The 56,240-nt window shown below is 68.9% G+C and carries 57 protein-coding genes (2 of these 57 cut by a window edge); 37 read left to right on the forward strand and 20 right to left on the reverse strand.

Going from position 1 to position 56,240, the window contains the following annotated elements; genetic code table 11:
- The 15 genes from hypB to A5789_RS27340 form a co-directional block, all read left to right on the forward strand.
- Window positions 1-608, forward strand: the 3' portion of a protein-coding gene (gene hypB, locus A5789_RS27270) for a hydrogenase nickel incorporation protein HypB (protein ID WP_064906860.1). The gene continues 331 nt to the left of window position 1, outside the view; the window shows 608 of its 939 coding nt (coding positions 332-939); its start codon lies beyond the left edge, outside the window; the stop codon is at window positions 606-608.
- A gap of 82 nt (window positions 609-690) precedes the next feature.
- Window positions 691-1,746, forward strand: coding sequence for a hydrogenase expression protein HypE (locus tag A5789_RS27275; RefSeq protein WP_063014144.1), 1,056 nt, complete (start codon window positions 691-693; stop codon window positions 1,744-1,746).
- A 12-nt stretch (window positions 1,747-1,758) separates the two neighbouring features.
- Entirely contained in the window at window positions 1,759-3,555 is a 1,797-nt protein-coding gene (locus tag A5789_RS27280) for a nickel-dependent hydrogenase large subunit (protein ID WP_063014142.1), read from the forward strand.
- A gap of 33 nt (window positions 3,556-3,588) precedes the next feature.
- On the forward strand, window positions 3,589-4,488 hold the full coding sequence (locus tag A5789_RS27285; protein ID WP_082857000.1) for a NifU family protein: 900 nt from the start codon (window positions 3,589-3,591) through the stop codon (window positions 4,486-4,488).
- Window positions 4,485-5,126, forward strand: coding sequence for a DUF5947 family protein (locus A5789_RS27290; RefSeq protein WP_064906859.1), 642 nt, complete (start codon window positions 4,485-4,487; stop codon window positions 5,124-5,126). Before A5789_RS27285 ends, A5789_RS27290 begins: the two co-directional genes overlap by 4 nt.
- Window positions 5,123-5,770: a DUF6084 family protein gene (locus A5789_RS27295; protein WP_064906858.1), complete on the forward strand. Its 648-nt coding sequence runs from the start codon at window positions 5,123-5,125 to the stop codon at window positions 5,768-5,770. The genes A5789_RS27290 and A5789_RS27295 overlap by 4 nt, the downstream gene beginning before the upstream one ends.
- On the forward strand, window positions 5,767-7,056 hold the full coding sequence (locus tag A5789_RS27300) for a hypothetical protein (protein ID WP_064906857.1): 1,290 nt from the start codon (window positions 5,767-5,769) through the stop codon (window positions 7,054-7,056). Before A5789_RS27295 ends, A5789_RS27300 begins: the two co-directional genes overlap by 4 nt.
- A gap of 142 nt (window positions 7,057-7,198) precedes the next feature.
- Window positions 7,199-7,675, forward strand: a complete 477-nt coding sequence (locus A5789_RS27305; protein ID WP_064906856.1) for a hydrogenase maturation protease — start codon at window positions 7,199-7,201, stop codon at window positions 7,673-7,675.
- Between the two features lie 2 nt (window positions 7,676-7,677).
- Window positions 7,678-7,917, forward strand: coding sequence for a HypC/HybG/HupF family hydrogenase formation chaperone (locus tag A5789_RS27310; RefSeq protein WP_063014200.1), 240 nt, complete (start codon window positions 7,678-7,680; stop codon window positions 7,915-7,917).
- Window positions 7,914-10,211: a carbamoyltransferase HypF gene (hypF, locus tag A5789_RS27315; protein WP_063014130.1), complete on the forward strand. Its 2,298-nt coding sequence runs from the start codon at window positions 7,914-7,916 to the stop codon at window positions 10,209-10,211. Before A5789_RS27310 ends, hypF begins: the two co-directional genes overlap by 4 nt.
- 20 nt (window positions 10,212-10,231) lie before the next feature.
- Window positions 10,232-10,567, forward strand: coding sequence for a HypC/HybG/HupF family hydrogenase formation chaperone (locus tag A5789_RS27320; RefSeq protein ID WP_063014128.1), 336 nt, complete (start codon window positions 10,232-10,234; stop codon window positions 10,565-10,567).
- A complete protein-coding gene (gene hypD / locus A5789_RS27325) occupies window positions 10,564-11,676 on the forward strand; it encodes a hydrogenase formation protein HypD (protein ID WP_064906855.1) in 1,113 nt (370 codons plus the stop codon). The genes A5789_RS27320 and hypD overlap by 4 nt, the downstream gene beginning before the upstream one ends.
- Entirely contained in the window at window positions 11,669-12,754 is a 1,086-nt protein-coding gene (hypE, locus tag A5789_RS27330) for a hydrogenase expression/formation protein HypE (RefSeq protein ID WP_064906854.1), read from the forward strand. The genes hypD and hypE overlap by 8 nt, the downstream gene beginning before the upstream one ends.
- A 31-nt stretch (window positions 12,755-12,785) precedes the next feature.
- A complete protein-coding gene (locus A5789_RS27335) occupies window positions 12,786-13,877 on the forward strand; it encodes a HoxN/HupN/NixA family nickel/cobalt transporter (RefSeq protein ID WP_197516747.1) in 1,092 nt (363 codons plus the stop codon).
- Complete coding sequence (locus tag A5789_RS27340; protein WP_064906889.1) at window positions 13,874-14,632, forward strand: DUF6390 family protein; 759 nt, start codon at window positions 13,874-13,876, stop codon at window positions 14,630-14,632. Before A5789_RS27335 ends, A5789_RS27340 begins: the two co-directional genes overlap by 4 nt.
- Before the next feature lie 12 nt (window positions 14,633-14,644).
- Here the strand turns inward: A5789_RS27340 and A5789_RS27345 are convergent, their stop codons facing one another.
- Window positions 14,645-15,475: a YihY/virulence factor BrkB family protein gene (locus A5789_RS27345; RefSeq protein ID WP_064906888.1), complete on the reverse strand. Its 831-nt coding sequence runs from the start codon at window positions 15,473-15,475 to the stop codon at window positions 14,645-14,647.
- A 328-nt stretch (window positions 15,476-15,803) separates the two neighbouring features.
- Between A5789_RS27345 and A5789_RS27350 the strand changes: the two genes are divergently transcribed.
- Window positions 15,804-16,076, forward strand: coding sequence for a hypothetical protein (locus A5789_RS27350; RefSeq protein WP_064906853.1), 273 nt, complete (start codon window positions 15,804-15,806; stop codon window positions 16,074-16,076).
- Between the two features lie 12 nt (window positions 16,077-16,088).
- Here the strand turns inward: A5789_RS27350 and A5789_RS27355 are convergent, their stop codons facing one another.
- A complete protein-coding gene (locus tag A5789_RS27355; protein ID WP_218402631.1) occupies window positions 16,089-18,023 on the reverse strand; it encodes a serine/threonine-protein kinase in 1,935 nt (644 codons plus the stop codon).
- Window positions 18,024-18,297: 274 nt separating this feature from the next.
- On the opposite strand from A5789_RS27355, the gene A5789_RS27360 reads away from it, so the two are divergent.
- Entirely contained in the window at window positions 18,298-19,239 is a 942-nt protein-coding gene (locus A5789_RS27360; protein WP_082940996.1) for a pentapeptide repeat-containing protein, read from the forward strand.
- Between the two features lie 118 nt (window positions 19,240-19,357).
- Window positions 19,358-23,971, forward strand: a complete 4,614-nt coding sequence (locus tag A5789_RS27365) for a cation-translocating P-type ATPase (protein WP_064906851.1) — start codon at window positions 19,358-19,360, stop codon at window positions 23,969-23,971.
- A 6-nt stretch (window positions 23,972-23,977) separates the two neighbouring features.
- Here the strand turns inward: A5789_RS27365 and dmpG are convergent, their stop codons facing one another.
- The 3 genes from dmpG to A5789_RS27380 are packed head-to-tail and all read right to left on the reverse strand — an operon-like array spanning window position 23,978 to window position 26,798.
- Window positions 23,978-25,003: a 4-hydroxy-2-oxovalerate aldolase gene (gene dmpG, locus A5789_RS27370; protein WP_063014114.1), complete on the reverse strand. Its 1,026-nt coding sequence runs from the start codon at window positions 25,001-25,003 to the stop codon at window positions 23,978-23,980.
- Window positions 25,000-25,980 (reverse strand): acetaldehyde dehydrogenase (acetylating), encoded by a 981-nt coding sequence (locus tag A5789_RS27375; RefSeq protein ID WP_064906850.1) that lies wholly within the window; start codon window positions 25,978-25,980, stop codon window positions 25,000-25,002. The genes dmpG and A5789_RS27375 overlap by 4 nt, the downstream gene beginning before the upstream one ends.
- Before the next feature lie 5 nt (window positions 25,981-25,985).
- Complete coding sequence (locus tag A5789_RS27380; RefSeq protein ID WP_064906849.1) at window positions 25,986-26,798, reverse strand: 2-keto-4-pentenoate hydratase; 813 nt, start codon at window positions 26,796-26,798, stop codon at window positions 25,986-25,988.
- 178 nt (window positions 26,799-26,976) lie between these two features.
- Between A5789_RS27380 and A5789_RS27385 the strand changes: the two genes are divergently transcribed.
- The gene (locus A5789_RS27385; RefSeq protein ID WP_063014191.1) at window positions 26,977-27,708 is read left to right on the forward strand and encodes an IclR family transcriptional regulator; all 732 of its coding nucleotides are present in this window, start codon (window positions 26,977-26,979) and stop codon (window positions 27,706-27,708) included.
- A gap of 35 nt (window positions 27,709-27,743) precedes the next feature.
- On the opposite strand, the gene A5789_RS27390 is transcribed toward A5789_RS27385, so the two are convergent.
- The 3 genes from A5789_RS27390 to A5789_RS27400 form a co-directional block, all read right to left on the reverse strand.
- On the reverse strand, window positions 27,744-28,235 hold the full coding sequence (locus A5789_RS27390; protein ID WP_063014108.1) for a DUF2231 domain-containing protein: 492 nt from the start codon (window positions 28,233-28,235) through the stop codon (window positions 27,744-27,746).
- Between the two features lie 107 nt (window positions 28,236-28,342).
- Window positions 28,343-28,561: a hypothetical protein gene (locus A5789_RS27395; RefSeq protein WP_146098738.1), complete on the reverse strand. Its 219-nt coding sequence runs from the start codon at window positions 28,559-28,561 to the stop codon at window positions 28,343-28,345.
- Between the two features lie 192 nt (window positions 28,562-28,753).
- Window positions 28,754-29,191: an Hsp20/alpha crystallin family protein gene (locus A5789_RS27400; protein WP_174554972.1), complete on the reverse strand. Its 438-nt coding sequence runs from the start codon at window positions 29,189-29,191 to the stop codon at window positions 28,754-28,756.
- A gap of 133 nt (window positions 29,192-29,324) precedes the next feature.
- Between A5789_RS27400 and A5789_RS27405 the strand changes: the two genes are divergently transcribed.
- Complete coding sequence (locus tag A5789_RS27405; RefSeq protein ID WP_063014103.1) at window positions 29,325-29,678, forward strand: MerR family transcriptional regulator; 354 nt, start codon at window positions 29,325-29,327, stop codon at window positions 29,676-29,678.
- A gap of 23 nt (window positions 29,679-29,701) precedes the next feature.
- Here the strand turns inward: A5789_RS27405 and A5789_RS27410 are convergent, their stop codons facing one another.
- The 3 genes from A5789_RS27410 to A5789_RS27420 all read right to left on the reverse strand — a co-directional run bounded on the left by A5789_RS27410 (window position 29,702) and on the right by A5789_RS27420 (window position 31,547).
- Complete coding sequence (locus tag A5789_RS27410) at window positions 29,702-30,322, reverse strand: hypothetical protein (protein ID WP_063014101.1); 621 nt, start codon at window positions 30,320-30,322, stop codon at window positions 29,702-29,704.
- 207 nt (window positions 30,323-30,529) lie between these two features.
- Complete coding sequence (locus tag A5789_RS27415; RefSeq protein WP_064906848.1) at window positions 30,530-31,156, reverse strand: hypothetical protein; 627 nt, start codon at window positions 31,154-31,156, stop codon at window positions 30,530-30,532.
- 175 nt (window positions 31,157-31,331) lie between these two features.
- Window positions 31,332-31,547, reverse strand: a complete 216-nt coding sequence (locus A5789_RS27420) for a hypothetical protein (protein ID WP_063014097.1) — start codon at window positions 31,545-31,547, stop codon at window positions 31,332-31,334.
- A gap of 86 nt (window positions 31,548-31,633) precedes the next feature.
- On the opposite strand from A5789_RS27420, the gene A5789_RS27425 reads away from it, so the two are divergent.
- The 5 genes from A5789_RS27425 to A5789_RS27445 all read left to right on the forward strand — a co-directional run bounded on the left by A5789_RS27425 (window position 31,634) and on the right by A5789_RS27445 (window position 35,064).
- Window positions 31,634-32,650, forward strand: coding sequence for an RNA polymerase subunit sigma-70 (locus A5789_RS27425; RefSeq protein ID WP_063014090.1), 1,017 nt, complete (start codon window positions 31,634-31,636; stop codon window positions 32,648-32,650).
- Entirely contained in the window at window positions 32,650-32,907 is a 258-nt protein-coding gene (locus tag A5789_RS27430; RefSeq protein ID WP_064906847.1) for a hypothetical protein, read from the forward strand. The genes A5789_RS27425 and A5789_RS27430 overlap by 1 nt, the downstream gene beginning before the upstream one ends.
- Before the next feature lie 62 nt (window positions 32,908-32,969).
- Window positions 32,970-33,707, forward strand: a complete 738-nt coding sequence (locus tag A5789_RS27435) for an SDR family NAD(P)-dependent oxidoreductase (RefSeq protein ID WP_063014086.1) — start codon at window positions 32,970-32,972, stop codon at window positions 33,705-33,707.
- A complete protein-coding gene (locus A5789_RS27440) occupies window positions 33,704-34,438 on the forward strand; it encodes an SDR family NAD(P)-dependent oxidoreductase (protein WP_063014084.1) in 735 nt (244 codons plus the stop codon). Before A5789_RS27435 ends, A5789_RS27440 begins: the two co-directional genes overlap by 4 nt.
- A 50-nt stretch (window positions 34,439-34,488) precedes the next feature.
- Window positions 34,489-35,064 carry a dihydrofolate reductase family protein gene (locus A5789_RS27445; protein WP_063014082.1) on the forward strand — a complete coding sequence of 192 codons (576 nt, stop codon included), beginning with the start codon at window positions 34,489-34,491 and terminating at the stop codon, window positions 35,062-35,064.
- Window positions 35,065-35,147: 83 nt separating this feature from the next.
- On the opposite strand, the gene A5789_RS27450 is transcribed toward A5789_RS27445, so the two are convergent.
- Both A5789_RS27450 and A5789_RS27455 read right to left on the reverse strand, forming a co-directional pair.
- On the reverse strand, window positions 35,148-36,389 hold the full coding sequence (locus tag A5789_RS27450) for a fatty acid desaturase (protein WP_063014080.1): 1,242 nt from the start codon (window positions 36,387-36,389) through the stop codon (window positions 35,148-35,150).
- An 8-nt stretch (window positions 36,390-36,397) separates the two neighbouring features.
- On the reverse strand, window positions 36,398-37,510 hold the full coding sequence (locus A5789_RS27455; protein WP_063014078.1) for a ferredoxin reductase: 1,113 nt from the start codon (window positions 37,508-37,510) through the stop codon (window positions 36,398-36,400).
- A 254-nt stretch (window positions 37,511-37,764) separates the two neighbouring features.
- Between A5789_RS27455 and ilvD the strand changes: the two genes are divergently transcribed.
- Together ilvD and A5789_RS27465 are read left to right on the forward strand one after the other, a co-directional pair.
- The gene (gene ilvD, locus A5789_RS27460) at window positions 37,765-39,456 is read left to right on the forward strand and encodes a dihydroxy-acid dehydratase (protein ID WP_064905092.1); all 1,692 of its coding nucleotides are present in this window, start codon (window positions 37,765-37,767) and stop codon (window positions 39,454-39,456) included.
- A gap of 28 nt (window positions 39,457-39,484) precedes the next feature.
- Window positions 39,485-40,279 (forward strand): PIG-L family deacetylase, encoded by a 795-nt coding sequence (locus A5789_RS27465; protein ID WP_063014074.1) that lies wholly within the window; start codon window positions 39,485-39,487, stop codon window positions 40,277-40,279.
- Window positions 40,280-40,310: 31 nt separating this feature from the next.
- Here the strand turns inward: A5789_RS27465 and A5789_RS27470 are convergent, their stop codons facing one another.
- A complete protein-coding gene (locus A5789_RS27470; RefSeq protein ID WP_063014072.1) occupies window positions 40,311-40,961 on the reverse strand; it encodes a TetR/AcrR family transcriptional regulator in 651 nt (216 codons plus the stop codon).
- A 112-nt stretch (window positions 40,962-41,073) separates the two neighbouring features.
- Here A5789_RS27470 and A5789_RS27475 point away from each other — a divergent pair, with 112 nt between their 5' ends.
- Complete coding sequence (locus tag A5789_RS27475; protein ID WP_063014070.1) at window positions 41,074-41,634, forward strand: OsmC family protein; 561 nt, start codon at window positions 41,074-41,076, stop codon at window positions 41,632-41,634.
- 100 nt (window positions 41,635-41,734) lie between these two features.
- Here the strand turns inward: A5789_RS27475 and A5789_RS27480 are convergent, their stop codons facing one another.
- Window positions 41,735-43,381: an NAD(P)/FAD-dependent oxidoreductase gene (locus tag A5789_RS27480; RefSeq protein ID WP_063014068.1), complete on the reverse strand. Its 1,647-nt coding sequence runs from the start codon at window positions 43,379-43,381 to the stop codon at window positions 41,735-41,737.
- A 327-nt stretch (window positions 43,382-43,708) separates the two neighbouring features.
- Here A5789_RS27480 and A5789_RS37480 point away from each other — a divergent pair, with 327 nt between their 5' ends.
- Both A5789_RS37480 and A5789_RS27485 read left to right on the forward strand, forming a co-directional pair.
- Window positions 43,709-43,864: a DUF6131 family protein gene (locus A5789_RS37480; protein ID WP_086006941.1), complete on the forward strand. Its 156-nt coding sequence runs from the start codon at window positions 43,709-43,711 to the stop codon at window positions 43,862-43,864.
- Between the two features lie 71 nt (window positions 43,865-43,935).
- On the forward strand, window positions 43,936-44,415 hold the full coding sequence (locus tag A5789_RS27485) for a hypothetical protein (protein WP_063014066.1): 480 nt from the start codon (window positions 43,936-43,938) through the stop codon (window positions 44,413-44,415).
- Between the two features lie 32 nt (window positions 44,416-44,447).
- Here the strand turns inward: A5789_RS27485 and A5789_RS27490 are convergent, their stop codons facing one another.
- Complete coding sequence (locus A5789_RS27490) at window positions 44,448-44,954, reverse strand: hypothetical protein (protein ID WP_063014187.1); 507 nt, start codon at window positions 44,952-44,954, stop codon at window positions 44,448-44,450.
- Between the two features lie 171 nt (window positions 44,955-45,125).
- Here A5789_RS27490 and A5789_RS27495 point away from each other — a divergent pair, with 171 nt between their 5' ends.
- The 6 genes from A5789_RS27495 (at window position 45,126) to A5789_RS27520 (ending at window position 51,531) form a co-directional block, all read left to right on the forward strand.
- Window positions 45,126-47,072: a glycoside hydrolase family 15 protein gene (locus tag A5789_RS27495; protein WP_064905094.1), complete on the forward strand. Its 1,947-nt coding sequence runs from the start codon at window positions 45,126-45,128 to the stop codon at window positions 47,070-47,072.
- Between the two features lie 94 nt (window positions 47,073-47,166).
- Window positions 47,167-47,586, forward strand: coding sequence for a DUF4186 domain-containing protein (locus A5789_RS27500; protein WP_227463013.1), 420 nt, complete (start codon window positions 47,167-47,169; stop codon window positions 47,584-47,586).
- A 92-nt stretch (window positions 47,587-47,678) separates the two neighbouring features.
- Window positions 47,679-49,010 carry an APC family permease gene (locus A5789_RS27505; RefSeq protein WP_064905140.1) on the forward strand — a complete coding sequence of 444 codons (1,332 nt, stop codon included), beginning with the start codon at window positions 47,679-47,681 and terminating at the stop codon, window positions 49,008-49,010.
- A gap of 151 nt (window positions 49,011-49,161) precedes the next feature.
- The gene (locus tag A5789_RS27510; RefSeq protein WP_064905096.1) at window positions 49,162-49,653 is read left to right on the forward strand and encodes a carbonic anhydrase; all 492 of its coding nucleotides are present in this window, start codon (window positions 49,162-49,164) and stop codon (window positions 49,651-49,653) included.
- Window positions 49,654-49,742: 89 nt separating this feature from the next.
- Window positions 49,743-50,591 carry an AraC family transcriptional regulator gene (locus A5789_RS27515; RefSeq protein WP_082940997.1) on the forward strand — a complete coding sequence of 283 codons (849 nt, stop codon included), beginning with the start codon at window positions 49,743-49,745 and terminating at the stop codon, window positions 50,589-50,591.
- A 46-nt stretch (window positions 50,592-50,637) separates the two neighbouring features.
- Entirely contained in the window at window positions 50,638-51,531 is an 894-nt protein-coding gene (locus A5789_RS27520) for a sterol desaturase family protein (RefSeq protein WP_064905098.1), read from the forward strand.
- Between the two features lie 3 nt (window positions 51,532-51,534).
- Here the strand turns inward: A5789_RS27520 and A5789_RS27525 are convergent, their stop codons facing one another.
- The 3 genes from A5789_RS27525 to A5789_RS27535 form a co-directional block, all read right to left on the reverse strand.
- Window positions 51,535-51,966, reverse strand: coding sequence for a DUF427 domain-containing protein (locus tag A5789_RS27525; protein ID WP_064905100.1), 432 nt, complete (start codon window positions 51,964-51,966; stop codon window positions 51,535-51,537).
- Window positions 51,967-52,003: 37 nt separating this feature from the next.
- Complete coding sequence (locus A5789_RS27530; protein WP_064905103.1) at window positions 52,004-52,912, reverse strand: acyl-CoA thioesterase II; 909 nt, start codon at window positions 52,910-52,912, stop codon at window positions 52,004-52,006.
- Window positions 52,913-52,979: 67 nt separating this feature from the next.
- Window positions 52,980-54,503: a wax ester/triacylglycerol synthase family O-acyltransferase gene (locus tag A5789_RS27535; protein WP_082940998.1), complete on the reverse strand. Its 1,524-nt coding sequence runs from the start codon at window positions 54,501-54,503 to the stop codon at window positions 52,980-52,982.
- Window positions 54,504-54,859: 356 nt separating this feature from the next.
- On the opposite strand from A5789_RS27535, the gene A5789_RS27540 reads away from it, so the two are divergent.
- Window positions 54,860-55,894, forward strand: a complete 1,035-nt coding sequence (locus A5789_RS27540) for a hypothetical protein (protein ID WP_064905146.1) — start codon at window positions 54,860-54,862, stop codon at window positions 55,892-55,894.
- A gap of 16 nt (window positions 55,895-55,910) precedes the next feature.
- On the opposite strand, the gene A5789_RS27545 is transcribed toward A5789_RS27540, so the two are convergent.
- On the reverse strand, window positions 55,911-56,240 hold the 3' portion of the coding sequence (locus A5789_RS27545) for an Lsr2 family protein (RefSeq protein ID WP_063014056.1). It continues 9 nt past the right edge of the window; 330 of the gene's 339 nt are visible here — the last part of the coding sequence; the start codon falls outside the window, past its right edge; it ends in the stop codon at window positions 55,911-55,913.

The raw sequence follows: 56,240 nt of genomic DNA on the forward strand, positions 1-56,240 counted from the left end.
AGCGGGACATCCTCGCGCTGAACCTCACCAGCTCACCGGGCGCGGGCAAGACGACGCTGCTCGAACGCACCATTCGGGAATGCCCGGGCATGCCGATCGCCGTCGTCGAGGGCGATCAGGAGACGCTGCTGGACGCGCGTCGGATCGAGTCCACCGGCTGCCCCGTGGTGCAGATCAACACCGGCGCCGGCTGTCATCTCGACGCGCAGATGACCCGCGGCGCGCTCGACTCGCTGGCCCCGGCGCGCGGCAGCGTGGTCTTGATCGAGAACGTCGGCAATCTGGTGTGCCCGGCGCTGTTCGACCTCGGCGAGCGCGCGAAGGTCGTGATCGTCTCGGTGACCGAGGGGACCGACAAGCCGCTGAAATATCCGCATATGTTCGCCGCGGCTGGGATCGTGCTGATCAACAAGATCGACCTGCTGCCCTATGTCGACTTCGATCTCGCCGCCTGTACGCGCTACATCCACACGATCAACTCCGGGGTGCCGGTCCTCGCGATATCGGCGACCAGCGGAGAGGGCCTCGACGACTGGTACGGCTGGCTGGCCGGGCAACGCCCGTCCGCGGTCGGCGCACCCATTGAGGTTCATATGTCACGCGACTAACATCTGTGTGGTCTGTATCACAGATTGAGACGGCTTCGAGCCGGATCGGCCAGCCCCCGCCCGGCTCGGGAAGGCGGCATTCATGCCAACCCAGGAAGCAGTTCGGGCCGAAGAGACGCTGATACACGTCCTGTGGATCAACGCGGGCCTCAGTTGTGACGGTGATTCGGTGGCGTTGACTGCCGCCACCCAGCCCAGTGTCGAGGAAATCGCTCTCGGAGCGCTTCCCGGCCTGCCCAAGATCGCCGTACATTGGCCGCTGATCGATTTCGAATGCGGTCCGAACGGGGGAGCCGACGACTTCCTCGAATGGTTCTTCAAGGCCGACCGCGGCGAACTCGAACCCTTCGTTCTGGTGGTCGAAGGCTCGATACCGAACGAACAATTGCACGGCGACGGCTATTGGTGCGGTTTCGGCAACAACCCGGAGACCAACCAGCCGATGACAACCAGTGAATGGCTCGACCGGCTGGCGCCCAAGGCCACCGCGGTGGTGGCGGTCGGCACCTGCGCCACCTACGGCGGCATTCACGCGATGGCCGGTAATCCCACCGGAGCGATGGGAGTTCCGGACTATCTCGGCTGGCAATGGAAGTCCAAAGCCGATATCCCGATCGTCTGCGTGCCGGGTTGCCCGATCCAGCCGGACAACCTGTCCGAAACACTGACCTATCTGCTGTACATGGCCACCGGCCAGGCGCCGATGATTCCGCTCGACGAGGCGCTGCGCCCGAAGTGGTTGTTCGGGGCGACCGTGCACGAGGGCTGCGATCGCGCGGGATATTACGAGCAGGGTGATTTCGCCGAGGAGTACGGCTCGCCGAAGTGCATCGTGAAATTGGGGTGCTGGGGCCCGGTCGTGAAATGCAATGTGCCCAAACGCGGCTGGCTCAACGGCGTCGGCGGATGCCCGAACGTCGGCGGCATCTGCATCGGCTGCACCATGCCGGGATTCCCGGACAAATTCATGCCGTTCATGGACGAACCACCCGGCGGGAAACTCTCGTCCTCCGCATCGGGGCTGTACGGATCGGTGATCCGCAGTCTGCGTCACATCACCGGCCGCACGGTCGACAAGGAGCCGCACTGGCGGCACAAGGGGGAGAAACTCGATACGGGCGCGACTCGCACCTGGTAGGAGGATCTCGCGATGACACAGATCATCCCGGAGGCGTCGCACAAGAAGATCGAGCCGGAGTCGCTCGTCGAAATGGCGTGGGACCCGATCACCCGTATCGTCGGCAGCCTCGGTATCTACACGAAGATCGATTTCGAGAATCGCGAAGTGGTCGAATGTCACAGCACGTCGTCCATCTTCCGCGGCTATTCGATATTCATGCGCGGCAAGGATCCGCGCGATGCGCACTTCATCACCAGTCGCATCTGCGGAATCTGCGGTGACAATCACGCCACCTGTTCGTGCTATTGCCAGAACATGGCCTACGGCGTGAAGCCGCCGCATCTGGGCGAGTGGATCGTCAATCTCGGCGAGGCCGCGGAATACATGTTCGACCACAACATCTTCCAGGAGAATCTGGTCGGGGTGGACTTCTGCGAAAAGATGGTGGCCGAAACCAATCCCAGCGTTCTCGACGCCGCTCGAAAGGCCGAGGCGCCGCACGCCGCGATGCACGGCTATCGCACCATCGGCGACATCATGGAAGCGCTCAATCCCTTCACCGGTGAGTTCTACCGCGAGGCGCTGCAGGTGAGCCGGTATACGCGAGAGATGTTCTGCCTCATGGAAGGCCGGCACGTGCATCCCTCGACGCTGTATCCCGGCGGCGTCGGCACGGTCGCGACCGTCCAGTTGATGACCGACTACATGTCGCGGCTGATGCGCTACGTCGAATTCATGAAGAAGGTCGTGCCGATGCACGACGACCTGTTCGACTTCTTCTACACGGCGGTGCCCGGATACGAGCGGGTCGGGCTGCGGCGCACCCTGCTGGGATGCTGGGGCTCGTTCCAGGATCCGGAGGTCTGCAACTTCGAGTACAAGGATATGGAGGACTGGGGCCGGCGGATGTTCGTGACGCCGGGGGTGGTGGTGGACGGCAAACTCGTCACCACCTCGCTGGTCGACATCAACCTCGGACTCCGAATCCTTTTGGGCAGTTCGTATTACGACGACTGGACCGATCAGGATATGTTCGTGAAGACCGATCCGCTGGGCAATCCGGTGGACCGGCGCCATCCGTGGAATCAGCACACCAACCCGAAGCCGCAGAAACGCGACCTCGAGGACAAGTACAGCTGGGTGATGTCACCGCGCTGGTTCGACGGCAAGGACCATCTGGCCCTCGACACCGGCGGCGGCCCGCTGGCCCGATTGTGGTCGACGGCGCTGGCCGGGCTGGTCGACATCGGCTACGTGCGCTCGACCGGGCACAGCGTGCAGATCAACCTGCCCAAGACCGCCTTGAAGGGGCCGGTGGAACTCGAATGGAAGATTCCGGAGTACGGGAGCAACACCATCGAGCGCGATCGCGCCCGCACCTACTTCCAGGCCTACGCGGCGGCATGCGCACTGCATTTCGCCGAGCAGGCGCTCGCGGAGATCCGGGCCGGGCGGACCAAGACGTGGGAGCACTTCGACGTGCCCGCCGAGGGGATCGGCTGCGGTTTCACCGAGGCCGTGCGCGGGGTGCTGTCGCATCACATGGTGATCCGCGACGGCAAGATCGCGAACTACCACCCCTATCCGCCGACGCCGTGGAATGCCAGCCCGCGCGACAGCTTCGGCACGCCAGGCCCCTACGAGGACGCGGTGCAGGGACAGCCGATCTTCGAGGAGAACGACCGCGAGCACTTCAAGGGCATCGACATCATGCGCACCGTGCGCAGCTTCGATCCCTGCCTGCCCTGCGGCGTGCACATGTATCTCGGGAAGGGCACGACCCTGGACCTGGTGCATTCACCGGCACAGATATCGACCGTCGGATAGCGGGAGATCCGGTCCCGGCGGCAGGAGGAGGCGATATCCACGCGTCCTGACGGTGAGTCCGCTGCGACGGTCGGCGACGACCGGTGGCGCAGCGCGGGCGATCGCATCGAGACCCTGCTCGATGCCAGTTCCGCGGGCGGTGCGGCGGCTCGGGAACGGGCCGAGGCGCTGGTCGGCGAGGTGGTCGACCTGTATGGCGCCGGTCTGCGGCGCATCCTCGCCGTCCTGGACGAGGGCACGGTGCAGCGTCTGCTCGACGACGACCTGATCGCCAGTCTGCTGCTGGTGCACGGCCTGCATCCGCACGACGTGGCGACCCGGGTCGCCGGCGCGCTGGACAGTGTGCGGCCGTATCTGGGATCGCACGGCGGCGACGTGCGATTGCTCGAGGTCACCGCGGAGGCGGTGGTGCGGCTGGAGCTGACCGGAAGCTGCCGCAGTTGCCCGTCGTCCTCGGTGACACTGGAACTGGCGGTGGAGGACGCCGTGCGCGCGGCCGCCCCGGAGATCACCGCGATCGAGGTGGTCACCGCCGAGGCGGGCGCCGACGCCGCGGTGATCGCCCCGGAGACGCTGTTCGCGCACGTGCGATCCGGCGGAAACTGGATCGGCGCACCGGAATTGGCCGAGCTGGCCGCCGGTGAGGTCGGCGGATTCGCGCTGGCCGGGCTGAGCGTGCTCGCCTGCCGAGTCGGCGACGAGATCTACGTCTACCGCGATCACTGCCCGAACTGCGATCGGACGCTGGCCGGTGCGGTGCTGCACCGCGGGGTCCGCGGCGATCCGGTGCTGCGCTGCCCCGGTTGCCGCGCCCACTTCGACGTCGTGCACGGCGGCGCCCGGCTCGACGGGGCCGGACATCTCGAGCCGCTGCCGGTGCTGGTGCGTGACGGCGAACTGTCGGTGGCGATTCCGGTGGGGGTGGGCGGATGAATCCGACCGTGCGCGCCCTGCGCCGCCTCGCGGCCGAACGCCCGCCGGCGCCGGTCGCGGGGGAGCGGTGCGAGATGTGCGCGGAACCCGTCGGCGCGGACCATCCGCACGTCGTCGACACCGAAAGCCGGCGCATGTTGTGCGTGTGCCGGGGCTGCTCTCTGCTGTTCACCGATCAAGGTGCGGCCCTGCGCTACCGGGCGGTCCCGCGGCGATACGTCTCGTTCCCGGATTTCCAGATGACCCTGCCGGAGTGGGACGGCCTCGAGATCCCTGTGGGCCTTGCCTTCTTCTTCCACAGTTCGTCGGCCGGGCGCACCGTCGCGTTCTATCCGGGACCGGCCGGTGCCACCGAATCCGAACTGCCCCTGGACAATTGGACCGCCTTCATGGAGCGGCATCCGGAATTCGGCGATCTCGCCGACGATGTCGAGGCGCTGCTGATCCAGGTCCCCGACGGTGACGCGCCCGCACGCTGCCTGCTGCTGCCGATCGACGCCTGCTACGAGTTCGTCGGCCGGATCCGCCTGCTGTGGCGCGGTTTCGACGGCGGTGCGGACGTGCGCGACTACGTGGCGCGATTCTTCGCCGAGACGACGGCGCGGGCCCGGGCCTTCGATCCGGGGGAGGCGCCGTGAGCCCCGCCTACGCCACCACCTTCGCGGTGCTCGGGCTGAAGCCCGAACCGTACGCGGTCACTCCGATCCTGTCCGCGCGGATCGGAATCGCCTCCGTCGGTGCCGAACCCGTCCACGCCATCGCGCTGCGCGCCCAGGTGCGCATCGAGCCGAACCGCCGGAACTACACCGATGCCGAGAGCGCCGGACTGCTGGATCTGTTCGGTCCGCGCGACCGCTGGGACCACACCCAGCGCTCGTTCCTGTGGATGCACTGCGCGACCACGGTTCCCGGCTTCACCGGCGGCGCCGAGGTGGATCTGCCGATGCCGTGCACCTACGACCTCGAGGTCGCCGGATCGAAGTATCTGCACGCGCTGCGTGGCGGCGAGGTGCCGCTGCTGTTCCTGTTCAGCGGGACCGTATTCATCCGTGGCAGCAACGGTTTCGCCGTGCAGCAGATCCCGTGGGACCGCGACGACCGCTACCGGATGCCGGTCTCGGTGTGGCGGGAACTGATGGCGGCGCACTTCCCGGCCACGGGCTGGCTGCGGCTGCACGAGGACACTCTGGCCGCGCTCGCGGCCTACAAGGGCGAGCACGGGCTGCTCGGTTTCGACGAGACGGTCGCGCGGTTGCTCGCGAGCGCGCAGGAGTCGGCGTGAGTACCGCGGGATCGAGCCGAGCACGAGTCCGCGCGGTCGCCGACGCGGTGCTCTACGAGGGCTATCTGCTCTACCCGTACCGGGCCGACGCGCGAAAGAACCGCTGCCGCTGGCAATTCGGCGTCCTCGGTCCGGTCGGGGCGCACGCGTCCGGATTGGGCGAGGAGTCCGAACTCGCCGGGCAGATGCCGATAGCCCCGGACGGCGACCCGGTCCTGCGGTTCACACTGCGGTTCCTGCAGCTGCAACATCGCGCCGCCGCGGGCACCAGCCGGCCGGACTGGGACGAGGCCGTCGAACGGGAGATCTCCGTCGGACCGTGCGCCCCGGTCGCCGTGACGGTGCCGTTCGAGGTTCCGGGAGGTCGCGACACCGAACCCCTCGTCGATCCGGCCACCGGGCGCGCGGACGTCGTGCGCACTCGCCGGCCGCTGCGCGGCGAATTCGAGCTGGCCGTCGCCTCCGAGGGCGGATATCCGATCCTCACCGTGACCGTGCGCAATACCGGGGAGCCGGCCACCGACCGTCGCGACGCCCTGGCTCGCTCCATGCTCGGCGCGCACGTGATCGCCGAGGCCGGCGGCGCGGAATTCGTCTCGCTGCTGGAACCGCCGCCGGAGGCCGAGGCCGCCGTGGCGCGGTGCGTCCAGCATCGCTGCTTCCCGGTACTGGCCGGACCGCCCGGCGACCGCAGCCTGATGCTGATTTCGCCCATCATCCTCTACGACCATCCCGAAATCGCCGAGCAGAGCCAGGAATCGCTCTACGACGCCACCGAGATCGACGAGATCCTCACCCTGCGCGTGATGGCCATGACCGACGAGGAGAAGGCGGCCGCGCGGGCCACCGATCCGCGCGCGGCCCGCATCGTCGACAGCTGTGACGCGATGACCGCCGAGCAGATGGCGCGACTGCACGGCGTGCTGCGCGACCCGGGCGCCGGGCAGAACCGGCTGGTGCCGGAAATTCCGCCCGGGACGGACTGGTGGGATCCGGTGGCCGACGGTGCTGTGCGGCCCGACTCGGACGCCGTGCCCATCGCCGGGACGCTGGTGCGCAAGGGGAGCATGGTCCGGCTGCATCCGGCCCGGCGCGCCGACATCCACGACATGTTCTTCGACGGCAGGGACGCACGGGTCACCTCGGTGCACGCCGACGTCGACGGGCGCACCCACGTCGGTGTGGTCATCGCCGACGATCCCGGAGCCGATCTGCACGAATGGTACGGGCGCTACCTGTATTTCGATCCCGACGAACTGGAACCGCTGGACGGACCGGGCGAGTAGCGCGGCCGGAGGAAAGGACGGATGTCATGGAGACGGTGGGAATGGTGGCGACGGGAATCGTCGCGGCGGCGGTCGTCGTCCTGGCGCTGATCGGAATCCGCTCGATTCCGGATATGCGCCGGTATCTGCGAATGCGGCGCATGTGAACAGCCGGGTGCTGGTCGCCGGAATCGGCAACATCTTTCTCGGCGACGACGGATTCGGCCCCGAGGTGGTGCGGCGGATACCGCCGGACCGCGAGGACGGCGTGCGGGTGGTCGACTACGGCATCCGCGGTATGCATCTGGCCTACGACCTGCTCGATCCCTGGGATGCGCTGGTCCTGGTCGACGCGGTCCCGAATCGGGGCGCGGCGGGCCGCATCGAGGTGATGCGCGCCGAACCGGACCAGGAGGCGCCGGCCGGTCTGGACGCCCACGGGATGGATCCGGCGGCGGTGTTCGCGGGGGTGCGGGCGCTGGGCGGGGTCGTGCCACCCACCGTGGTCGTGGGCTGTCAGGTGCTGTCGACCGATGAGGGGATCGGCCTGTCCGAACCGGTGGCGGCCGCGGTGGACGAGGGTGCCGAGACCGTGGCGCGGGTGATCGCGCAACTGCGGATGTCGCGAACGGAGGTGTGATCGTGTGCCTCGGAATTCCGGGCCGGGTCGTGGAGATCGTCGACGGCTACGCGGGTCAGCTGGCTCTCGTCGATGTCTCCGGCGCCGAGCGCAAGGTGAATATCGGCCTGCTGGAAGACGATCCGGTGGGACCGGGTGACTGGGTGATCATCCACATGGGCCTCGCGGTCGAGCGCACCGACGAGGCGGGGGCCCGCGAGGCGCTCGCCGGACTGCGACTGCTGAGCCGGGGCGAACCGTGAGTACCGAGGCGGCGCGAGGAGCCGACACCGGGCGCGCTCGGTGCCGGCTGATCGTGCGCGGTGTGGTGCAGGGCGTGGGATTCCGGCCCTTCGTCTACAGCACCGCCGCCGAACTCGCACTGACCGGCAGTGTCGCCAACGACAGCGACGGGGTGATCGTCGACATCGAGGGAACACCCTGGGCACTGGCCGAATTCACCGATCGGGTGCGCCATCGGCCGCCCCCGCTGGCCGTAGTCGACTCCGTGGAGCGCACCGATCTGCCGGTGCGCGGCGGAACCGGATTCCACATCGCCGGCACGACCCGTGGCAGCGGCCGCACCCTGGCCTCGCCCGATGTGGCGATCTGCGCCGATTGTGCGCGGGAGCTGGCCGATCCCGCCGATCGCCGCTACCGGCATCCGTTCATCACCTGTACCAACTGCGGGCCGAGATTCACCATCATCGCGAGTCTGCCCTACGACCGCGAGCGGACGTCGATGGCCGATTTCGCCATGTGCGAGCGCTGCGCGCGCGAGTATCACGATCCCGCCGATCGCCGCTTCCACGCCCAGCCGATCGCCTGCCCGGACTGCGGGCCCACCCTGCGCTACTCCGGTCCGGGAACCGGTGATCCCGTGGCCGCCGCGCGAAAGACGTTGCGCGAGGGCGGAATCGTGGCGGTCAAGGGGATCGGCGGCTATCACCTCGCCTGCGCCGCCGACGACGAGGATGCGGTGGCGCGGCTGCGCGTGCGTAAACGCCGCGGCGCCAAACCCTTCGCCGTCATGGTCGCCGATCCGGCCGCGGCCCGCACCGTCGCACACGTCGACGCGGCCGCCGCGGCGGTGCTGAGCGGACCCCAGCGCCCGATCGTGCTGCTGCCGCGGCGCGGGCACGTGCTGACGGACGCGGTGGCGCCGGGCCTTCGCGATCTCGGGGTGATGCTGGCCTACACCCCGCTGCACCTGCTGCTGTTCGGACTGCCCGGCGACTCGCCCGGACCACTCGCGCTGGTGATGACCTCGGCCAATCTCGGCGGCGAACCCCTCTGCTACACCGACGAGGACGCCGCGCGGCGGCTGCCGGAACTGGCCGACGCCGTGCTGGACCACGACCGCCGCATCCTCGTGCCCTGCGACGATTCGGTGGTCCGGCTGGTCGACGGCGTCGAACTGCCGATCCGCCGCTCCCGGGGGTACGCGCCGCTGCCGCTGGCGCTGCCGCAGGAGTCGGCGCCCGTCCTCGCGGTCGGCGCGGATGTGAAGAACACCTGCGCGGTCGCCGAGGGCCGGTACGCGTGGTTGAGCCAGCACATCGGCGATATGGACGATCTCGCCACGCTGCGCGCATTCGGCGCCGCCGAACACCATCTGGAGGAACTGACCGGAGTGCACCCGGCGCGGCTGGCGGTCGACGCCCATCCCGGCTACCGCTCCAGCGCCTGGGCGCGACGGGCCGCGGCCGGACGGCCGGTACACACCGTGCAACATCACCACGCCCACATCGCGGCGGTGATGGGGGAGCACGGCCTGCCCGGCTCGTCGACCGTCCTCGGAATGGCCTTCGACGGAACGGGTTTCGGCCCGGACGGGGCGATCTGGGGTGGGGAGGTGCTGGCCGCCGGCTACAAGGGGTTCCGGCGCCTGGCGCATCTGGCCTACGTCGCGCTACCGGGTGGTGACGCCAGCGTGCACCGGCCCTACCGGATGGCGCTGGCTCATCTGCACGCCGCCGGCATCCCGTGGGAGGAATCCCTCGCCGCGGTCGCCGCGTGCCCGCCCGCCGAGCGCCGGGTCCTCGCCCATCAACTCCGCACCGGGCTGGGCTGCGTTCCCACCTCGAGTATGGGACGGCTGTTCGACGCGGTGGCGTCGCTGGCGGGCGTGCGCCACGTGGTCGACTACGAGGCCCAGGCCGCCATCGAATTGGAGGCCCGCGCCCGCGACGCGGATCCCGGCCACGGCTACCGATTCGCGCTCGGCGCGGCGGATCCCGACGGCGCCGTGCGAATCGATCCGGCTCCGGTGCTGGCGGCGGTGGTCGCCGACCTCGCGGCGGGAGCCGGTGCGGACCTCGTCGGCGCGCGCTTCCACGTCGCGGTCGCCGAACTCGTGGCCGCCCTGGCGCGCCGGTTCGGCGAACCGGGTGTGCCGGTGGCCCTCTCCGGCGGCGTGTTCCAGAACGCGCTGCTGCTCTCGCTCTCGCGAAAACGGCTGCGGGACGAGGGTTTTCACGTCATCACTCATCACAGAGTGCCACCCAACGACGGCGGCCTGGCATTCGGGCAGCTGCTCGCCGCCGGGGCTCGATGAGCGAAAGGAAGGAACCGATCATGTGCCTGGCAGTCCCGGGGAAGGTGCTCGACCTGTACGAGCGCGACGGCACGCTGATGTCGGTTGTCGACTTCGGCGGTGTCCACAAAGACGTGTGCCTGCAATACATTCCGGATGCCGCGGTCGGCGACTACGTCGTCGTGCACGTCGGATTCGCCATTCAGCGCCTCGACGAGGAGTCGGCGCTGGCCACCCTGGCCGAATTCGAACACCTCGGTGTGCTGAACGAGGAATTCGGCGACGGATTCGCCATCGCCGCCCGGCAGTCCGGCCTTCCCGATCCCACCTCCGGCGCACCGTCGGAGTCCGCCCGCGACGACGAGGTGAACCGATGAAATACCTGGACGAATTCAGCAATCCCGAACTGGCTCAGCGCCTGCTCGAACGCATCCGCGCCGCGACCTCGCGCCGCTGGTCGATCATGGAAGTCTGTGGCGGGCAGACGCATTCGATCATCCGGCACGGCATCGACCAGCTGCTGCCGGACACCATCGAGATGATTCACGGCCCCGGCTGCCCGGTCTGCGTCACACCGCTGGAGGTGATCGACAAGGCGCTCGAGATCGCCGCCCGCCCGGAGGTCATCTTCTGCTCCTTCGGCGACATGCTGCGGGTGCCGGGCAGTTCCAAGGATCTGTTCCGGATCAAGAGCGAGGGCGGCGACGTGCGAGTGGTGTATTCGCCGCTCGACGCGCTCACCCTCGCCAAACAGAATCCCGACCGTCAGGTGGTGTTCTTCGGGATCGGATTCGAGACCACCGCCCCGGCCAACGCCATGACGGTGTATCAGGCCCGGCGGCTGGGCATCGAGAACTTCTCGCTGCTGGTCTCGCACGTGCTGGTCCCGCCGGCGATCGCCGCGATCATGGAATCCCCGGACTGCCGGGTCCAGGCGTTCCTGGCCGCCGGTCACGTGTGCTCGGTGATGGGTATCGGCGAATACCCGCCGCTGGCGCGGAAGTACCGAGTTCCCATGGTGGTCACGGGATTCGAGCCGCTGGATATTCTCGAGGGTATCCGCCGCACGGTGATCCAGCTCGAACAGGGACGCTGCGAGGTCGAGAACGCCTATCCGCGTGCGGTACCCGCGGAGGGCAATCCGGCCGCGAAGGCCATGCTGCAGGACGTCTTCGAGGTCACCGATCGCGGCTGGCGCGGCATCGGCGTCATTCCGCGCAGCGGGTGGCGGCTCTCGCCGCGCTATCGCGACTTCGACGCCGAATACCGATTCAGGGTGGGCGATATCCACACCGCCGAATCGTCGGTCTGCCGCTCGGGAGAGGTGCTGCAGGGGCTGATCAAGCCGACCGATTGCGCGGCGTTCGGCACCCGCTGCACACCGCGTAACCCGCTGGGCGCCACGATGGTGTCCTCCGAGGGCGCCTGCGCCGCCTACTACCTGTATCGCCGCCTGGATCTGCCGGCGGAGGTGGCTCATGCTTGACCACGCCGGAACCTCCACCCCGGCACCGGTATTCGACGCGGACAGCTGGGTGTGCCCGCTGCCGCTGCGGGATTCGCCGACCATCGTGATGGCGCACGGCGGCGGAGGTGCGATGTCGGGCGAGCTGATCGAGCATCTGTTCCTGCCCGCGTTCGGCGCCGCCGCCGACGCCGCGCTCGGGGATGCGGCGGTGGTCGAGGTCGGGGCCGCCAGGCTGGCCTTCTCCACCGATTCGTTCGTGGTGAAACCGCTCGTCTTTCCCGGCGGCACGATCGGCGAGCTGGCGGTCAACGGCACCGTGAACGATCTGGCCATGGCCGGTGCGCAGCCCCTGGTGCTGTCGACGGCGTTCATCCTGGAAGAGGGCACCGACCTGGCCGATATCGCGCGGGTCGCCGAAGCCATGGGCGCCGCCGCCGTCACCGCCGGGGTGAAGCTGGTGACCGGCGATACGAAAGTGGTCGACTCCGGTCACGGAGACGGCATCTTCGTCAACACCGCGGGCATCGGGCTGGTGCCCGCGGGGGTCGACATCCGCCCCGAGGGCGCCCGGCCCGGCGACGTCGTGCTGGTCAGCGGTGATATCGGCGTGCACGGAGTGGCGGTGATGAGTTGCCGCGAGGGCCTGGAATTCGGCACCACCGTGCGCAGTGACACCGCCGCGCTGAACGGTCTGGTGGCCGCGATTCTCGAGACCGGCGCCGATGTGCACATGCTGCGCGACCCCACCCGTGGCGGGGTCGCGGCGACGCTGAACGAGATCGCGAAAGCGGCGCATGTCGGTGTGCGGCTGGACGAACGCGCACTGCCGATTCCGGACGCGGTCCGCGATGCCTGCGGATTGCTCGGACTGGATCCGCTGTACGTGGCCAACGAGGGGAAGGCGATCGCCTTCGTCGCCGCCGAGGACGCGGACCGCGCGCTGGCGGCCATGCGGGCCCATCCGCTGGGCGCGCGGGCCTGCGCGATCGGCGTCTGCGTCGACGAACATCCCGGGATGGTGGTCGCGCGCACCGCCCTCGGCGGTACCCGGGTGGTGGATCTGCCCGCCGGCGAACAGCTTCCGCGGATCTGCTGAGCGTCCGGTGGGGGCGCAGGCGGGAGATACGATGCGGCCGTCGGTGACGATATCGCCCGCCCGGAGGTGGGCACGAGACCGGCGCGGCCGGCGCCGCGACGTGATCGGCATGGCCGTGACCGTGGCCGCGCTGCACGTCGCGGGGTGGGGGCTGCTGGCCGCCCTGGTCGTTCCGGGCCACTATGCGGTCGGCAACGTGGTGTTCGGCGCCGGATTGGGCGTGACCGCCTACACGCTGGGGATGCGGCACGCCTTCGACGTCGACCATATCGCCGCCATCGACAACACCACCCGCAAGCTGGTGGGCGAGCGCAGACAACCGCTGTCGGTCGGATTCTGGTTCTCGCTGGGACATTCCACCGTCGTCTTCGTCATGGTCGGTGCGCTGGCACTGGGCGCTCGGGCACTGGCATCCGGTGTCGAGGACGACGGTTCCGGCCTGCGGCGCTGGACCGGTACCTTCGGCAGCGGAGTCTCGGGAACCTTCCTGTTGCTCATCGGCCTGCTGAACCTGGTGTCGCTCATCGGAATCGGACGAGCACTGCGCCGGGGCGAGGGCGACGAGCGAGACCTCGACTCCCGGCTGCACGCCCGTGGGGCCCTGAACCGGGTGCTGGATCCGCTGGTCCGCGCGGTTCGCAGGCCGGGGCAGATGTATCCGATCGGAGTGCTGTTCGGGCTGGGATTCGACACGGTCACCGAGGTGAGTCTGCTGGTGCTCGCCGGTGGCGCGGCGGCCGACACCGACCTGCCCTGGTACGCGATCGTCGTTCTGCCGCTGCTGTTCTCGGCCGGGATGACGCTGTTCGACTCGCTGGACGGGGCGTGTATGAACGCCGCCTACGGCTGGGCCTGCGTCGCGCCGGCGCGCAAGATCTACTACAACCTGCTGGTGACCGGGCTGTCGGTCGCGGTGGCCCTGCTGATCGGCGCCCAGGAGATCGTCTCCGTGGTCACCGGCGCACTGGGCATCACCTCCGGCCCGCTGGCCTGGATCGGCGGCCTCGATCTGGGAGCGATGGGTTTCGTCGTGGTGGCGCTGTTCCTCGCGACTTGGCTGCTGGCGCTGATCCTGTGGCGGCGCGGGCGATCCCCGCGGACGGCCCACGAGGGCCCGACATGAGCGGGCCGCAGATGTTCGCGCGGTACGCCTACGCGCCGAACGCGCTGGGCTACTGCGGCCCGGCCGACGCCCCCGCGCTGGCCGGCGGGACCGATGCCGAGATCCGGGCCGTGGCACGGCGCTTCTCCGGAGCCTGGCCGTATCTGCGGGTGCTGTCGTCGATGACCGGGATCGGCGATCCGCTCGACCCGCGACTGGTCGAATCCTATTGGCTCGGTGGGGGAGTCGGCGCCGGCATCGACCGGGCGGAATTCCTGTCGAAGCTGTTGTCGGTGATCGGACCGATCGCCGGTGGGTACTGGCGTCATCTGGGCCCGGAGCTGGCTCCGGAAAGCGCGCCCAACCACAACTTCCACGTGTTCGGCATCTATCCGTGGACCCGTCTGCTCGACCGGGGTCCCGCGGACCTGCCGCTGCGCGTGCTCGACAACTGCCGGATCAGCTGGGCGCGGGTGTGCGCGCGAGATGCCACCACCGCGACGGTTTCCGTGCGCCGGCTGCGCTGGAGCGATTCGCACCTGTCGCTCTCGGCAGCGTCGCCGCGCCGCATCGAGCTTGCCGGCGCGGGCATCGATGCCGCCGATGTCGAGGTGGGCGATCATCTCGCGCTGCACTGGGACCACATCTGCGGCCGGCTCGACCCCACCCGGGTCGAGCGGCTCGAGGCCGCGACGGCCTGGCAACTGGCGGCCACCAACCGCCGGCTCGACCCGCACTCCGCGCCACCGGCCGCCGGGCGGTCGCGAGCCTCGTGACCGCGATGCCGATCACGGCCCGGGGTGCTCGCGCAACATTCGCTGGCGGGTGATCTGGGCGTCGACGACCGCGCCGAGCAGAATCGCGAAGTTGGTGAGCCACAACCACATCAGCAGGACGATCGCCGCGGTCAGTGACCCGTACACGCGATTGAGCGAGTCGAAATGCGCGGCGTACAGGGCCAGTCCGGCCGACCCCGCGATCCAGATGCCCACGGCGATCACGCTTCCGGAGGTGAGCCAGCGCAACCGCTGGCCCTCGGTATTCGGCGCGACCCAATACAGCAGCGCCAGTGCCACACTCACCAGCAGGGCCAGCAGCGGCCACTTCACGATCGACCAGACGAGCAGGCCCGCCGAACCCATTCCGATCCGGTTGCCGGCGTGTTCGGCGAGGCCCGGAGTGATGGCGAAGCCGAGCACGGTGACGACCACGGCGACCACCAGTACCAGACCCAGCGCGAAGCGCAGCGGCAGTGTGCGCCACAGGGATCGGCTCTCCCGCACTCCGTAGAGGGCGTTGGCCGCTCGGATGAACGCCCCCAGGTAGGTCGATACGGTCCAGAACGCCGACAACAGGCCCACGACCGCCATCGGACCGGACAGCGATTTGACCGACTGCAGATGATGAATCGACTCGGCGATCAGTGAGGTGCCGCCGCCGGGCCCCAGCCGCCCGGCCGCGCCCGCGAGCGAGTCGGCGGGGGCGGGTCCGGCGATGCTCAGCACCACGATGGCGATCAGCAGCGCCGGAAACAGCGACAACATGCTGTAGTACGTCAATGCCGCCGCCCAATCGGACAATTCGTCCGACCACGCCGCCCGCATGGTACGCAGGAGCACCCTGACCTCGGCCCGGCGAAACACCCGGTACCGAAGCGCGGGCTCCGATCCGACCGCCACAGTCGCTACCTCCCAGCAGTTTTCGATCCGCGCACAGTCGGATCGCCGGCGCCTGGTTTCGGAATACCACTACCGCATCCCGCCACGCACCGCTGCCCGCGATTGCGGGTTCACGCGGCGTCGGCGCGCGATGTCGCTGGGTGGCGCGTGGGTCCCGGTGGCCGGGATCGAGGGTGGGTGTGTCGCGGGTCACGAACGATGATGAGGCGCCGGCCCGCCCGCGGCCTCCGGCGGAGAGGATCTGCCCGGCAGCGTCGGCGGGCTCGGGATGACCTGGGACGTGACCTGTGCCGATCTCGGCGCAGCCTGGCCGGGGCGGCCCGCCGACGCCGACGCCGTGGCACTGACCCGCCTCGCCGGCGCGCGAGTCGTGTGGTCCGGGAAGCGAATCAAACGCACCCTGCTGCTCCGGGGGCGTCCCGAAACCGCGCCGGCCGTGGTGAGTCGTTTCGAAGCCGACCTGGCCGCGCTGCCCGGCGCGATCGTCGATCCGGCCATCGCTCACCTGTACCGCTGGGCCGACGGACCGCTGCTGTCCTGACGCGGCGCTCGCCTATTCCGCGTCGGTGGTGGATGCGGCCGCGACGCGTTCGAGTGCCCGCAGGTCCTTCTCGATGACCTCGTAGCACACGTAGGCGAGGATGAAGCCGATGATGCCGCCGACGCACAGGATGCGGATCGCCCAGATGATGGATTCGATATCCGGCGCCGGCAGGAACGTGATGCCCGTGACGCCCACCAGCGGTACGGCGGCGGCCGCGGTGAGGTAGATGCCGGTACGCCGGGCGAGCCGGCGCAGGTGTTCGACGTCGGCGGCGGCGGACCGTCCGTGGGCCAGGAAGAGCGGGTACAGGAACCGCACCACGTACCAGGTGATCGCGAAGTACGGGTAGGCCAGGGCGACCGCACCGCAGACGACCAGGGACAGCAGGAAATGCGTGTAGGTGCCGCGCGGCACGCCGCCGGCGACGAGATTCAGCATCACCGGAAATATCACGCCACCGGCGAACCAGAACACGAAAGCGATGGCGGCCACCCGGTTGCCGAGCCGCAGCGCATCGATGCGAGCGCTCGTGAGAACGGCCTCGGGATAGTCACGCCCGTTGTGCAGTCCGATGGACACCTCGATGAGATGGCGCGCGATGTAGAGGATCAGGAGTGTGGCCGCCACGATGGCCAGCGGATAGAGCACCTGGGCCACATCGTGGAAGGACCGCTGGATCTCGGGCGTGAGTTTGCTGACGATCAGCGTCCTATTGTAGTAGTAGTTGTACCATGCGGCGGCCAGATTGGGCACGGCGATCGCGATCGCCAGAATCGGTATCGGCCACAGCGGCCCGCGCGGCCGATGGCTGTCCGGTGGTGCGTCGACGAGCTCCCGGGCCCGCGGGTCGAGGCAGAGCTCGAATTGCTGGGCCAGCTCCGCGCCGTTGGCCCAGCGATCGGTGCGCCGCGGCGCCAGGCAGGTCAGCAGCACGCGGCGCAGTGAGGCCGGGCAGTCGGCGGGAAGGTCGTCGAGGAATTGCGGCGCGATCGGGCGGCGCCGCATGTCGAGGAGCTGTTCGACCGAGTCCTGTGAATCCTTCGCCGCGGTCGGCGGAAACGGGCGGCGCCCGGTCAGCAACTCCCACAGCATGACGCCCAGAGCGTAGATATCGCTGCGCGTGTCGAGGTCGTCCACCGTGCCGGACAGTTGCGGATGGCTCGCCTCGAGATGCTCGGGAGACATGTAGGCCAGCGATCCGCCGAAGTACGCCACCGGACTACTGCCCGCGACGTGGTCGCTGAAGCTGATGTTGAAGTCGGCCAGTTTGGGTGCGGCGTCGGCGGAGAGCAGGACGTTGGCCGGTTTGATATCGCGGTGCAGCACACCGCGTCTTTCGGCGTAGTCGAGGGCTTCGGCGAGCCGGCGGCCGAGCCAGGCGACGGTTTCCGGCCAGGACAGGGCCGCGATCTCGTCCCGCGCGCGGCTGCTCGAGGTGGGGATCTCGCCTTTGTCCGCCAATGCCTCGTCGACCGCGTCCAGCAGCAGCCGCCCGCTGCGTCGCTCCGGCGCGGTCGCGCGGACCCGCGTCAGCACCGCGGCCAGCGTGCCACCCGGAACGTATTGCATGTACAGCAGCTTCAGCCCCCGGTCCGGCAGCACCCGCTGGTCGTACACCCGGACGATGGATTCGTGATCCAGCTGAGCCAGGGTCTGGGGTTCGGTGCCGTGGTCCGCGGAGATCTTCACCGCCACCAGTCGCTGCAGCGACCGCTGCCGGGCCAGGAAGACCTGGGCGAACGCGCCGCGGCCGAGCTCGAGCAGCAGATCGAAATCGTCGATCCGGTCGCCGGGCTCGAGATCGGCGGCGGGGGACGGGTGCGGCCGCGGCCTGGTCGCGCCGGGGGACTGCTCGTCCGCGGTGGGTTGCGGCGCAGTATCCACCGCCCGATCGGCCGACGGGTCGAAGGCGGCGGTGGCATCGCCTTCCGGTCGAGCGCCCATGTGCTGGTCACTCCGGGATGAGACATCGAGACATGGCGAATTTTATCGCGCTCCGGGCTGCGAATCGGCCGGTCTCGAATGAGGTGGCAAGACGGTTATCCGACAGCGATTTCCGTCCGCCACGAGCGTCCCGATCCCGCGCAGGTCGACCGGCGCGCCGTAGCCGGTCGATTACTTTTCGGTGACGATTGTCATGGCGGATGTCGAGCGGTTATACCGTCGTTACAGCGAGTGAAGAGCTTTTCTGGGCGTTGCAGGCGTTTAGGAGGTTCGAATGGTAGTGCTCGTACAACGCCGGCCGGCACCGGTGGCCGCGGCGGCGAATCTATTGCTCGACAGCGACGCGACTTCGGTGAATTCTTTTCGGCGCAAGCGTTTTCGGTGGCCGTGGCAACTGGCCGACATGTTCGTGTCGGCGGCGGCACAACTCTATGTCGGTGAGGGCAAAGCGCAGATCTCCGCCGTGCGCACGCTGGCCGAGATCGCGGACGCGTCCGCGGCCACACCGCGCCAGCAATGCGTGGACGTGCTCTGCGGTTATCTCCGACTGCCCCGTGCGGCCGGCCGGCTCGGCGGATACGACCGGACGGTGCGGCGGACCATCACGTCCGTCATCGCCGACCACCTCCGCCGCAGCGCGCGGCGCAGCTGGTCGCGCGCCACCTTCGATTTCCGCAATGCGCGAATCGAGGATGCCGATTTCACCGGTGCGGTTTTCGGCGGCTCCGCGAATTTCGAACGCGCGAACCTGACGGGCATCACTCGATTCGACGGCGCGACATTCTCCGCCGACACCCATTTCCAGGCGGCGACCTTCGATACCGTGTGGTTCCGGGAGGCGGTGTTCACCGATCGCGCCAAATTTTTCGGCGCCCGATTCGAGCGGGCCCGATTCGACGGAACCACCTTCCGCGGCAGCGCCCAATTTCCACTGGCGATCTTCTCCGGCGACGCCCGATTCCACCGGGCGGCTTTCCACGGCGGGGCGTATTTCGACAGCGCGCAGTTCCGTGGCCATGCCGACTTCGGTGCGGCCGGCTTCACCGGGCCGGCCCGGTTCGACGGTGCCGCGTTCACCATCGACAGCTCTTTCGAACGCGCCCGATTCCTCGACCCGATGCCCGCGGAGCAGCCATCGGCCGAAGCGGACCCGTCGTTCACCGCACCGGCGCCGCACGGCCCCGCCCACCGGATACCGGTCGCCGCATGCCTGTAGCCGCACCGCGTCGGCGGTGGAAACAATCAGACCCGCTCAGGCTGCCGATATCGCGGTTGGCTTCCCCGATCCTGGGTAGTAGCTCGGACGACGGTACTCGTACGGGCTGGGAGGTCCGGTGTTTCAGGCGTTGATCGGTGTGGTGTCAGGAGCCGGCCGGACCGGGACGGCTCTCATCGGCGGCCCGGCGCGGCTGCCCGTGCGTGCGGTGGCGGCGGCGCAGACCGCGCTGCGGCTGACCGAGGTGGCCGACGATATCGCGACGCAGCTGCAGCGCGACGTGCGGTCGCTGCTGAACCCGGCGCTGCGCCGGGACGGCAGACGGATCGCCGCCGTCGAGGATCGCGTGCTCGTGGAGGTGCGCGGCCTGCGTTCGGAGCGCAGCGAGCGAGTCGCGGAGGCCGTGCACCGGAGGGTTGGCTCGCTGCCGGGTGTGCGCTGGACGCGGGTGAACGCGGTGACCGGGGATGTGGTCGCCGCGGTTCGCGATGATGATGTGGTGCCCGGCCTGCTGGAGGCGATCGCCGCGGCCGAGGAGGACGCCGACGTCGCCGATACCGTCTGGGATCCGAGCGCGGAACATCCCGCCGATCTGGAACCCGTTGTGTCGGCGGCGATTTCACTGGCCGGTGATCTGATCTCGGCCGGTGTCACCTTCGTCGGAGCGGCCATTCCCGGGCGCAACGGCGTGGAGACGGTGCAGTCGCTGGTCGCGCTGGCGGACTCGCAGCCGCGCATCCGGCGGCTGTTGGAACAACGTCTCGGCCGGGCCCGCACCGATCTGCTGCTGACCACCGCCAACGCGCTGGCGCAGGCCGCCGGTGACAGCCCCGCGAACGTCCTGGTCGATGCGGTGCACCGAGCGCTGGCCGTCACCGAACACGGTGTGCGCCATGCCCGTTGGCGCTTGTGGGAGGTCGAGCACGGCCACCGACGGGCCCGCGATATCTTGCACTCCCCGCCACACCGGGAGCGTCCGGTGGTACTGCCGCCCGGCCCGGTCGAGCGGTGCGCGGACGAGGCGTCGGCCGCCGCGGCCGCCGGAGCCGCCGCCGTCGCCGCCGGGCAGGGCCTGTCCTCGGTCGGCCGCGCCCTGTCGATCGCCGCGCCGAAGGCTGCGCGGGCGAGCCGGGAGAGTTTCGCGGCGGCGGTGTCGTCACTGCTGGCCGCTTCCGGCGTGCTGACGATGGATCCGTCGGTGTGGCGGCGGCTGGATCGGCTGAGCGCCTTGGTGATCGACGGCGCCGTGCTGTACGGAGGCGGCCGCCTGGTACTCGATGTCGAAACCGCTGCCGGCACCGGCGAAACCGCACCGGAAGATGCCGAGAAGTCCGACTGGACCACGGCCCGGGTATGGAACGCCGCTCAGCGACTGTTGTGGTCGAGCCCCGGCGCGGCCGGAGCTGCGCCGCCGGATACCGGCGGCCTTCGGCTGCGACCGGATCCGGACCGCAACCGCACCGACTCGATTCCCGGCTGGTACGACGTCTGCGACGGAACGGACGTGGTGGGCCGGGTCTTGATCGGCCGCGAACTCGACCCCCGCGCGCGGACGCTGATGCTCACCGCCCGGGCCTCGGGCCTGAAGGTGGTGGTTCGCGGACAACGCGACGCGGTCGAATTACGGCCCCTGGCAGACGAATTCGTCGAGCGGGTGGGGCAGGCGGCGGAGTTGGTGCGGCGCTTGCAGTCCGACGGACATGTGGTGGCGCTGGTCGCCACCGACGCCGCCGAGGATCTGAACTGCGCGGATGTGGCCATCGGCGTGAGCCGGATCAGCGCCGGCGAGGTCGAGGCGATGCCGTGGGCGGCGGATGTGGTCTGCGGCGATCTCGATCAGGTGATGCGCGTGCTGTTGACGGTGGCTCCCGCCCGGCAGGTCAGCGAGCGCGGTCGCGTCCTCGCGCTCTCGGCGTGTTCGCTCGCGGGTCTGCTGCTGGCCGCGGGCCGCTCCCGCGACGCGTGGCCGGTGACCGCGGCGCAGGCCAGCGGGCTGATGCAGGGTATGTGGGTGGGCGTGCAGGCCGCGCGCGGCCGGCTCCCGGAATCGGGCGCACCGCTGGTTCCCTGGCACAGTCTCGAACCCGACGAAGTGTTGACGCGGCTGCCGGAACCCGAACGCGACGAGCTACCTCCCGCGCGGTCGTGGACCGCACCGCTCACCCGCATTCCCGCGCACCTGTCTCCGGCGACGCGTTTTCTCGCCACCGTGCGCCGCGAGCTGGCCGATCCGCTCACCCCCATTCTCGGTGTCGGCGCCGCGGCCTCGGCCGTACTGGGCTCACCCGGCGACGCCGCACTGGTGGCCGGCGTGGTGGCGGTCAACGCGGTGGTGTCGGCCTTGCAGCGGCAACGCGCCGAGAACGCGCTGCGCGACCTGATCGCGCACGAGCGCATCACCGGGCGCCGCGTCGATCGCGCCGCGCTCGACCACGATCCCGAGCCGCCGAGCGAATCGGTGCCCGGGACGGCGCTGGCGGTCGGCGACGTGATCGCACTGCGCACCGGCGATGTCGTTCCGGCGGATGCACGGCTGCTGCGAGCCGAGGACCTGGAGGTCGACGAATCGGCGCTGACCGGGGAATCGGTCACGGTGCCCAAGGACAGCCCCGCCACTCCCGGAGCGGACCTCAACCAGCGGCGCTGCATGGTGTACGAGGCCAGCACGATCGTCAACGGCGCCGCGGTGGCGGTGGTCGTCGCGGTCGGGTGCGATACCGAAACCAACCGCGCCGCCGCCGTCGCCGTGCCGCCTCGCCTGGGCGGAGTGCAGGCGCAGCTGCGTGCGCTCAGCGATCAGGCGCTGCCGCTGACACTCGGCGGCGGTTCCCTGGTCACGGCGCTGGGATGGTTGCGGGGACAGCGTATTCGCGCGGCCATCGCCGACGGGGTCGCGGTCGCGACGGCCGCCGTGCCGGAAGGACTTCCGCTCGTCGCCACGGTGGCGCAGCTGGCCGTCGCCCGGCGACTGTCGCGTCACGGCCTGCTGGTTCGGGCCAGCCGGACGGTGGAGGCCCTGGGCCGGGTGAACACCATCTGCTTCGACAAGACCGGAACGCTCACCTTCGGCCGCCTGCGGCTGACCACCCTGGCCGACCTCGATCATCAGTGGTCGCCGGAGGACGACGACCCGCGTGCCCGCCTGTTGCTGCGGGCCGCGGCCCACGCCTGCCCCGATCCTGCCGAGGGCCCGATCGTGCACGCCACCGATCAGGCGGTGCTCGACGCCGCCGAGCAGCTCGACTCGGACGAACGCTGGGACACGATCGAGGAACTGCCCTTCGAATCGAATCGCGGATACGCCGCGACGCTGGGGCAGACGCGGCGGCGGCGCTGGCGGCTGATCGTGAAGGGGGCCCCGGAAATCGTGCTCGCCCGCTGCACCGCGATCCGGACCCGGCACGAGGGTGACGATCGCGACGAACCGATGTCCGCCGCCCATCGCCGCGCCGCCGACCGCATGATCAATCGCATGGCCGAGCGCGGGCTGCGGGTGCTGGTCGTCGCCCGGCGGGATCTGTCCGCGGCACCGGGTGATGTGGTGAGCGCGGTCGAGAAACTCACCCTGCTCGGCTTCATCGGGCTCGCCGACACCGCGCGTCCGCAGGCGCGTCCGCTCGTCGGCGCGTTGCAGCGCAACGACATTCGCGTGCGGATGATCACCGGCGACCATCCCGTCACCGCCTCCGCCATCGCCGCCGATCTCGGCATCGACGCCGAGCCGGTGGTGACGGGGAGCGATCTGGCCGATCTCGACGATGCCGCCCAGTCGGAGCTCATCGCGCGCAGCAGTGTCTTCGCCCGCGTCAGCCCGCAGCAGAAGGTTCGCATCGTCACCACCCTGCAGCGACGCGGCGAGGTGGTCGCCATGGCCGGGGACGGCGGCAACGACGCGGCCGCGATCCGCACCGCCGACGTCGGCATCGGACTCACCGCGCAGGGGTCGACCGCCGCCCGCAATGCCGCCGATCTGGTGCTGACCGATCCCGACCCGCTGGTGCTGCTGCATGCGCTGATCGAGGGCCGCGGCATGTGGCGGCGCGTCAGCGATGCGGTCGGCATCCTGGTCGGCGGCAACGCCGGTGAGGTCGCGTTCACGGTCCTCGGCACCGCGCTCGCGGGCCGGGCACCGTTGGGCACCAGGCAATTCCTGCTGGTCAACATGCTCACCGACATGTTCCCGGCGATGGCCGTCGCACTGTCGACCGAGCGGTCCGGCGACGAGGAGCCGACCGGCCACCAGGAGCGCGCCGATCTGCTCGCCGAACAGCTCGCCTCCCGGCCGCGCACCGATATCGCGGCGGATCTGCGTCGCACGATCGTGATCCGCGGCTCCACCACCGCGGCCGCCTCCACTGTGGCGTGGTCGATCGCCCGCTGGACCGGTACCGAGCGCCGGGCGGCGACCGTCGCCCTGGTCGCGCTGGTGGGCACACAGCTCGGGCAGACCGTTCTGGCCGCGCGTCACAGCCCGCAGGTGTGGCTCACCGCGGCCGGTAGTGCGGCCTTCCTGGGCACGGTCGTCATGACACCCGGACTGTCGACGTATTTCGGTTGCCGTCCCCTCGGGCCGGTGGGCTGGGCCACCGCGCTCACCTCGGCGGCGACCGCGACCGCCGCCGGCGCCCTGCTGCCCTCCCGCCGGCCGGCCGAGCCGGACCAGCCCACTGTCGTGCCGGAACCGCAGGAATTCGTCCTCGAGGCCGAAAGTGTTGTGGTGCCGGCGAATTGATACCTTTCAGGCGGTCGCGGCGCTGGTTTCGCCCACGAGATCCAGTGCGATGTCGACGATGAGATCTTCCTGACCGCCGACCAGTCCGCGCCGGCCGACCTCGAGCAGGATGGTGCGCGCGTCCAATCCGTAGCGCTGCGCCGCGGCCTCGGCGTGGCGCAGGAACGATGAATACACACCGGCATATCCCAGGGTGAGCGTTTCGCGGTCCACCCGCACCGGGCGATCCTGCAACGGCCGCACCAGATCGTCGGCGGCGTCCTGGAGGGCGAACAGATCGCAGTTGTGCTTCCAGCCGTACAGGTCGGCGACGGCGACGAACGGTTCGATCGGGCAGTTGCCCGCGCCCGCGCCGTGCCCGGCGAGCGAGGCGTCCACGCGGGTGACGCCTTCCTCCACGGCGACAACGGAATTGGCGACCGACAGCGAGAGATTCTCGTGCGCGTGGATGCCGATCTCGGTAGCCGGATCGAGGACGCGGCGATAGGCGCGCACACGGTCGCGCACGCCGTTCAGGGTCAACCGGCCGCCGGAGTCGGTCACGTAAACGCACTGTGCGCCATAGGTTTCCATTAGCTTGGCCTGTTCGGCGAGCTGCTCGGGTTCGGCCATATGCGACATCATCAGGAACCCGGAGACGTCCATGCCGAGTTCGCGGGCCTTGCCGATGTGCTGGGCGGAGACGTCGGCCTCGGTGCAGTGGGTGGCGACGCGGACCGAGCGGACGCCGAGCCGGTAGGCCTGCTCGAGGTGGTCGATGGTGCCGATGCCGGGCAGCAGCAGGGTCGTCAGCCGGGCGTGGGTGAGGTTGGCGGCCGCGGCCTCGATCCACTCCCAGTCGGTATTGCTGCCCGGGCCGTAGTTCAGGCTGCCGCCGGCGAGCCCGTCCCCGTGGGCGACCTCGACGGCGTCGACTCCCGCCGCGTCCAGCGCCGCCACGATGGCGCCGACGTCGTCGGGAGTGATGCGGTGGCGTACGGCGTGCATACCGTCGCGGAGCGTGACGTCTTGGATGAACAGTTGCGTGGTCATCGCGAGGCTCCCTGTTCTGCCGGGGCGGCGATCGTGTCGGCGACCGATTCGGCATAGCGCATCGCCGCGGAGGTCATGATGTCGAGATTTCCCGCGTAGGCGGGCAGATAGTGCGCCGCACCCTCCACTTCCAGGAAGACGCTCACCTGGTGCGTCGGCGCCGGACCGCCGTCGGCGTGCTGCAGGGTGTGCACCGGCTGGTCCGCCGGTATCGGGGTGATCTGGATCTGCTGTTTGAGCCGGTAGCCCGGCACATAGGTGGCGACCCGCGCGATCATCTGCTCGATCGATGCGGGAATCGCCTCCTGCGTAGCGGCGTCCGGCGCCGTGGTCAGACAGAGCACGGTGTCACGCATGATCATCGGCGGTTCGGCCGGATTGAGGATGATGATCGCCTTGCCCCGGCGGGCCCCGCCCACGGTCTCCACCGCGTGCGCGGTGGTCTCGGTGAACTCGTCGATATTGGCCCGCGTCCCCGGGCCGGCGGACTTCGAGGCGATCGACGCGACGATCTCGGCGTAGGCGACCGGTGCGACGCGCGAGACGGCGGCGACGATCGGGATGGTGGCCTGCCCGCCGCAGGTGACCATGTTGACGTCGGTCGCGTGCCGGTGTTCGTCCAGATTCACCGCCGGGACGACGAAGGGCCCCAGCGCGGCCGGAGTGAGATCGACGAGGCGTTTGCCGAGCGGCTCGAGGACCGCCGCGTGGGCCGCGTGCGCCTTGGCCGAGGTCGCGTCGAAGATCACCTCGATCTCGTCGAAGTTCGGCAATCGCAACAGCCCCTGCACACCTTCGGAGGTGGTGGGCACGCCCAGCCGCCGGGCCCGGGCGAGACCGTCGGATTCCGGATCGATGCCGACCATCGCGCCCATTTCCAGCACGGTCGAATGCCGGATGACCTTGATCATCAGATCGGTGCCGATATTGCCCGATCCGATGACGGCCACCTTGACGGCGCCACGTTCGTCGCTCATGGTTGTCACTCCTCGATGAAGACGGCGGTCACCGAGCCGAGCCCGGAGATCTCGGCCGTGACGGTTGCGGGAGCGGTGATCGGGACCATCGGGCCGAGCGCGCCGGACAGGATCACCTGGCCCGCACGCAGCGGTTCGCCGAATTCGCGGGCGGTGCGCGCCAGCCATGCCAGCGCGCGCAGCGGGTCGCCGAGGCAGGCCGCTCCGGTCCCGGTGGACACCTCGACGCCGTCGATGGACATGGTCATCCGTGCCGATACGGGTTCGAACTCGTCGAGGGTGCGGCGCTGCGATCCGAGGACGAACAGTCCGCTGGAACCGTTGTCGGCGACGGTATCGCCGAAGGTGATATCCCAGTCGGCAATTCGGCTGTCGACGATTTCCAGCGCGGCCGCGGCGTAGTCGACCGCGGCGCGCACCTGGTCGTCGTCGAGTGGACCGTCGGCGAGGTCGTGAGCGAGCACGAACGCGACCTCGGCTTCGGCCTTCGGTTGCAGCAGACGGCTCGCGGGAATGGGCGTGTCCTGCCGGAAGCGCATGTCGTCGAACAGGACACCGAAATCGGGTTGGTCGACACCGAGTTGCTGCTGCACCGCCGGTGAGGTCAGCCCGATCTTGCGGCCGACGATCGTGGCCCCCGCCGCGACCCGTTCGGCGGTCGACTGCGCCTGCACCGCGTAGGCGGCGGTCACGTCGTCGGTCCCGATCAGGTCGCGCACGGGGCGGCAGGGGATGGCGGTTCGCGCCGCGGTGCTGAGCCGTTGTGCCGCGGCGGTCGTCGCCGCGGTGGTTCGGTCGTCGAGTCGTGAGGTCGGCATCCAAGGTCCTGGCGTAGTAGGTGAAGGGGGAGCCTTCACTGTCGCGGCGGAGCGCAGTGCCGCACCAGCATTTCGTTCCACTGAGCGGAACCCGGGTAAGCTCGGCCGGGTGAGTACGGCGGAGTCGGCGAGGATCGGCGCACGGCCGGTCGACGGGTCGACCGTGCTGGGCAAGGTGATGGCCGTGCTCGAATCGTTCTCGATCGACGACGGCGTCCTGAGTCTGGCCGAGATCGGCCGGCGCACCGGGATGCCGAAGGGGACCCTGCACCGGGTCCTCGCGGATATGGTCACCGTCCGGCTGCTGGAACGGACCGAGAGCGGCTATCGCCTCGGCGGCCACCTGTTCGAACTCGGAATGCGCGCCTCCGTCGAGCGGAGTCTGCTCGAGGTCGCGATCCCGTTCCTCGAGGAACTGAACGCCCGCATCCACGAGACCGTGCATCTGGGCGTCCTCGACGGTACGGACGTGGTGTATCTGACCAAGATCGGCGGGCGGCGCCAGGCGAGTGCGCCGTCGCGGATCGGAGGCCGAATGCCGGTGCACTGCACGGCGATCGGGAAAACGCTGCTCGCTCATGCGGATCGGTCACTGCGCGACCGCGTGCTGAGCGGCCCGCTGCCCGCCCACACTCCACGCACGATCGTGCTGCCCGGCACGTTGCGCACGCAACTCGACCGGATCGCCGCCGAGGGCGTGGCCTACGAATTCGAGGAATCGGCACCGGGTTTGGTGTGTGTGGCGGCGCCGGTGCGTGAGGCCGACACCGTGGTCGCGGCCATCAGCATCGCCGGCGCGTCACACCGATTCCACCCGGAGAGTCACGTGGCATCGGTGCGGGCGGCCGCGGACGGCATCGGCGCGACCCTCACCCGCCGCGCACGAATGCTGGCGTCCCCGGGTAGCTGATCGCTCCGGCGGCAGCTGTGCCGAAGCGGTGTCGGTCAGTCGCCGCGGTTCTTCTGCAGACGTGCGATCTCGTCGCCCCAGACCGATTGCGATCCGGCATCGCCGACCCGGTAGGTCTGCACGATCGAGGCGACGGCGACGACCACGGCGAAGACGGCGACAGTCACCGTGATCAGGGTGCGGAGATCGGCGCCGCGGCGTTCGGCGAGGTGAAGCCCGGCCAAAGCCACCGCGACGACCAGCAGGGCGATGGCGAAGTAGAGCATCGTCTCACCGCGTTCGGCGTGTTCGCGCAGGATCTCCTCGGGATTGCGGCGCAGGTTGTACAGCCATTGGCCGGCGTGAATGGTGATCGGCGTCAGGACCATGACGATCACCGCGAGTGTCAGCGTCAGCCACACCAGATGGCCGCGGCGCGCGGCCGGCCACAGCGCGCACACGATTTCCAGGATCGCGGTCAACGGCACCAGGATCACGATGAAATGAACGAACAGCACGTGCGCGGGCAGGTTGTGGATGACGGTCACCGGGGCTCCTCGGTCACTCGCGGTTGTCGCGGCGCCGGCGACCGCCCCGAACCCGCCGATGCCACAGTCGAACCGAGCATAGCCATCGGAGCAGCGGATCCGACGGATTACGCGCCACCCGATCGGTGCGCTGCGGCGGGCAGACCCGATCGGGTGCGCGAACGTCCGCGCCGGTTGTCACCGTCGATGTCGGCCGCCGGGCCGGCGCCGGAGTCGGGCCGGGAGGTGCGCATCTCCCACCAGTAGGTCGCCGCGACGGTGGCGTACGCGATGGCCACGGCTGCGGCGATGCCGGCGCCACCGGTCAGCGCGAGCATTATCGGCACGAGAACTCCCTCCTCTCCGTGGGGTCGAAGGCGCGGCGGGCGGGACGCATGACGGTGTCCCACCACGACTGCAGTGGGCTGGGGTCGGGCCAGTGCACGACCGCATCCGGCTCGAGGTCGCGAGTGTGGTCGGCAGGCGAGGCAGTCGTAGTCGTCATCGGCGTGCGGAGTCCAGGACTGATCGATGCGGGCTCAGACCGTGATCGCCTGCCGGTCGCCGGCGACCCGGTCGACGTTGATCTTGCGTGGTTTGGCCTTGTCCGCCACCGGGATTCGCATTCGGAGCACGCCGTCGCGGTAGTCGGCGCGAATGTGATCGGTGTCGAGGCTGTCACCCAGCATCACCTGGCGCCGGAACACCCCGCGGACGCGTTCGGCCGCGATCGTCGACCTGCCCGCGTCCAGTTCCGGGCGCGACGCCCGCACCGTGACCACATTGCGTTCGATATCCACATCCAGCGAATCGGGGTCGACGCCGGGGAGATCGAACTCCACCACGAACTCGTCGCCCTCGCGCCAGGCGTCCATCGGCATCGCTACCGGTCGAGCCTGCGTGCCGAACACCTGCTGCGTCCGACGGTCGGGATCACGAAACGGATCGGTGCGCATCAGCATGGTCGCCACCTCCAGTTCACTCCTTATATCACTCGAAGGAACCTCAGATAACCTCTGTTACCTGACACAGATTTATTTAGCACTCTGGCAAGGAGAGTGCAAGGAGTGGTGAGAGATAAACTGGTTGCCGCACGGAGAAGGGAGCAGGATGGGTGCGGATCGGCGCGAGGGACATCTGCCGGGTTCAGGCCAGGCGGTGTATCCGATCTCGGTGGCTGCCGAGCTCACCGGTATCGAAATCCACACCCTGCGCCTCTACGAGCAGCACGGCCTGATCACCCCTGCGCGCAGCGCGGGCGGAACCCGGCGCTACAGCGGCGACGACCTGGCCCGGCTGCAGCGCATCACCGCTCTCACCCGCCAGGGCATCCATCTGTCGGCCATCGCGCGGATTCTCGACCTCGAGGACGACAACAGCGCCCTGCGTGCGCACAACACCGCACTGACCGTCGAACGCGACCATCTGCGCGACACGATCACCCGGCAGCAGCCGCCGCCCTGACCCACCGCGCGAACCGCGCTGCGTCAGAACATGTTCGGATAGGTGGTGGAGTCCTTGCCGGGCGGCGGCAGCGGTGCCGTCCAGGAGACCCGGCCACCGGGGAACACTCGGCAGCAGCCGCCGACGTCGTGAGCCCGCGCGTGCACGGTCGCCACCGTGGCCGCCGGAAGTATGTCGGCCGTCGTGGTACCGGTGGTGTCCAAGGTGTCGATGGTGACGGTGAGCGCGTCGGCCACGGTGACGGTGACGACGACTGCCGCGACGTCCGCGTGCGCGACGACAGCGGCGACGGTATCGGCGATTACGGCTTCGACATGGTCGGCCACCGCGTCCGGCACCCGCTCCGCCGATCCGGTCAGAGCGACGATGCTGCGCGACTGGGTGTGACCGATGCAACGCTGCACCGCTCGCTCGACGCGCTGGAGCAGGGCGGCACCACGGGGGAGCGCGGCGAGGCCGCTACCGCGACCGCCGTGCACGCGGTGTGGCGTGCTGGATATCGCGCCGGCGCTCGGGTATTCCGGGTCCGCGCATTCGGACCGGAGCATCGCGTCGACCAATTCGAAGGCCTGCGACAACGCATTCCGCACCGCGACGTGGGCGGTTGGATCGTTGTCGTTGCGGCCAGTGGGGGTGGGAGCCATGGATGGCGTGACCTCTTCATACCGACACACAGCGAGCCGACCCTGCGTATAGAGCCGAGAACGTCGTGTGCAGAATGACCGGTATCGGCCACGGCTAAACCGGAAGTCGCCCCTCGCGCGCTGAGGCGTCGCACACAATGCGCTGTCGCTCACATCCCGCTGATCACCCGTCCCGCACCTGGTCATGCGTCCGAGTGGTGTCCCGGCTCAACCGATTTCGTACTCGCCCGGGTCCGGTGCGCTGGTCCATCTCCAGTAGTCGACGAGGCGGAACGGATTGAGCCCGGTGACCTCGCCCGCGTCGTTGCGGTAGTAGTTGTGTGCGATATGCGGCGATGCCCAGACCTTGCGCGACATCTCCTCTCGGGCCTCGGCGGTGTAGGCGTCGAAGGCCTCGGCGCGGACCTCGATGCGGCGACCATCGCTCGTGGTGAGCAAGCGCAGACAGCACATGATCAGGCGCACCGCGCATTCGGCGGCGAAGATGATGCTGCCACCGCTGGCGAGATTGGTGCCGGGACCGTAGAGCAGGAAGAAGTTCGGAAACCCGGGGACGGTGACGCCGAGGTGGGCGCGGGGGCGTTCGCCCCAGAACCGGTGCAGGTCGCGCCCGGTGACCCGCAGCGGTGTGAGAAAGTCGTTGGGCCGGAAGCCGGTTGCCCAGACGATCACATCCGCGCGATGGAATGTGCCTGTGCTGTCGACGATTCCGTCCTCGGTGAGGCGCTGCGCGCCGGCGCGCACCAGATGCACATGGTCGCGGCGCAGCATGCGCAGCCAGCTGCCGTTGTCCTGCAAGGCGCGTTTGCCGGTGGGCGCGGTGAGCGATTCCACCCGGTCGGTGATGGCGGGTGCGAGCTGGAATCCGGTGCGCCGGCGCCGACCATGACGACATCCTTACCGGATAGATCGATATCGTGGCGCCAGCGTGCGGTGTGAAACGCCGGACCGGCGAATTCGCCGGGCACATCGGGAACGAACGGCCGATTGAGTTGTCCCACGGCGCTGATCACGATCGCGGCGTCGAGTCCGACATGAAGCCCTGGAATTCGTTGAGCATCGACCCGGCGGGCCGCAGCGGTCCGTCCAGAATCGCGCGACGCCGGTCCGGAGGGGCCGTGTGGATGCACGACAGCAGCAATGCCGGCACGGACAGATCGGTGAGTGCGGCGGCGATGTCGGCGGGCGACTCCGCGAAGGGATTGCCGCTGTGTCTGTTTCGCATACACGGCAGTAAACACTTTTGAAAAACTGTCTACTATTGTTTTCGGCAGACCGATGACCGATGGGGCCCGGATGCGTCATACAGGTATGGATCGGAAAGTGGAGGCAGCGCGCGAGGGCGACCAGGCCGCGTTCGCGCATCTGGTCGAGCCTTTGCGGCACGAGCTGCAGGTGCATTGTTACCGCATGCTCGGCTCGGTCGAAGATGCCGAGGACGCCGTGCAGGAGACCCTGTTGCGGGCATGGTCGCGGCTGGACTCCTACGCGGGCCGCGCTCCGCTGCGGGCCTGGGTGTACGGGATCGCGACCCATACCTGCCTGGACGCGCTGAGAAGGCGCAAGGCACGGGCGTGGCCGGTGGATCTGGCCGGCCCGGCGGACCCGCATCGCTACGAGCTGGCCTCGGTGGACGTGCCGTGGCTGCAGCCCTATCCCGATCGGCTGCTGAACGTAGGCGGCGCCCCGGGGGAGGAACCGGAAGCGGTCGTCACCGCGCGGGAGACGATCGAGCTGGCGTTCCTGGCCGCGATCCAGCGGCTGCCCGCGCGCCAGCGCGCCGTTCTGATCCTGCGGGACACGCTGGACTGGTCGGTTGCCGACACCGCCGCCGCACTGGGAGTCAGCCGCGCGGCGGTCAACAGCGCGCTGCAACGGGCCCATGCCACCCTGTCGGAACATCTTCCCGCACAACGGGATCGGTGGCGTCCCGCCTCGACCGCATCCGAACGCCGGGCGCTGGCGAAGCTGATCACCGCGTGGGAGAGCGCCGATCCGGCCGCACTCGTCGCCCTGCTGCGCGAGGACGCCGCGCTGATCATGCCGCCGGGCACGGTCTGGTTCGCCGGTCGCCGCGACATCGGCGCATTTCTCACCGACCACGTGTTCGGCGAGATGGGCAGCGGCTGGCGGCTCCTGCCCACGGGCGCCAACCGGCAACCGGCGTTCGGACTGTACTGGCGCGAACCGGGCGCGAACGCATTCGATGCCTTCGCCATCGGGGTGCTGACCGTCGACGGCGATTCGCTGGCCGAGATCGCGCTGTTCCACCAGCCGGAGCTGTTCGCCGCGTTCGCGTTGCCGTCCGCCCTGCCGTCCCAGAGCTGATGGACTCTCGGCGCGTGCTGCGCTGGAGCGTGGTCCTGCGGCCGGGGGAGGCACTCGATTACCTCGCCGCCGACTGGGCCGACGCCCTCGTCGTGGTGACCAGCGGCGAACTCGAGCTGGAATGCCGCAGTGGCCGGCGGGCCCGATTCGACGCCGGAGCGGTCCTCGCGCCCGCCGCCGTGCCGGTGCGACGGCTGCTCAATCCCGGCTCCGAACCGCTCGTGCTGTCCGCGGTGACGCGCCGACGTCACCGATGACGGAACGGGCCGGCGTGCGTCACACAGGTGGACACATCGCAGACACCGAACAGGAGCAAACCATGTCCGTCCCAACCACTCTGGCCGGCAAGGCGGTACTCGTCACCGGCGCCGGGCGCGGCCTCGGGCGCGCACTCGTCGACGAGGCACTGCACCGCGGTGCGGACCGGGTGTACGCCGCCGCCCGCCGTCCGGTCGAGCATCCGGACCCGCGGATCACTCCGGTGCGGCTCGACATCACCGATCCCGAGCAGATCCGCGCCGCAGCCGACCTGGTCGGCTCGCTCGACGTCCTGGTGAACAACGCGGGCGTCTCCACGCCGGACGACCTGACCGACGCGGCCGCCATCGAGGCTCATCTGGCGGTCAATCTGTTCGGCACGTATCGGGTCACCGACGCCTTCCTCCCGCGATTGCGCGAAGCCGGCGGGGCCGTCGTGAACGTGCTCTCGCTGGCCGCGCTGGCGACCGTGCCGGTCACCCCTGCGTACGCCATCTCCAAGGCCGCCGCCTTCTCGATGACGCAGTCGCTGCGGTTCCTTTCGGCCGCGCACGGCGTCGGCGTGCACGCCGTACTGCCCGGACCGGTGGATACCGACATGATCCGCGGATGGGACATTCCCAAAGCCGAGCCCGCGGCGGTGGCCCGCGCCATCCTGTCCGGTCTCGCGGACGGCCGGGAAGAGATCTTCCCCGACCCGATGTCCGGGGCGATCGCGCCCGGGTGGGACGAGGGAGTCGTCAAGAGCCTGGAGCGAGCGAACGCCGCTTCCGTGCAGGCAGTGGCGGTGGCGTCATGAACGCGTCCCGCCGCACGATGGTCGTCGGTGGCAGCCGCGGCCTGGGCCGGGGCATCGCGGTGGCGTTCGCGCGCACCGGTGCGGCGGTCGTGGCCGTGGCGCGCACGGAGTCCGCGCTGCGAGAACTGGCCGCCGAGACGTCCGGCATCGATATCGAGGTCGCCGACGCGGCCGATCCGACCGTGCCGGGAACACTGCTCGACCGCCACCGTCCGGACACCGTCATCATCGTGGCGGGTGCCGCCCCGCTCCCGCGCCCGCTGCACCACCACACCTGGGAGACGTTCTCGGCGAACTGGAATACCGACGTGCGCATAGCCTTTCACTGGTTGCGCGAAGCCCTGCTGACTCCGCTGCCGCCCGGCGGTCGCGTGATCGTCGTCAGCAGCGGCGCCGCCGTCAACGGTTCGCCGCTCAGCGGCGGGTACGCCGGCGCCAAGGCGACGCAGCGGTTCATCACCGGCTACGCCCAGGACGAGGCCCGGCGCGCCGGCTCGGACCTCACCTTCACGGCGGTCCTGCCGCAGATCACTCCGGCCACGAGCCTCGGCCTGCCCGCGGTGCGCGCCTACGCGGCCCGCGCCGGCCAGAGCGTGCAGGAGTACGTCGATCGGCTGGGTGAGCCACTCACTCCCGAGATCGCCGGGGCGGCTCTGCTCGAACTCGCCTCCGTCGATGAGCCCGCGGCGTCCTATCGGCTCACCGCCGACGGACTGACGGCACTGCCGTGACCGCACCGCAGACGTGCCACACCGCGACCGAACGAAAGGAGAGAACCGGCATGCGCAAGCTCATCGCGGCGATGAAGATCTCGGTGGACGGGAAATACGAAGGGGCGCAGGGGTATGCGGACTGGGTGCACGGCTGGTCCGATGATTACGGCCTGACGCCCCAGATCGACGCCTGTGTGCTCGGCGGCCGGATGTACGACGGATACGAACCGTATTGGACGGCGATCGGCGACGACCCGGGCAAGCCCCTGCCCGAGACCGGCTCGGCGCCGACTCCGGGCGAGCTCGAATGGGCCGAATTCGCCCGTCGCACACCGCATTACGTCGTCTCGGCAACCCGGAGTGCGGCCGCGTGGGCGAATACGCGATTTCTGCGCGGCCTCGACGAGGTCGCGGCACTGAAAACGCAACCGGGACAGGACATCTACCTCATGGGTGGCGCCGCCCTCACCGCCGCCGCGCTCGACGCGGGCCTGGTGGACGAGCTGCGACTGATCGTCTACCCGCTCATCGCGGGCAACGGCCCGGCCCTGTTCGCGAGCGCGAATGTCCGTCATCGGCTCGAACTACGAAAATTCGAGCAACTGCCCGACGGCCGGTCGAGTTACGTCTACGACATCGGCTGACGCACATCGAACGCCGGACCGCTCCCAGGCCTCCACCCGGCGGCGGGCCGGCGTTCGATGTGGGTGGTGTCGGCACCCCGCGGTCAGGACGCCGCTCGCACCGGCGCCTGCTTCAGTTCGCGCAGCGCAGTGCGCAGCCCCCGGCGCTTACCGGTCTCGGGGTCGACGCCGAAATGTGCACGCATCCCGTCGCGGATCGCGAACCGCAACTCCGACGCGGTCTCGGGAGCATCGTCGGAGCTCGCGGTGAGCAGCGCGTTGGGCAGCGCCAGTTTCGCGATCGTCCGGAACGACTGCAGGTATTGGCGGCCGAGCGAACCGGTCGTGTACGGCAGGTCGTACTTGTCGCACAGTTCCCGGACCCGGACGCCGATCTCCTCGTACCGGTTGCTCGGCAGGTCGGGGAAGAGATGGTGCTCGATCTGGTGGCTGAGGTTACCGCTCATGAAGCGCATGAGCGGCCCGGCGCGAAAGTTGGCCGACCCCAGCATCTGTCGCAGATACCAGCGCGGCTGATCCTCCTCCGCGAGTTCCTCGGTGGTGAATTTCTCCGCGCCGTCGGGGAAGTGGCCGCAGAAGATGACCATGTAGGCCCAGTAGTTGCGGATGAGATTGGCGGTGGCGTCGGCGGTCAGCGTCGTCTTCCAGTTGCGTCCCGACAACGCCGGATAGATCAGATAATCCTTGGCCGCCTGTTTGCCGACCTTCGTGCCGATGATGCGCAGATCCCGGAACGCCTGCCGCCAGGTCTTGTCCTTGCGACGGATCTTCTCCACCTCGAGGTGGTGCAGCGCGACGCCCCATTCGAACAAGGTCCCCAATGTCAGGTTGTACACCGGATTTCCGATGTTCCACCACTCCCAGCGCTGGTCCCGGGTCACCCGCAGAATTCCGTAGCCGACATCGTCGTCCCTGCCGACGACATTCGTGTACTTGTGATGGACGAAATTGTGCGAATGCTTCCACTGCACGCTGGGGCAGGTGGTGTCCCACTCCCACGACGAGGAGTGGATCTCCGGATCGTTCATCCAATCCCATTGCCCGTGCATCACATTGTGGCCGAGCTCCATATTCTCGATGATCTTGGCCAGCCCGAGCATCGCCGTGCCGGCCAGCCATGCGACCTTGCGGTTGCTGAACATCAGTGTCACCCGTCCACCGGCCGCCAGGGCACGCTGCAGGGCGATGGTGCGATGGATGTAGCGAGCGTCCCGTTCGCCGCGGGACTCCTCGATATCGCGGCGGATGGTGTCGAGTTCGGCGCCGAGCGCCTCGATGTCCTCGGGGGTGAGATGGGCGTAGGCGTCGATATCGGTGATGGCCATAAGGGCTCCTACAGGTCGAGGGTGCATTCTCCGGACACGCTGCTGATGCATGTCTGGATTCGTTCTCCTTCGCGTCGCTCCGCGCCGGTGCGCAGATCGCGCACATATCCCCCCGCCAGCGGCACGACACACGTTTGGCAGATGCCCATCCGGCATCCGAAGGGCATTCCGATGCCCAGCTCTTCTCCTGCTTCGAGAAGTGTGGTGGCGCCGTCGATCTCCGCCTTCTTCCCGGATGCGGCGAAGTAGACCGTGCCGCCCTCACCGCCGTGGTCGGTGCGGGCGATGGTGAACCGCTCGGTGTGCAGGCGGTGGCGCAGGCCGCCGGACTCGTAGTGCGATTCCATCTCGTCCAGCAGGGCCGGTGGGCCACACGCCCAGCAGTGGCGTTCGCGCCAATCGGGCACCCATTCGTCGAGGCGTGCCGCGTCGAAATTGCCCATCTCCCGGGTGAGTTGGAGAGTCAGGTCGTAGCCGGGGGAGTCGGCGGCACGGCTCTGCATCTCGTCCAGGAAGATGACGTCGTCGCGGGTGGGCGCCGAATGGATGTGGCAGATGTCGGGCGCCTGCTCATGCGCCTCGAGCGCGCGCAGCATCGCGATCACCGGTGTGATCCCGCTGCCCGCGGTGACGAACAGCAGTTTGTCCGGCACCGGCTCCGGGAGATGAAAATCGCCCTTCGGCGCCGCCAGCCGGATGACGGTGCCCGGTGCGACACCGTCGACCAGATGCGTCGAGAGGAACCCGTCGGGATTCGCCTTCACCGTGATCGAGATGTCCTTGTCGTCGGCCCCGCCGATCGAGGTCAGCGAATACGAACGCCAATGCCAGCGGCCGCCGATCTGCAGCCCGATGCCGACGTACTGTCCCGGTGTGTACGTGGTCGGAAACCCCCAGCCGGGACGGATGGTGACGGTGGCCGAATCGGCGGTCTCCTTGACGACGTCGACGACCTTGCCCCGCAGCTCGCGGGCGGTCCAGAGCGGATTGACCAGGCGGAGGTAGTCGTCGGGAAGCAGTGGCGTGGTGGCCCGCGCCACCAGCCCGCGCACGACGTTGACTCGCGGCTTCTTCGCGCTGACGTCGGCGGCAGGCCGTTTACTCCACTTCAGTAGATCCATGGAAGCCCTCACTTCCGTGTACACCCGTACACTCGAAATGCCTGTGCCTACGTGCGGTGGTATACCACCGTCGAGCGCGCGTACACAGGATTCTCGAGGTTCTGATGAATCGGCTGCCCCTGCCCGGGCGTGCCGCGCTGCGATCAGATTCGCTCGCCTGTTGAGTGGACGCCTGTGCGCCGAACGGTCTCGCCCCGCCACGCGCCGAGGCCGGCCAACCGGTCGGGGGTTCGCGCCGGTCGTAGGCTTGCCGCATGGCACACGATCGCGACAGGTCGCACGACATCAAGCCTCGCTCCCGCGACGTCACCGACGGGCTGGAGAAGACCGCCGCCCGCGGCATGCTCCGTGCCGTCGGTATGGGCGACGACGACTGGGCCAAACCGCAGATCGGCGTCGCCTCCAGCTGGAACGAGATCACGCCGTGCAACCTGTCGCTCGATCGCCTGGCGAAGGCGGTCAAGGAGGGTGTGCACGCAGGTGGTGGCTACCCGCTGGAATTCGGCACGATCTCGGTCTCCGACGGCATCTCGATGGGCCACGAGGGCATGCACTTCTCGCTGGTCAGTCGCGAGATCATCGCCGATTCCGTCGAGACCGTCATGATGGCCGAACGTCTCGACGGATCGGTCCTGCTCGCCGGCTGCGACAAGAGCCTGCCGGGCATGCTGATGGCCGCCGCCCGCCTGGATCTGGCGAGTGTGTTCCTCTACGCCGGTTCCACGCTGCCGGGCAATGTCGACGGCCGCGACGTCACGATCATCGATGCCTTCGAGGCGGTCGGCGCCTGTATGAAGGGATTGATCAGCCGCGAGGACGTCGACCGGATCGAGCGGGCGATCTGTCCGGGCGAGGGCGCCTGCGGCGGCATGTACACCGCCAACACCATGGCCTCGGCCGCCGAAGCGCTCGGAATGAGCCTGCCCGGCTCGGCCGCCCCGCCCGCGCCCGACCGTCGCCGCGACGAATACGCCCGCAAGTCCGGTGAGGCCGTGGTCGGATTGCTCCGCAACGGCATCACCGCGCGCGACATCCTGACCCGCGAGGCGTTCGAGAACGCCATCACCGTCGTCATGGCGCTCGGTGGTTCCACCAACGCCGTCCTGCATCTGCTGGCCATCGCCCGTGAGGCCGGAGTCGAGCTGACCCTCGCCGACTTCAACCGGGTCGGTGACAAGGTGCCGCATCTGGGCGATCTCAAGCCGTTCGGTCGCTACGTCATGAACGATGTCGACCGGGTCGGCGGCATCCCGGTCGTAATGAAGGCCCTGCTCGACGCAGGGCTGCTGCACGGCGATGCGCTGACCGTGACCGGCGCGACCATGGCCGAGAATCTGGCGCATATCGAGTTGGGTCTCGACGGTGACGTGATCCGCCCGCTCGACCGGCCCATCCACAAGACGGGCGGGCTGACCATCCTGCACGGCACCCTCGCGCCCGAGGGCGCGGTGGTCAAGAGCGCCGGATTCGATTCCGATGTCTTCCGCGGCACCGCCCGGGTCTTCGATGGCGAGCGCGCCGCGATGGACGCGCTCGAGGACGGCACGATCGGCGCGGGCGACGTGGTCGTCATTCGTTACGAAGGTCCCAAGGGCGGGCCCGGTATGCGCGAGATGCTCGCCATCACCGGCGCGATCAAGGGCGCCGGCCTGGGCAAGGACGTGCTGCTGCTCACCGACGGCCGGTTCTCCGGCGGCACCACCGGTTTGTGCGTCGGTCACATCGCACCCGAGGCCGTGGACGGCGGGCCGATCGCCTTCGTCGCCGACGGCGACCCGATCGTCCTCGACGTCGCCAACCGCATTCTCGATGTCGAGATCGACGAGGCCGAACTCGCCGCGCGCAAGGCCGGCTGGGAACCGCTTGCGCCGAAGTACACCTCGGGAGTGCTGGCCAAGTACCGCAAGCTGGTCAGCTCCGCCGCCCACGGCGCCGTGACCGGCTGAGCCGCGAGCCGTCACGTAGCGTGGCGCCATGGCAACGTTGGTCAGTTTCCACGCCCATCCCGACGACGAGGCGATCACCTGTGGCGGCGTGATGCGCAAGGCGTACGAGCAGGGTCACCGAGTGGTTCTCGTGGTCGCGACACGCGGCGAGCACGGGGAGGTGCCGGAGGGTTTCCTCGACGACGGCGAACAGTTGTGGCAGCGGCGGGTGCGCGAAACCCACGCCGCCGCAGAGATTCTCGGCGTCGCGCGGGTGGAGTTCCTCGGCTACGTCGACTCGGGGATGATGGGGACGTCCACCAACGACGCGGCCGGTTCGTTCTGGACCGCTCCCGTCGAGGACGCCGCACGGCGGCTGGCCGCGATCCTCGCCGAGGAGGACGCCGAGGTGCTCACCGTCTACGACGACAACGGCGGATACGGTCACCCCGACCATATCCAGGTCCACCGCGTCGGCATGCGCGCCGCCGAACTCGCCGGTACCCCACGGGTTTTCCAGAGCACCATGAATCGCGACGAGGTCGTGCGCGGGATGACGGAGATGGCCGAACAGGCCGGGACGCTGGGGATCGAGCCGCCCGATATCCGCGAAGTCGCCGAATTCGGGAAGCCGGAATCGTTGCTGACCACGGCGGTCGACGTATCCGCCTACCTCGACCACAAGCGCGAGGCCATGCGGGCGCACCGCAGCCAGATCGACGAGCAGTCCTTCTTCCTCGCGATGCCGGACCCGGCGTTCGCGCGGGCGTTCGGCACCGAATGGTTCATCCGCAGCGGCGCGCGACCGGGAGCCCTCGAGACGGATCTGTTCGCCGCGGGCTGACCGGTCGCGCCCACCGGCCGGATTGCCTCGGCTACCGGAGTCGGTTTCCGCCGGGGGTGTCGCGCTGGTCCAGTCGTAGCCGTCGGCGGATCACATTGCGGGCCATGGCCAGATACGCCGGGTCGTCGTACAGGACGAATTTGGTGTCGGCGCCCAGCAGGATGGCGTGCAGTTCGAACGCGAGCAGGTCGGGGTCTTCGTCGGCAGGCAATTCCTGTTGCGCCAGTGCGGTAACCGCGCAGGACCGCAGCAGCGCGGTGAAATCCGACTGAATGGCGGTGAGCCGGTCCTTGACCGGACCGGGGCGCGTGCCCATCTCCAGGGATGTCGCGGCGAAGAAACATCCGCCGGGGAACACCTTGCGCTCGACGTAGCCGAGGAATGCCTCGCATGCCGCCACGAGCTGGTCCAGGCCCGGGCGGGCCGCGAGCGCCGGCTGGACGACCTCTTCGGTGAGGATCCGTTCCGCCTCGGCCACAGTGGCCAGCTGAAGCTCCTCTTTGGAGCGGAAGTGCGCGTAGAGGCCGCTCTTGCTGATTCCGATCGCGGCGGCCAGGTTGCCGATGGACAGTCCCTCCAGTCCGTCGACGGTGGCCAACGACGCGGCAGCCCGCAGGATCGTACTGCGGGTGCGCTCGCCGTCGCTCCGTGCGCGCCGCGGGGTCCTCGCTTCTGTCGTCATATTGACAAGTTAGCACGAACGGTCGTACTGTCAGAGTTAGCACGACCGATCGTGCTAACTAAGTGGATCGACAGGTCCCGCATTCGTTCAGACCGCACAGCAGGAGCCCATCATGAATGTCACCACCACCGTCAACGGCGTCGACGTGAATCAACTCGCAGGAACGATCGACGCCGTCAGCGCCGATCCCTCGCTGGCCCGGTTCCAGTTCCGCGCCGACAACCATTGGATCGATGGCGGCTACAGCCGGACGGCCATCAAAGGCTTCTACGGCACCGGCCGAGAAGACACCACCCGCACCGAGCCGTTCACCCTGGATTCCGACGAGCCGCCCGTCCTGCTCGGTCGCAATCGCGCCCCCAACGCCGGCGAATACCTCCTGCACGCCCTTGCCGCGTGCCTGACGGGCACGATGATCTACCACGCTGCTGCCCGCGGTATCGCGGTGAAGAGTCTGGAATGCGCGGTTCAGGGCGAGCTGGACCTGCAGGGCTTCCTCGGGCTCGACGGCACTGTCCGCCCGGGCTACGAGCAGATCCGCGTGGCTATCACCGCCGAGGGCGACTTCGACGACAACCAGTTCGCCGAGCTCGCCGGCCTCACCCGTTACTCGCCCGTCCGCGACATCGTCAGCAACCCGGTGCCCGTCGACATCGACGTGATCCGAGCTTGAGCCCTGTTTCCGAGTTTTCGCGACGGCCTCGAAATGATCGAAGGCCCGGCCGGCGGCCTCGAGGCAGCCGGCCGGGCCTTCGCAGGCGAAGACATCGCCGCTACCAGAGGTCCGCGGGGGCGTCGATGACGTCGAAGCCCTTGTACTCGGCCGCGGCCACCTCGGCGATGATCTCGCCGTAGACGCCGAAGCCGCCGACGAAGGGCATGAAGACTCGTGGTCTACCCGGGACGTTCGCGCCGAGATACCACGAATTTGCTTGTGGCATCAGAGTTTTCGCGGCTCGTTCGGCGCATTCGGTGACCCAGGCCGAGACCGCGTCGGGCCGTGCCTCCAGCGCGGCGGCGCCGCGGCGGTCCAGGAAGTCGATCGCATCGGCCACCCAGTCCACGTGCAATTCCGAATGCAGCACCATATTGGCCAGCACCGAGGGACTACCGGGCCCGGTGAGGTTGAACAGATTCGGGAAGCCGCTGATGCCCAGGCCGAGATAGGTTTTCGGGCCCTCGCGCCATGCCTCGTTCAGGGTTTCGCCGCCGCGGCCGACGATATTCATCTTCGCGACCGATCCGGTCATCGCGTCGAATCCGGTGGCCAGGACCAGGGTGTCGAGCGTGTAGTGCGCGTCGGTGGTGTGCACGCCCGTGGCGTCGATCCGCTGGATCGGTGTCGTACGCAGATCCACCAGTTCGACGTTGTCGCGGTTGAAGGTCTGGTAGTAGTCGGTGTCGGTGCAGATCCGTTTGGCGCCGATCGGATGGTCGCGCGGGATCAGCAGGTCGGCGACGCGCGGATCGTCGATCACCGCACGCACCTTCTCCTCCCAGAACAGGCGCGCCGGCTCGTTCGCCTCGGCGGTCACCATCTGATCCGGGAACGTCTTGCTGAACAGCACACCGCCCAGCTGCCAACGCTTTTCGTAGGCGGCGCGGCGCTCCTCGGCGGAGACCTCGAGGGTGTTCTTCGGATGCGGCTGGTGCGGTGAACCGCCGCCGCTGGTCATCGACAGCCGCCGCCGTTCCGGATAGCCGGCTTTCTGCTCGTGGCGCGTCTTCTCGTCCAACGGCGTATTGCCCGCGGGCACACTGTAATTGGGCGTGCGCTGGAAAACGTACAGCCGTTGCGCTTGCTCGGCGAGATGTGGAATCGCTTGAATGCCCGAGGATCCGGTGCCGATGACGCCCACGCGCTGCCCGGTCAGGTCGACACCATCGGCGGGCCAGCTGGAGGTGTGCAGCAGCCGGCCGGCGAAGGTCGGCAGGCCGTCGATGTCGGGGGTATTGGCGTTCGACAGCGGACCGGTGGCCAGCACGACGAACCGCGCCGTCACCTCGGCGCCGCTGTCGACGCGGACCCGCCAGTGCAGTGTGCTCTCGTCGAGCACGATATCGGTTACCCGCGTGCCGAATTCGATGTCGCGGCGCAGATCGTAGCGGTCGGCGACGTGTTCGAGATAGGACAGGATCTCGGGCTGGGTGGCGTATTTCTCGCTCCAGTTCCATTCCTGCTGCAGGGCTTCGTCGAACGAGTACGAGTAGTCGACGCTCTCGACGTCGCAGCGCGCGCCCGGGTAGCGGTTCCAATACCACACTCCGCCCACGCCGTCGCCCGCCTCGAACGCCCGCACGCGCAGGCCTTGCCCGCGCAGCCGGTGAATCGCGTAGAGCCCTGCGATGCCTGCGCCGACGATCACCACATCGACGCCGGTACGGATATTCCCAGTGGACGATGTCGTCTCGGGGGTCACAGTCGGATACCTTTCGCCGGAGACCTGTTTCTCCGCCTTCGACGCTAGGAACGTGCGCGGTTCTCGAGCAGATGTCGTCCCGCTGACCGGCGCTCACGGCGGTACGGTTCCCGATGACCGGGACCCGCGCTGCGCCGGGCATCCGCATCGGGACCACCGGTCGCCGCGGCCGCAGAACCGGGTTGCGGGCCGGAGCCGAACACCGTTGACAGGGTGCGTTCGCGGTGGTTGAGTAAGTTCTACAGCGTGTAGCCGGTGGGTAGCTTTGCAGACCGTCGAAGTGCCCGGTACAGGCCCGTCGCTCATTCGCCGAATCAGGTGTCGACCATGATCATTCTCGGAATCATTCTCCTCGTCGTCGGTTTTCTGCTGAAGATCCACATCATCTGGATCATCGGAATCGTGGTCCTCGTCATCGGTCTGGTGCTGCTGGCCATGGGGTCGATGGGTCGTGCCGTCGGCGGGCGGCGCCATTACTACTGACGCCATTACTTCCGACGCCGGTACCGGTGCCGGCCGCACGCCGGAACCCCGAGCGAGTTCGAGGAGTCGAGATGAGTACCACCACGATCGTCGTGATCGTTGTTGTCGTGGTTGTGGCGATCCTGGTCATCGCCGCGCTGGCCCGCGTGGCCGTGGCCCAACGTAGGGAACACCGCCGCACGGAAGCCGCGGAGATCCGGGCGAAGGCGACCGAGCGGTCCCACGAGGTCGGCCGCCGCCAAGCGCTCGCCGACGAAACCGCGGCCAAAGCCCGGGCAGCGGCCGCCGAGGCCGATATCAAGGCGGCACAGGCGGCCGGTCTGAAGGAACAGGCGGCCGCCCACCACAACGACGCCGCGACGTCGCGCGACGAACTCACCCAGGAGTTCCACCGTGCCGACAAGGTCGATCCGGACGCGCGAACCCGCGAGCCGGGGAAGGACGCCGAGCCCGGCCGGACTTCCGGATCCGATGCTCGGAGTAACGACGTCCCGAGAAGTGACGTTCCGAGAAACGACGTTCGGCGAAACGACACCGCCGAAGGGCGCTGACCCCTGCCGCCGTCACCGCGGGTATCGGGCCGTCATCGCCCCCACAATGCGCGGTGCGCGCGCGGCCAGAACTCGAATCCGGCGGTAGCCAGCCCGCCGAGGCCGATCACCAGCACCGCCGCATCGACGCTGGTCCGTCCCTCCCGTGCCCAATAGACGTCCTCGAGATCCAGCAGCAGCGCCAGTTCGTCGACGATCAGGGCTGAACCGGCGCCGTAGGAGGTGGCCACCACCGGATGCCGGCGGGCGCGTTCGGTGCCGCGCAACGCCACCAACCCCACCGCAGCGAGCGTCGCGATCCCGATGTTGTAGTGGTGGAAATGCTTGCCGCCCAGACTCATTCCGCCACCACTGGGCCCGTGCCCGGCGCGGATCCAGTGCGTGAGGGCGCGCGTGGTCCCGAAGGTCGCCGTGAACGCCGCCCAGGCCCACACCGCCGACCGCTCCCCGGGCCCCAGTGTCTCCAGCCAGGCTCGCCGCACCTCGCGGCCCCGATGTTGCGCGGTGGCGAGGGCGCTCCTGCCGTCTTCGTCGGTCACCCTCTCATCGTCGTCGGGCGGCAGCGTCTCCACGCCGTATTCGGCAAATTTCCAGACAACCAGGTGGATGCTCGCATCGCCTTCCCTACGCCGGTAGAAACCGGGCACCGGCGGACTTACGATCGAAGCAGTGCCCGAGCGGGCCGATCAGGTGGCGAATGGGAGCACCGCATGAACGACCATCCGGAACACACGCCCCGGGTCACCGCCTTCCCGCGCATCGACGACTACGCGTTCATCTCCGATTCCGAGGTCACAGCCCTCATCGCGCCCAGCGGCGCCATCGAATGGATGTGTCTGCCCCGCATGGATTCTCCGAGCGTCTTCGGTGCGATCCTCGATCGTTCCGCCGGGTCGTTCCGCTTCGCTCCCGACGACATCGCGACCCCGGCCGATCGCCGGTACATCCCCGGGACGATGGTCATGGAGACGAGCTGGCGCAGTGGCGAAGGATGGGCAACCGTGCGCGACGTTCTGCTGGTCGGCCCGTGGCGGCACCAGCAACCCGGCCGCAGCGCGCACCGGCGCGCACCCACCGACTACGACGCCGAACACATCCTGCTGCGCATCGTGCACTGCGAGACGGGGCAGATCCAGTTCGTGCTCGACTGCCAGCCCGCCTACGAATACGGGCGCGCCCGGGCCACATGGGAATACCTCGACAGTTACCACCTGGCCCAGGCCGACGCCGACGGTGTCGATCTGCCGTTGCGGCTCACCACGGATCTGCGCCTCGGAATCGAGGGCTCGCGGGCGGTGGCCCGCACCCTGCTCAAGAGCGGCGACACCCGCTACTGTGCGCTGTCGTGGGGGAGCCGGGCGGCTCCCGAAACCGGCGACGAGGCTCGCGAACGGCTGATCGGAACCGTGCATCACTGGCGGCACTGGCTGGCCGGCGGCCGGTTCCCGGACCATCCCTGGAGCGCCCAGCTCACGCGCAGCGCCCTGACGCTCAAGGGCCTGACCTTCGCCCCGACCGGCGCCATCGTCGCCGCGCCGACCACATCGCTGCCGGAAACACCTGGCGGAGAACGCAATTGGGACTACCGCTACACCTGGATCCGGGACTCGGCCTTCGCGCTGTGGGGTCTGTACACCCTGGGCTTCAACTGGGAGGCCAACGACTACTTCTCCCACATCATCAATCTGGCCGAGAACGCCGAGGACATGCAGATCGTCTACGGCATCGGCGGTGAAACCGATCTGCGGGAACGCACCCTGGACAACCTGCGGGGGTACGAGAACGCCGGCCCCGTGCGGGTCGGCAACGACGCGTATCGGCAACGCCAGCACGATGTCTGGGGTGCGGCGCTGGATTCGGTCTATCTCTACGCCCGCCATCAGGATCAGATCGACGCGCGCACCTGGCCGCTGCTGCGCTGGGCGGTCAAGAGCGCGCTCGCGGTGTGGCGCGAACCCGACCACGGTATCTGGGAGGTGCGCGGGAAGCCGCAGCACTTCACCTCCAGCAAGGTCATGTGCTGGGTCGCCGCGGACCGCGGCGCGCGCCTGGCCCGTATCCATCAGGATTTCGAACGTGCCGCCCGCTGGCAGCGTTCGGCAGACGAGATCCGCACCGACGTCTGCGCCAATGCCGTCGACTCGCGGGGTGTGTTCACCCAGTACTACGGCAGCACGGCACTGGACGCCTCGACCCTGCTCATCCCGCTGGTCCGGTTCCTGCCTCCCGACGACGAACGCGTCCGCAAGACGGTGCTCGCCATCGCCGACGAACTCACCAGCGACGGCCTCGTCCTGCGCTACCGCACCGACGAAACCGACGACGGATTCTCCGGAGCCGAAGGCACTTTCACGATCTGCTCGTTCTGGCTGGTGTCGGCGCTGTCGGAAATCGGCGAGAAGCACCGTGCCAAACAGTTGTGTGAGAAGCTGCTCGGCTATGCCAGCCCGCTGGGCCTCTACGCCGAGGAGATCGATCCCGTGACCGGACGGCACTGGGGCAATTACCCCCAGGCGTTCACGCACCTGGCGTTGATCAATGCCGTCATGCACGTCGTCCGGGACGAGCGGATCGAGTTGCGCACGGCACTCGGGGGAGAGTCCATCGCCCCCCGCCTCGACGACGGCATGCTCACCGGCGGATACATCCACATCTGAGCCTCCCGATGCCGGACCGTGGCCGGATGCGGAGCTGTCGTAGCCGCTCGTCCGGGCGAACGGTCGTGTCGGCCGGTCGTTCTAGGCTGGTGTGGTGCGGCTGGACCACGCAACTCTCGACGCTCGCCTCGCTGCCATCGCGCGGCAGCCGTTCCGGGCGAAGTTCCACCTGCGTGAACCCGAGATGGAGTTCGTCGCGCTGCGTGGCATGACGGTGGTGCGCGAGCACGCGGCCGATCTCATCGGCAAGCGGCTCGCGCCGGCTCATCCCGCGAAGGACGGGAAGCAGACTCCCTGGGGCGGTCATCCGGTCTTTCGCGCTCAGCACGCCACCGGCACCTGCTGTCGCAGCTGTCTGCAGCGAACGCACGGCATCGGCAAGGGCCGCGAACTGACCACGCCCGAGCGTGAATACGTCGTGGACATCATCTGCCGCTGGGTCGAAAAAGAGTGCGCTCGCAGGACGGTACGGGTACCGGGCGACGAGGACTCGGACCGCCGCGGCGACGGATAGGGCTGCGAACGCGGCCGTCCGGCGACCCGCATGTCGGCGCACGGTCACCGGCATTTTCGGTTCGATGCGCGCCGGGCGGGTACGTGGCCGATATGCCCCGTTCGTTGAAGCGCGCCGTCAGTACGCCTCTGCTGTACTTCTTCATCCTGGGCGACGTGCTCGGGGCCGGCGTGTACGTGCTGATCGGTTCCGTGGCGCAGGCGTCGGGCGGTGCGGTCTGGTTACCGCTGGCCGTCGCCCTCGGACTGGCCACACTCACCGCGGCGTCGTATGCCGAGCTGGCGACGAAGTACCCGCGGGCCGGTGGTTCGGCGCACTACGCGACCCGCGCACTGGGACCCGCCGCCGGTTCGCTGGTCGGCTTCTGCATGCTCGCCGCGGGTGTGGTGTCGGTGGGGGCGCTGGCGCGGGCATTCGCCGGTGACTATCTCCAAGCGCTTGTGTCCGCACCGACCGCGCTGGTCATCGTGGTCTTCCTGGTCGCGCTGGCGTTGCTCAACATTCGGGGGATCAAGGAATCGCTGCGCGCCAATGTGGCGGCGAGTCTGATCGAGCTCATTGGGCTGGTGCTGATCATCGGGTTGGGTGCGTGGATCCTGGTTCGCGGTGACGCCGATCCCGGCAGGCTCACCGAGATCGGCACCGCGGAACACGGTCCGGTTCCGGCAGTGCTCGCGGGGACGGTGCTGGCCTTCTACTCCTTCGTCGGTTTCGAGACCTCGGTGAATCTGGCGGAGGAGGTGCGCGATCCGCGTCGCTCGTACCCGTTCGCGCTGTTCGGCGCGCTGCTCACCGCCGGAGTGGTGTACGTGCTGGTGGGTGTGGTCGCCAGTGCCGCCGTGCCCACCGGCGAACTGGCACGGTCGAGCGGTCCGCTGCTCGAAGTGGTGCGCCGGGCCGGCGGGGTGCCCGACCGGTTGTTCAGTGTGATCGCCCTGGTCGCCGTCGCCAACGGCGCATTGCTGACCGGCATCATGGCCTCGCGGCTGGCCTACGGCATGGCACGCGACGGACTGCTGCCGGCGGTGCTGACCCGCCTGCTTCCCGGCCGCCGCACTCCGTGGGTCGCGGTGGTGGCGACCTCGGGCGTATCCGTCGCCCTCGCGCTCACCGGCGAGGTCGCCGTGCTGGCCGAAACTCTGGTTCTGCTTCTGCTCGTCGTCTTCGCGGCGGTGAACTGTTCGGTTCTGCTCGAGCGCCGCCATCCCGTCGACACCGACCACTTCCGCGTCCCGACGCTCGTTCCGTGGCTGGCACTGGCCTCCTGCCTCTACCTGTTCACCCGCATCGATGCCGCCATCTGGGCGCGCGGGTTGGTCCTGGTCGGCCTGGGCGCAATACTCGCGCTGGTCAACAGCGTGCGCACTCGTCGCGCCCACCCGGAATCGCGCATCGCGCACGCGGCGAAGGCGATGCGTCCGTGAATCCGCGCCCGGCCGACGCGCGGCGGTCGTGTCACCCGATCAGCAACCGTTGACTTCACGCTGAGCGAATACCTGGTGTTCGCGGCGGGCGGGAGTCACGATCCATGCGTACATGTGAATGTCCGCAGCTACCCCGACGAAGGGCGCGATCATGACCGTGACCGACGAGCTTCTGGCCAACAACGCCGAATACGCAGCACAGTTCAGCGGACCGCTTCCGCTGCCGCCGAGCAAGCACGTCGCCGTCGTGGCGTGCATGGACGCGCGGCTGGACGTCTACCGCGTTCTCGGCCTCGAGGAGGGGGAGGCGCACGTCATCCGCAATGCGGGCGGGGTGGTGACCGACGACGAGATCCGTTCGCTGGCAATCAGTCAGCGGTTGCTGGGCACCACCGAGATCATCCTGATCCATCACACCGACTGCGGCATGCTGACCTTCACCGACGACGAGTTCAAACGCGGAATTCAGGACGAGGTGGGCATCGAACCCGAATGGGCTACCGAGGCTTTCGACGATCTGGATGTGGATGTGCGCCAGTCGATTCGGCGAATCGAGGCCAGCCCGTTCGTGACGAAGACGACCTCGCTGCGCGGCTTCGTCTTCGACGTCGGCACCGGCAAACTCCAGGAGGTCATCGCCTGAGTCCGAGGCGGTGCGGAGAGCCGCTGCCGCGTGCGGTCGGCGGATGGCAGGATAGGCGGGTTCCCGCTTCCCGTCCGATGGTTCGATACATGCCGAGTGACTTCTCCGACGCCGAAGGTCCGTTCCTGCGCGAGACAGGGTGCGAGGGTGCCGGCGCGGCGGTCGATCGCTCGAAAGTCGTTGCGGTAACGGATGTTCCGGATGCTGGGCGATGGTCGGGCGCGGCGCTGCTGCTGCCGGGCGTGCTGGCGTACGCGGGCGCGATCGGGCCGACCGAACGGCACGCTCACCATGCGGTACAGCTGATGGTCGCGGCGAGGGATCTGCGAGTGGTCGGCGACGACGGGCGCGTGCACACCGGAACTCGGCTGGGGATTCCCTCCGATACCGGGCACGCGATCATGACGGGCGCCCGTGCTGCGGTCGCGCTGTTCGTCGATCCGGAATCCGCGCTGGGTAGTGCGGTGGAGCACCGTCTCGGCGCGGACTGGGCGGGCGCCGAGCTCCTGGCCGGCCTCGATCCGGCCGTCCGCGACCTGCGCGCCGCGGTGTCGGCGCTGACCCGGTCGGTGGGCGCCGGGGCCGCGCCACCGCCGCGCCATCCGGGTGTGAGCGCGGCGCTGGAACTGCTCCCCGAGCTGATCGCGGCGGGCCCGGTGCGCACCGGCACCGTGGCCGGGCGGCTGGGGATGTCGACGAGCCGGCTGACCCACGTGTTCACCGAACAGGTCGGGTTGCCGCTGCGCCGGTACGTGTTGTGGCTGCGCGTCATGACCGCCGTCGCGCGGACCGCGGCCGGTGACGATGTGACCGCCGCGGCGCATGCGGCGGGATTCGCCGACAGTGCGCACCTGTCCCGAACCTGCCGTGCCACCTTCGGCCTGCCGCCGTCCGCGCTGAGCCGCAACGTCCGCGTGGACATCGACTCCGCGACCTAGCCGAATCGTTCAATCGCCCCGGCGGCAGTTGCGCGAGGCTGGAACGGTGACCGATACCACCACGGCGAAGAAGACGAAACAGTCTGTCCCGCAATGTGTTCTGCGCTACTGCTATGTGCCGTTCATGCTGCTCGGCATCGACGGCGCCGCGATCGCCCTGTCGGCCGCCGGCGCTGCGGAGGTGTGGCTGCTACCGCTGCTGATGATCGCCGTGGCGTCGTCGTTCCTCACCGAGCGGGTCATTCCGTACGAGCGGTCGTGGAATACCGACCACGACGACACTCGCCGCGACCGCATCCATGCCGTGGTGAACGAAACCATGACTCTGGCCGGTGTGGCGGTGATTCCGCTGGTGGCGGCCGTGGCTCCGGCCCCGGATCTCTGGCCGCGACACTGGCCGTTCCTGGCCCAGGCTCTCGTGGCGATCGTGGTCGCCGATTTCGGGATCACGACCGTACATCTGGCCAGCCACAAGATCGGCGTGCTGTGGCGATTCCATGCCGTGCACCACAGCGTCACCCGGTTCTACGGACTCAACGGTCTGATGAAACACCCTGTGCACCAGGCGATCGAAACGGCCGCGGGGGTGGCGCCCCTGATCCTGGCCGGCCTGCCGGTCCATGTCGCCGGCGCGCTGGCCGTGGCGGTCGCCGTGCAACTGCTGCTCCAGCATTCCAATGCCGACTACCGCGTCGGCCCGGCGAAACACGTGCTCGCCCTCAACGCGGGGCACCGTTTCCACCACCTCAAATGGGCCGGTGCCGGCGATGTGAACTTCGGGCTGTTCACGCTGATCTGGGACCACCTCTACCGGACCTACTCCTTCGATCCCGCGCGCCGATTCACCTCCGCCGAACTCGGCATGGCGGCGAAACCGGACTATCCCACCGCCTATCCGGCGCAGCTGCGCCATCCCTTCTCCGCCGACGGGGGGTGCTGAGGACTATTCGGCGGCGCGCGGTGTGCTTCCGGCCTCCGCCCGCTGCCGCACACCCGACACGGCCGGGGTCGCCACGCCGACCTCGAGACGGACCCGATCCTGATAGAAGCCGATGTGGTCGCGGATCAACGCCACCTCCGGATAGGGATCGGTGTACTCCCACGCGATCGGCTCCGCGCTGTCGTGCGGGCGCCAATACCGGGCCCGGCCCTTGAAGGGGCAGCGCGAGGTGAGCTGTTCGTCCAGGGTGAGCAGGTCGAAGCGCACATCGGCGACCGGAATGTAGAACACGATCCCGTGATCCTGTTCGGCCACGAGCAGACTCGCGGTGGTCTCGGCCAGGTGCCGGTCGTCGTGCGAGACGCGGACCAGATTGCGAATGCGCCGCACGTCGATGCGATAGTCGGGCCACTCGGCGAAGCCGGACGCTTGCATGTGTTCCTCCGAACGTGTTGCCCCGGAATACGGATGGTCAGAGTACGGTGCCGGCTCGGGTGCGGACGGCGGTATCGGCCGGCCGGAACGCGCGCACCATCGCGTGCACGCTGTAGGTGGCCGTCAATCGTCCGTCGGCGGCGTGTACCCGTCCTTCGCTCTGGGCGTGGCCGCGTCCGGCGTAGACGACGCGGGTGCCGTACAGCAGCCACTGCGTCACATCCGGTTCGTCGTGAAAGGCGATGGTGGCCATGGTGATTCCGGTCGAGATCGCGGAATGTGCCATCGATTCACCGTAGTCGGGATGCGGCCGCAGCGCCGCGGCCACCGTCCAGTGCGCGCACGACTGCGCCAGCAGCGCCGCGTGCAGGTAGTAGGCATCCGGCGCGTCGCGGTACCGCGTCCACACGAACAGTTCCGGCGGGCCCACATGTCCGGGATCGGGACTGTACGCGCCGCCGACCACACGCATGTCGCGGCCGTCGACCTCCGTTCCCGGAATATCCAGCGGCGTCGACTCGTCCGGTGGATCGACGACCGGCATCGGCGCGGCCGAACGGATCAGGTCGGGCGCGCCGGCGTCGAGGAGCACCGTGCCCGCACACCGCAGTGTGTCGTCCTGGCGCACCCGGACCTGCGCCGTGCTGTAGGTGCGACCCGAGTGCAGGACCTCGACCTCGACGTCCAGCGGCGCGTCGTGGGCGGCGACCCGCGAGAAGATCATCGACGCCGACACCACCCGCTGTCGTGGCACCTCCTTGGCGGCCGCCACGATCGCGTCGCCGAGCATCTGACCGGCCTCGACGACGTTGCGGACCGTCGGACCGTGCGCGGGCGCTACGTAATGTCCTGCGCCACAAGGGCGTACGTCCATGAGGCGCGACAGCTCGGCCTGGCTCCACGGTGGCCCGCCCGGGCCCGCCCCGGCGTGCGGATCGTCGACCATCGGACCCCTCGTGCGTATATGACGTTCTCGTTATTGGAGAGTCATATTACCAAAGTCGCGCGTCGCGTCACGAGCTCCGCTGCAACTCCGACAGCGCATCGGCGAGGTGGGTGGTGATGTCCCAGACGTCGGGAACGGCTTCCGGACAGGCGACGATGCCGAAGTCGAGGTGACCGTCGTAGGACATCACCGTGATGTTCAGGCTGCCGGACAACTCGGTGAGCACCGAGACCGGATAGCTGGCCAGTACGCGGATTCCGTCGAGATACAGCGGGAGCTGTGGTCCAGGGACGTTCGAGACGATCAGGTTGACCAGGGGAAGGGTGGGAGCCGCGGCGCGCAGCAGCGCACGCGTCGGCAGCCCGTGCAGGGCCGGTGTGAGCATTGTGGTCAGTTCGTGCAGCAGGGTCGGTGGCTGTTTGCCGAACCGGTCCTTGGCCACGAGCAAATTGTTGTGCAGCAGTTTCAGCCGGGCGTGTGGATCGTTCTCCCCGATCGGCAGTTGGGACAGCATGAGCGAGAACTGATTTCCCGCACTGCCGAACTGCTCGGGTGTGCGCACCGAGACCGGGATCGCGGCCAGCAGGGGCCGGTCGATGGGAAGTTCGCGGTCGAGCATCCAGTTGCGCAACGCCGAGGTGCACAGAGCCATCACGACATCGTTGACGGTGCCGTCGATCGATTTCTTGATCGCCTTGACCGCCGCGAGGGGCAGTGAGGTGTAGGCGACGCTGCGGGTCGTGGTGAGCGGCTGGTTGAACGGGACATCGTCGTGCTTGGCGCGGAATGCGTCCCGGGTGCGCAGCAGCGTCGGCACCGCGTCGAGGGCCGCGCGCGTGCGGGCCGACTGGCGGGTCACCGCCTTGGGAGCGCTGCGGGCCAGCATCTCGACGATCGAGGGCGTGCGATCGCGGCGCATACCGGCCTCGGGTAGCGGTGTGGCCGTGGGGGTTTCGGAGACGTCGAGGATCGCGCCCATGATCTCCGCCGCGGACACGCCGTCGATCACCGCGTGGTGCACCTTCGTGTAGACCGCCTGACGGCCGCCCGAGAGTCCGGAGACGAGATGGCATTCCCACAGCGGACGGGATCGGTCGAGGGGCTGGGCGTGGCGGCGGGCGACGTAGTCGGCGAGGTCGGCGTCGGTCGCACCGTCGGGCAATCGCACGTGCCGCACGTGGAAACCGAGATCGACGGCGGCGCAATCTTCCCAGTACGGCTCGTCGAGGCCCAGCGGCACGGTGCGTACCCGGCGGCGCAGCGGCGCCACGAGGTGCAGCCGGGCGGCGAACAGCCGCCGCAGTGTGCCGGCATCCAGCGGGCCGCGCGGCCCGCGGCCCGAATCGAGCAGCATCACGGCGCCGATATGCATGGGCGCCGCTGCGGTTTCGCTGTCCAGCAGATGCAGATCCAGGGCGCTCAACTGCCGCGGTGGTCCGATTTCCGCCGCGGCCGGGATCGTCGTGGACGCCGGCGCGGCCGCGCGCTGCACACCGCTGGTCAACGACTCGCCGGGGGTGCGCAGGTGGATGGTGGTCTCTCGCGCGTGGGTCTCCCGTGCGTGCGAGACAGTGCTGGACGAGCCGGTCATCGTTACCTCCCGGGAGACGGTCCGGGAAGGTTCAGCGGCAGCACAGGTGCACCGAATCGAGCCCGGACAGCGGGGTGGCGCCTCGGTGAGGCGCGCAGACGGAGTTCGCGCGGCACTGGTCGAACGACGAGTCGTCTCGATATCCGAAACGTGGCTGCGAGTCTAGGGCCGATCGTGGCCGGCTGGGCTTCGCGGAGAATTCGGGCCCGTAAATTGTGTGCAAACACCCGATGTGCGCCGGTCCGCGCGGACCGGCGCAGGCCGGCTCCTGCGGCGCGCCCGGCAGCACCGGCGAGCGTCTCGGCCCGGTTCCGCGTTCGGCAGAACATGTGCCCCGCGACTTGTACGATGTGGTAATGCGTTCGCGGAGCGTGCATTTCGTGGGTAGCTTCCCCGCCACGACTACGGATGAGGCGATGCGGGCGATGGCCGACAGTGCCGGTCCGTTGTTGCACACCCTGCCCACCGGCGAGACCCGCCGCTACGAGTACTACGTCCGGCCGATCCTGGAAGACCTGGTCGCTCAGGGCGCGCTCAAGGTCGCCCGGGCGGGGGAGTGGCGGACTCGGCGCGATCGACCTCGGTACCGCCTGCCGCCGGGCCGCACGCCGACCGGGGCCGGGATGGACCTCGGATATGCCGGGGAAGCCGCCGAGGCGCTGCCGATCTTCTCCGCCGTGCGCGCCGACCTCGGCCGGCCCGAACTCGCGTTGCAGATCGGCATGCCGACCGACCTCACCCTGGCGTTCGTCGCCTTGGGGCCCAAAGGGATTCGATCCGGGCGCGCGCCGTTCACGGAAGCCACGGCACGCGAGATCGCCACCATCGCGCGGATGGGCGGCGACGATGTCGTGATCCAGCTGGAGGCGACCGCGGAGTTGGTGGCGATGGCGCTCACTCAGCCCGCGCATCGCATGGTGGAACGCGTGCTGGGCTCGGGCCGCGGCATCGCGGCACTCGCCGCCGCGGCACCGCAGGGCACCCGCATCGGCGTGCACCTGTGCCTGGGCAGCCTGCACAACAAGGGTGCGCCGCTGCGCACCGCACGGCCCTTCGTCGACCTGGCCAATTCCGTTGCGCGGCACTGGCCTGCCGGACGCACCCTGGAATACGTTCATGTCCCGTTCGCCGCGGGCGACCGACCGCCGGCGGCCGGGGCCCGGTTCTACGCGCCCCTCGCCGATCTGTCCCTGCCCGCGGGCACCCGCTTCTACGCGGGCGTCGTCCACGACGTACCCACCGCGGACGAGCAGCGAAAGACGCTGCACACCATCGAGAATGCGCTCGGCCGCCGCGTCGACGGCGTCGCCTGCGCATGCGGTCTGGGCCGTCGTCCCCGCGCTGTCGCGGACGCGCTCATGGCGCGCGCCGTGACGTTGGCGGGTTCGTGACCGGGCGGACCGGGGTCTAGCCGGCTTTGTTGTACGCCTCGACGATGTCCTTGTGGATACGGCCGCGGCTGGAGATCTCGTAGCCGTTGTTGCGCGCCCACTCCCGGATGGCGGCCGTCTGCTCCCGGTCCGGTGTCGTGCGGGCGGTACCGGACTTGACGGCGCCCTTGCGGTTTCGGCCGACCTTGCGGGCGGGCTCGGTCCACTGCTCGAAGATCTTGCGCAGCTTCTCGGCGTTCTTGGTCGACAGGTCGATTTCGTATTCGACTCCGTCGATGCCGAAGTGCACCGTCTGGTCGGCATCGGACTTGCCGTCGTAGTCGTCCACCAGCTCGACGATGACCTT

The sequence above is a fragment of the Nocardia sp. 852002-51101_SCH5132738 genome (genome assembly GCF_001665695.1).
Classification (GTDB): Bacteria; Actinomycetota; Actinomycetes; order Mycobacteriales; family Mycobacteriaceae; genus Nocardia; species Nocardia nova.

Coding starts and splice junctions, on each gene's coding strand:
- A5789_RS27535 (WP_082940998.1), bottom strand. CDS start 54,503: ATGACCGGCTCGTCCAGCACTGTCTCGCACGCACGGGAGACCCACGCG.
- A5789_RS27375 (WP_064906850.1), bottom strand. CDS start 25,980: ATGAGCGACGAACGTGGCGCCGTCAAGGTGGCCGTCATCGGATCGGGC.
- dmpG (WP_063014114.1), bottom strand. CDS start 25,003: ATGACCACGCAACTGTTCATCCAAGACGTCACGCTCCGCGACGGTATG.
- A5789_RS27515 (WP_082940997.1), top strand. CDS start 49,743: ATGCCGAGTGACTTCTCCGACGCCGAAGGTCCGTTCCTGCGCGAGACA.
- A5789_RS27360 (WP_082940996.1), top strand. CDS start 18,298: ATGGTAGTGCTCGTACAACGCCGGCCGGCACCGGTGGCCGCGGCGGCG.
- A5789_RS27455 (WP_063014078.1), bottom strand. CDS start 37,510: ATGGATCTACTGAAGTGGAGTAAACGGCCTGCCGCCGACGTCAGCGCG.
- A5789_RS27485 (WP_063014066.1), top strand. CDS start 43,936: ATGAGTACCACCACGATCGTCGTGATCGTTGTTGTCGTGGTTGTGGCG.
- A5789_RS27495 (WP_064905094.1), top strand. CDS start 45,126: ATGAACGACCATCCGGAACACACGCCCCGGGTCACCGCCTTCCCGCGC.
- A5789_RS27420 (WP_063014097.1), bottom strand. CDS start 31,547: ATGCGAAACAGACACAGCGGCAATCCCTTCGCGGAGTCGCCCGCCGAC.
- hypE (WP_064906854.1), top strand. CDS start 11,669: ATGCTTGACCACGCCGGAACCTCCACCCCGGCACCGGTATTCGACGCG.
- A5789_RS27445 (WP_063014082.1), top strand. CDS start 34,489: ATGCGCAAGCTCATCGCGGCGATGAAGATCTCGGTGGACGGGAAATAC.
- A5789_RS27350 (WP_064906853.1), top strand. CDS start 15,804: ATGACCTGGGACGTGACCTGTGCCGATCTCGGCGCAGCCTGGCCGGGG.
- A5789_RS27525 (WP_064905100.1), bottom strand. CDS start 51,966: ATGCAAGCGTCCGGCTTCGCCGAGTGGCCCGACTATCGCATCGACGTG.
- A5789_RS27530 (WP_064905103.1), bottom strand. CDS start 52,912: ATGGTCGACGATCCGCACGCCGGGGCGGGCCCGGGCGGGCCACCGTGG.
- ilvD (WP_064905092.1), top strand. CDS start 37,765: ATGGCACACGATCGCGACAGGTCGCACGACATCAAGCCTCGCTCCCGC.
- A5789_RS37480 (WP_086006941.1), top strand. CDS start 43,709: ATGATCATTCTCGGAATCATTCTCCTCGTCGTCGGTTTTCTGCTGAAG.
- A5789_RS27290 (WP_064906859.1), top strand. CDS start 4,485: ATGAATCCGACCGTGCGCGCCCTGCGCCGCCTCGCGGCCGAACGCCCG.
- A5789_RS27320 (WP_063014128.1), top strand. CDS start 10,232: ATGTGCCTGGCAGTCCCGGGGAAGGTGCTCGACCTGTACGAGCGCGAC.
- A5789_RS27435 (WP_063014086.1), top strand. CDS start 32,970: ATGTCCGTCCCAACCACTCTGGCCGGCAAGGCGGTACTCGTCACCGGC.
- A5789_RS27440 (WP_063014084.1), top strand. CDS start 33,704: ATGAACGCGTCCCGCCGCACGATGGTCGTCGGTGGCAGCCGCGGCCTG.
- A5789_RS27280 (WP_063014142.1), top strand. CDS start 1,759: ATGACACAGATCATCCCGGAGGCGTCGCACAAGAAGATCGAGCCGGAG.
- A5789_RS27275 (WP_063014144.1), top strand. CDS start 691: ATGCCAACCCAGGAAGCAGTTCGGGCCGAAGAGACGCTGATACACGTC.
- A5789_RS27355 (WP_218402631.1), bottom strand. CDS start 18,023: ATGGGCGCTCGACCGGAAGGCGATGCCACCGCCGCCTTCGACCCGTCG.
- A5789_RS27380 (WP_064906849.1), bottom strand. CDS start 26,798: ATGCCGACCTCACGACTCGACGACCGAACCACCGCGGCGACGACCGCC.
- A5789_RS27450 (WP_063014080.1), bottom strand. CDS start 36,389: ATGGCCATCACCGATATCGACGCCTACGCCCATCTCACCCCCGAGGAC.
- A5789_RS27470 (WP_063014072.1), bottom strand. CDS start 40,961: ATGACGACAGAAGCGAGGACCCCGCGGCGCGCACGGAGCGACGGCGAG.
- A5789_RS27410 (WP_063014101.1), bottom strand. CDS start 30,322: ATGGCTCCCACCCCCACTGGCCGCAACGACAACGATCCAACCGCCCAC.
- A5789_RS27385 (WP_063014191.1), top strand. CDS start 26,977: ATGGCCGTGCTCGAATCGTTCTCGATCGACGACGGCGTCCTGAGTCTG.
- A5789_RS27465 (WP_063014074.1), top strand. CDS start 39,485: ATGGCAACGTTGGTCAGTTTCCACGCCCATCCCGACGACGAGGCGATC.
- A5789_RS27405 (WP_063014103.1), top strand. CDS start 29,325: ATGGGTGCGGATCGGCGCGAGGGACATCTGCCGGGTTCAGGCCAGGCG.
- A5789_RS27510 (WP_064905096.1), top strand. CDS start 49,162: ATGACCGTGACCGACGAGCTTCTGGCCAACAACGCCGAATACGCAGCA.
- hypD (WP_064906855.1), top strand. CDS start 10,564: ATGAAATACCTGGACGAATTCAGCAATCCCGAACTGGCTCAGCGCCTG.
- A5789_RS27505 (WP_064905140.1), top strand. CDS start 47,679: ATGCCCCGTTCGTTGAAGCGCGCCGTCAGTACGCCTCTGCTGTACTTC.
- A5789_RS27335 (WP_197516747.1), top strand. CDS start 12,786: ATGCGGCCGTCGGTGACGATATCGCCCGCCCGGAGGTGGGCACGAGAC.
- A5789_RS27430 (WP_064906847.1), top strand. CDS start 32,650: ATGGACTCTCGGCGCGTGCTGCGCTGGAGCGTGGTCCTGCGGCCGGGG.
- A5789_RS27540 (WP_064905146.1), top strand. CDS start 54,860: ATGCGTTCGCGGAGCGTGCATTTCGTGGGTAGCTTCCCCGCCACGACT.
- A5789_RS27340 (WP_064906889.1), top strand. CDS start 13,874: ATGAGCGGGCCGCAGATGTTCGCGCGGTACGCCTACGCGCCGAACGCG.
- A5789_RS27475 (WP_063014070.1), top strand. CDS start 41,074: ATGAATGTCACCACCACCGTCAACGGCGTCGACGTGAATCAACTCGCA.
- A5789_RS27425 (WP_063014090.1), top strand. CDS start 31,634: ATGGATCGGAAAGTGGAGGCAGCGCGCGAGGGCGACCAGGCCGCGTTC.